Annotated in this window: 53 protein-coding genes (2 of these 53 running past the window's edge); 30 read left to right on the top strand and 23 right to left on the bottom strand. The window is 64.9% G+C overall.

Annotation, left to right across the window (positions count from 1 at the left end; genetic code table 11):
- From ACXU4B_RS03475 to ACXU4B_RS03465, 3 genes are all read left to right on the top strand, one after another.
- Positions 1-532 carry the 3' portion of an alpha/beta fold hydrolase gene (locus tag ACXU4B_RS03475; RefSeq protein ID WP_458910834.1) on the top strand. Its footprint begins 650 nt before the window's first position, so only the last 532 of its 1,182 coding nucleotides appear in the window; its start codon lies beyond the left edge, outside the window; it ends in the stop codon at positions 530-532.
- A gap of 46 nt (positions 533-578) precedes the next feature.
- On the top strand, positions 579-983 hold the full coding sequence (locus ACXU4B_RS03470; protein WP_131407796.1) for a cupin domain-containing protein: 405 nt from the start codon (positions 579-581) through the stop codon (positions 981-983).
- Between the two features lie 263 nt (positions 984-1,246).
- Complete coding sequence (locus ACXU4B_RS03465; RefSeq protein WP_131407794.1) at positions 1,247-1,684, top strand: hypothetical protein; 438 nt, start codon at positions 1,247-1,249, stop codon at positions 1,682-1,684.
- 71 nt (positions 1,685-1,755) lie between these two features.
- Here ACXU4B_RS03465 and ACXU4B_RS03460 read toward each other — a convergent pair whose 3' ends face one another.
- A complete protein-coding gene (locus tag ACXU4B_RS03460) occupies positions 1,756-3,072 on the bottom strand; it encodes an aminotransferase-like domain-containing protein (protein WP_240734000.1) in 1,317 nt (438 codons plus the stop codon).
- Positions 3,073-3,305: 233 nt separating this feature from the next.
- Here ACXU4B_RS03460 and cyoA point away from each other — a divergent pair, with 233 nt between their 5' ends.
- The 4 genes from cyoA to cyoD are packed head-to-tail and all read left to right on the top strand — an operon-like array spanning position 3,306 to position 7,237.
- Positions 3,306-4,232: a ubiquinol oxidase subunit II gene (cyoA, locus tag ACXU4B_RS03455; protein ID WP_205746501.1), complete on the top strand. Its 927-nt coding sequence runs from the start codon at positions 3,306-3,308 to the stop codon at positions 4,230-4,232.
- A 14-nt stretch (positions 4,233-4,246) separates the two neighbouring features.
- Positions 4,247-6,265 (top strand): cytochrome o ubiquinol oxidase subunit I, encoded by a 2,019-nt coding sequence (gene cyoB / locus ACXU4B_RS03450; protein WP_131410299.1) that lies wholly within the window; start codon positions 4,247-4,249, stop codon positions 6,263-6,265.
- 1 nt (position 6,266) lies between these two features.
- The gene (gene cyoC / locus ACXU4B_RS03445) at positions 6,267-6,869 is read left to right on the top strand and encodes a cytochrome o ubiquinol oxidase subunit III (protein WP_276322559.1); all 603 of its coding nucleotides are present in this window, start codon (positions 6,267-6,269) and stop codon (positions 6,867-6,869) included.
- Positions 6,866-7,237 carry a cytochrome o ubiquinol oxidase subunit IV gene (gene cyoD, locus ACXU4B_RS03440; protein WP_131407788.1) on the top strand — a complete coding sequence of 124 codons (372 nt, stop codon included), beginning with the start codon at positions 6,866-6,868 and terminating at the stop codon, positions 7,235-7,237. The genes cyoC and cyoD overlap by 4 nt, the downstream gene beginning before the upstream one ends.
- 317 nt (positions 7,238-7,554) lie before the next feature.
- Here cyoD and ACXU4B_RS03435 read toward each other — a convergent pair whose 3' ends face one another.
- From ACXU4B_RS03435 to nirK, 3 genes are read right to left on the bottom strand one after another with little or no spacing between them, the layout of a single operon-like run.
- Entirely contained in the window at positions 7,555-8,121 is a 567-nt protein-coding gene (locus ACXU4B_RS03435; protein WP_131407786.1) for an SCO family protein, read from the bottom strand.
- Between the two features lie 7 nt (positions 8,122-8,128).
- Entirely contained in the window at positions 8,129-8,902 is a 774-nt protein-coding gene (locus ACXU4B_RS03430; protein ID WP_240733999.1) for a formylglycine-generating enzyme family protein, read from the bottom strand.
- Entirely contained in the window at positions 8,902-10,428 is a 1,527-nt protein-coding gene (gene nirK, locus ACXU4B_RS03425) for a copper-containing nitrite reductase (protein WP_240733998.1), read from the bottom strand. The genes ACXU4B_RS03430 and nirK overlap by 1 nt, the downstream gene beginning before the upstream one ends.
- Before the next feature lie 761 nt (positions 10,429-11,189).
- Between nirK and ACXU4B_RS03420 the strand changes: the two genes are divergently transcribed.
- Both ACXU4B_RS03420 and ACXU4B_RS03415 read left to right on the top strand, forming a co-directional pair.
- The gene (locus ACXU4B_RS03420; protein WP_131407782.1) at positions 11,190-11,870 is read left to right on the top strand and encodes a hydrolase; all 681 of its coding nucleotides are present in this window, start codon (positions 11,190-11,192) and stop codon (positions 11,868-11,870) included.
- Positions 11,871-12,007: 137 nt separating this feature from the next.
- Positions 12,008-12,142 (top strand): hypothetical protein, encoded by a 135-nt coding sequence (locus ACXU4B_RS03415; protein WP_276322558.1) that lies wholly within the window; start codon positions 12,008-12,010, stop codon positions 12,140-12,142.
- Positions 12,143-12,159: 17 nt separating this feature from the next.
- Here the strand turns inward: ACXU4B_RS03415 and ACXU4B_RS03410 are convergent, their stop codons facing one another.
- From ACXU4B_RS03410 to ACXU4B_RS03395, 4 genes are all read right to left on the bottom strand, one after another.
- On the bottom strand, positions 12,160-12,780 hold the full coding sequence (locus ACXU4B_RS03410; RefSeq protein ID WP_131407780.1) for a hydrolase: 621 nt from the start codon (positions 12,778-12,780) through the stop codon (positions 12,160-12,162).
- A gap of 325 nt (positions 12,781-13,105) precedes the next feature.
- Complete coding sequence (locus tag ACXU4B_RS03405; protein ID WP_131407778.1) at positions 13,106-13,699, bottom strand: NADPH-dependent F420 reductase; 594 nt, start codon at positions 13,697-13,699, stop codon at positions 13,106-13,108.
- Positions 13,700-13,742: 43 nt separating this feature from the next.
- Positions 13,743-14,189 (bottom strand): DoxX family protein, encoded by a 447-nt coding sequence (locus tag ACXU4B_RS03400; protein WP_425481366.1) that lies wholly within the window; start codon positions 14,187-14,189, stop codon positions 13,743-13,745.
- Positions 14,190-14,240: 51 nt separating this feature from the next.
- Complete coding sequence (locus ACXU4B_RS03395; protein WP_131407776.1) at positions 14,241-15,113, bottom strand: pirin family protein; 873 nt, start codon at positions 15,111-15,113, stop codon at positions 14,241-14,243.
- Between the two features lie 96 nt (positions 15,114-15,209).
- Here ACXU4B_RS03395 and ACXU4B_RS03390 point away from each other — a divergent pair, with 96 nt between their 5' ends.
- The 12 genes from ACXU4B_RS03390 (at position 15,210) to poxB (ending at position 31,447) form a co-directional block, all read left to right on the top strand.
- Entirely contained in the window at positions 15,210-16,094 is an 885-nt protein-coding gene (locus ACXU4B_RS03390; protein WP_131407774.1) for a LysR family transcriptional regulator, read from the top strand.
- A 446-nt stretch (positions 16,095-16,540) separates the two neighbouring features.
- The gene (locus ACXU4B_RS03385; RefSeq protein WP_131407773.1) at positions 16,541-17,443 is read left to right on the top strand and encodes a 3-hydroxyacyl-CoA dehydrogenase; all 903 of its coding nucleotides are present in this window, start codon (positions 16,541-16,543) and stop codon (positions 17,441-17,443) included.
- A gap of 82 nt (positions 17,444-17,525) precedes the next feature.
- A complete protein-coding gene (locus tag ACXU4B_RS03380; protein ID WP_131407772.1) occupies positions 17,526-18,467 on the top strand; it encodes a 3-hydroxyacyl-CoA dehydrogenase NAD-binding domain-containing protein in 942 nt (313 codons plus the stop codon).
- A 109-nt stretch (positions 18,468-18,576) separates the two neighbouring features.
- Complete coding sequence (locus ACXU4B_RS03375; protein ID WP_205746500.1) at positions 18,577-20,106, top strand: CoA transferase; 1,530 nt, start codon at positions 18,577-18,579, stop codon at positions 20,104-20,106.
- Between the two features lie 364 nt (positions 20,107-20,470).
- Entirely contained in the window at positions 20,471-21,124 is a 654-nt protein-coding gene (locus ACXU4B_RS03370; protein WP_131407771.1) for a hydrolase, read from the top strand.
- Positions 21,125-21,166: 42 nt separating this feature from the next.
- On the top strand, positions 21,167-21,445 hold the full coding sequence (locus tag ACXU4B_RS03365) for a XapX domain-containing protein (protein WP_131407770.1): 279 nt from the start codon (positions 21,167-21,169) through the stop codon (positions 21,443-21,445).
- Complete coding sequence (locus tag ACXU4B_RS03360; RefSeq protein ID WP_131407769.1) at positions 21,442-23,313, top strand: amidohydrolase; 1,872 nt, start codon at positions 21,442-21,444, stop codon at positions 23,311-23,313. Before ACXU4B_RS03365 ends, ACXU4B_RS03360 begins: the two co-directional genes overlap by 4 nt.
- Before the next feature lie 2 nt (positions 23,314-23,315).
- Complete coding sequence (locus ACXU4B_RS03355; protein ID WP_131407767.1) at positions 23,316-23,732, top strand: DoxX family protein; 417 nt, start codon at positions 23,316-23,318, stop codon at positions 23,730-23,732.
- Between the two features lie 13 nt (positions 23,733-23,745).
- The gene (locus tag ACXU4B_RS03350; RefSeq protein WP_131407765.1) at positions 23,746-24,657 is read left to right on the top strand and encodes a glyoxalase; all 912 of its coding nucleotides are present in this window, start codon (positions 23,746-23,748) and stop codon (positions 24,655-24,657) included.
- A 115-nt stretch (positions 24,658-24,772) separates the two neighbouring features.
- A complete protein-coding gene (locus tag ACXU4B_RS03345) occupies positions 24,773-26,071 on the top strand; it encodes an alginate export family protein (protein WP_205746499.1) in 1,299 nt (432 codons plus the stop codon).
- Positions 26,072-26,308: 237 nt separating this feature from the next.
- On the top strand, positions 26,309-29,344 hold the full coding sequence (locus ACXU4B_RS03340; RefSeq protein ID WP_131407761.1) for a sensor histidine kinase: 3,036 nt from the start codon (positions 26,309-26,311) through the stop codon (positions 29,342-29,344).
- 381 nt (positions 29,345-29,725) lie between these two features.
- Positions 29,726-31,447 carry a ubiquinone-dependent pyruvate dehydrogenase gene (gene poxB / locus ACXU4B_RS03335; RefSeq protein ID WP_131407759.1) on the top strand — a complete coding sequence of 574 codons (1,722 nt, stop codon included), beginning with the start codon at positions 29,726-29,728 and terminating at the stop codon, positions 31,445-31,447.
- 180 nt (positions 31,448-31,627) lie between these two features.
- Here poxB and ACXU4B_RS03330 read toward each other — a convergent pair whose 3' ends face one another.
- From ACXU4B_RS03330 to ACXU4B_RS03305, 6 genes are all read right to left on the bottom strand, one after another.
- Positions 31,628-33,340, bottom strand: coding sequence for a thiamine pyrophosphate-dependent enzyme (locus ACXU4B_RS03330; RefSeq protein WP_131407757.1), 1,713 nt, complete (start codon positions 33,338-33,340; stop codon positions 31,628-31,630).
- A gap of 113 nt (positions 33,341-33,453) precedes the next feature.
- Positions 33,454-34,851 (bottom strand): TolC family protein, encoded by a 1,398-nt coding sequence (locus tag ACXU4B_RS03325; RefSeq protein WP_165583129.1) that lies wholly within the window; start codon positions 34,849-34,851, stop codon positions 33,454-33,456.
- Positions 34,832-36,808 carry an FUSC family protein gene (locus ACXU4B_RS03320; RefSeq protein WP_131407752.1) on the bottom strand — a complete coding sequence of 659 codons (1,977 nt, stop codon included), beginning with the start codon at positions 36,806-36,808 and terminating at the stop codon, positions 34,832-34,834. Before ACXU4B_RS03320 ends, ACXU4B_RS03325 begins: the two co-directional genes overlap by 20 nt.
- A complete protein-coding gene (locus ACXU4B_RS03315; RefSeq protein ID WP_131407750.1) occupies positions 36,792-37,826 on the bottom strand; it encodes an HlyD family efflux transporter periplasmic adaptor subunit in 1,035 nt (344 codons plus the stop codon). Before ACXU4B_RS03315 ends, ACXU4B_RS03320 begins: the two co-directional genes overlap by 17 nt.
- A gap of 12 nt (positions 37,827-37,838) precedes the next feature.
- Positions 37,839-38,177, bottom strand: coding sequence for a YtcA family lipoprotein (locus ACXU4B_RS03310; protein WP_131407748.1), 339 nt, complete (start codon positions 38,175-38,177; stop codon positions 37,839-37,841).
- A gap of 242 nt (positions 38,178-38,419) precedes the next feature.
- Positions 38,420-39,364 carry a LysR family transcriptional regulator gene (locus tag ACXU4B_RS03305; RefSeq protein WP_458910833.1) on the bottom strand — a complete coding sequence of 315 codons (945 nt, stop codon included), beginning with the start codon at positions 39,362-39,364 and terminating at the stop codon, positions 38,420-38,422.
- Positions 39,365-39,941: 577 nt separating this feature from the next.
- On the opposite strand from ACXU4B_RS03305, the gene ACXU4B_RS03300 reads away from it, so the two are divergent.
- A complete protein-coding gene (locus ACXU4B_RS03300) occupies positions 39,942-40,553 on the top strand; it encodes a response regulator (protein ID WP_205746555.1) in 612 nt (203 codons plus the stop codon).
- A gap of 28 nt (positions 40,554-40,581) precedes the next feature.
- Here the strand turns inward: ACXU4B_RS03300 and ACXU4B_RS03295 are convergent, their stop codons facing one another.
- On the bottom strand, positions 40,582-41,508 hold the full coding sequence (locus ACXU4B_RS03295; RefSeq protein WP_458910832.1) for a helix-turn-helix domain-containing protein: 927 nt from the start codon (positions 41,506-41,508) through the stop codon (positions 40,582-40,584).
- A 322-nt stretch (positions 41,509-41,830) separates the two neighbouring features.
- On the bottom strand, positions 41,831-42,280 hold the full coding sequence (locus ACXU4B_RS03290; protein ID WP_131407740.1) for a hypothetical protein: 450 nt from the start codon (positions 42,278-42,280) through the stop codon (positions 41,831-41,833).
- A gap of 344 nt (positions 42,281-42,624) precedes the next feature.
- On the opposite strand from ACXU4B_RS03290, the gene ACXU4B_RS03285 reads away from it, so the two are divergent.
- Positions 42,625-43,128, top strand: coding sequence for a type II 3-dehydroquinate dehydratase (locus ACXU4B_RS03285; protein ID WP_131407738.1), 504 nt, complete (start codon positions 42,625-42,627; stop codon positions 43,126-43,128).
- 78 nt (positions 43,129-43,206) lie between these two features.
- On the opposite strand, the gene ACXU4B_RS03280 is transcribed toward ACXU4B_RS03285, so the two are convergent.
- Both ACXU4B_RS03280 and ACXU4B_RS03275 read right to left on the bottom strand, forming a co-directional pair.
- Positions 43,207-44,589: an FAD-containing oxidoreductase gene (locus tag ACXU4B_RS03280; protein ID WP_205746498.1), complete on the bottom strand. Its 1,383-nt coding sequence runs from the start codon at positions 44,587-44,589 to the stop codon at positions 43,207-43,209.
- 90 nt (positions 44,590-44,679) lie between these two features.
- Positions 44,680-45,474: an SDR family NAD(P)-dependent oxidoreductase gene (locus ACXU4B_RS03275; RefSeq protein WP_131407736.1), complete on the bottom strand. Its 795-nt coding sequence runs from the start codon at positions 45,472-45,474 to the stop codon at positions 44,680-44,682.
- 359 nt (positions 45,475-45,833) lie between these two features.
- On the opposite strand from ACXU4B_RS03275, the gene ACXU4B_RS03270 reads away from it, so the two are divergent.
- Both ACXU4B_RS03270 and ACXU4B_RS03265 read left to right on the top strand, forming a co-directional pair.
- On the top strand, positions 45,834-46,676 hold the full coding sequence (locus ACXU4B_RS03270) for a hypothetical protein (RefSeq protein WP_131407734.1): 843 nt from the start codon (positions 45,834-45,836) through the stop codon (positions 46,674-46,676).
- Positions 46,677-46,753: 77 nt separating this feature from the next.
- Positions 46,754-47,179, top strand: a complete 426-nt coding sequence (locus ACXU4B_RS03265) for a cupin domain-containing protein (protein WP_165583126.1) — start codon at positions 46,754-46,756, stop codon at positions 47,177-47,179.
- Positions 47,180-47,248: 69 nt separating this feature from the next.
- On the opposite strand, the gene ACXU4B_RS03260 is transcribed toward ACXU4B_RS03265, so the two are convergent.
- The gene (locus tag ACXU4B_RS03260; RefSeq protein ID WP_131407730.1) at positions 47,249-47,506 is read right to left on the bottom strand and encodes a hypothetical protein; all 258 of its coding nucleotides are present in this window, start codon (positions 47,504-47,506) and stop codon (positions 47,249-47,251) included.
- Between the two features lie 250 nt (positions 47,507-47,756).
- On the opposite strand from ACXU4B_RS03260, the gene ACXU4B_RS03255 reads away from it, so the two are divergent.
- The gene (locus ACXU4B_RS03255) at positions 47,757-48,440 is read left to right on the top strand and encodes an aspartyl/asparaginyl beta-hydroxylase domain-containing protein (RefSeq protein ID WP_131407728.1); all 684 of its coding nucleotides are present in this window, start codon (positions 47,757-47,759) and stop codon (positions 48,438-48,440) included.
- A 90-nt stretch (positions 48,441-48,530) separates the two neighbouring features.
- Here the strand turns inward: ACXU4B_RS03255 and ACXU4B_RS03250 are convergent, their stop codons facing one another.
- Together ACXU4B_RS03250 and ACXU4B_RS03245 are read right to left on the bottom strand one after the other, a co-directional pair.
- The gene (locus ACXU4B_RS03250; protein ID WP_131407726.1) at positions 48,531-49,049 is read right to left on the bottom strand and encodes a Dps family protein; all 519 of its coding nucleotides are present in this window, start codon (positions 49,047-49,049) and stop codon (positions 48,531-48,533) included.
- Positions 49,050-49,096: 47 nt separating this feature from the next.
- Complete coding sequence (locus ACXU4B_RS03245) at positions 49,097-49,888, bottom strand: YoaK family protein (RefSeq protein ID WP_458910831.1); 792 nt, start codon at positions 49,886-49,888, stop codon at positions 49,097-49,099.
- Positions 49,889-50,349: 461 nt separating this feature from the next.
- On the opposite strand from ACXU4B_RS03245, the gene ACXU4B_RS03240 reads away from it, so the two are divergent.
- Entirely contained in the window at positions 50,350-51,972 is a 1,623-nt protein-coding gene (locus tag ACXU4B_RS03240) for an MASE1 domain-containing sensor histidine kinase (protein ID WP_131407724.1), read from the top strand.
- A 13-nt stretch (positions 51,973-51,985) separates the two neighbouring features.
- Here ACXU4B_RS03240 and ACXU4B_RS03235 read toward each other — a convergent pair whose 3' ends face one another.
- Both ACXU4B_RS03235 and fusA read right to left on the bottom strand, forming a co-directional pair.
- Positions 51,986-52,471, bottom strand: a complete 486-nt coding sequence (locus tag ACXU4B_RS03235) for a hypothetical protein (protein ID WP_458910830.1) — start codon at positions 52,469-52,471, stop codon at positions 51,986-51,988.
- Between the two features lie 241 nt (positions 52,472-52,712).
- Positions 52,713-54,842: an elongation factor G gene (fusA, locus tag ACXU4B_RS03230; RefSeq protein ID WP_131407722.1), complete on the bottom strand. Its 2,130-nt coding sequence runs from the start codon at positions 54,840-54,842 to the stop codon at positions 52,713-52,715.
- A gap of 228 nt (positions 54,843-55,070) precedes the next feature.
- On the opposite strand from fusA, the gene ACXU4B_RS03225 reads away from it, so the two are divergent.
- The 3 genes from ACXU4B_RS03225 to ACXU4B_RS03215 all read left to right on the top strand — a co-directional run.
- Positions 55,071-55,451, top strand: coding sequence for a TraR/DksA family transcriptional regulator (locus ACXU4B_RS03225; RefSeq protein WP_131407720.1), 381 nt, complete (start codon positions 55,071-55,073; stop codon positions 55,449-55,451).
- A 161-nt stretch (positions 55,452-55,612) separates the two neighbouring features.
- Complete coding sequence (gene msrB, locus ACXU4B_RS03220; protein ID WP_240733996.1) at positions 55,613-56,101, top strand: peptide-methionine (R)-S-oxide reductase MsrB; 489 nt, start codon at positions 55,613-55,615, stop codon at positions 56,099-56,101.
- Between the two features lie 43 nt (positions 56,102-56,144).
- Positions 56,145-56,296, top strand: the 5' portion of a protein-coding gene (locus ACXU4B_RS03215) for a thiolase family protein (RefSeq protein ID WP_131407716.1). The gene runs 1,141 nt beyond the window's last position; the window shows 152 of its 1,293 coding nt (coding positions 1-152); the start codon lies at positions 56,145-56,147; the stop codon falls past the right edge of the window.

Below are 56,296 nucleotides of genomic sequence, written 5' to 3'. Positions count from 1 at the left end.
GGTGATGATGGAATTTCCGCATCCCGACGAAAGCCTGATGACCTTCCCCCTGCTGCCCGCGCAGGGGCCGGTGGGCGACAAGGTGGGATCTTCGCGGCCCTTCCTGTGGTGGTTCGCGTTCAACCAAATCAATGGACTTCCGGAACAACTGCTCGCCGGGCGCATCCGTGTGGAGCAGGACTGGCTGTTCAAATATTTCCTGGTCAACGAGCACGCCGTCGACGCGCGCGACCGCGCCGTCTACGAGCACGCATACAACACGAGCGAGGCGATCCGCGCCAGTAACGGCTGGTACCAGGCATTCACCCAGGACGTCGCCGACAACAAGGGCTACGGCGCCCTGGACATGCCGGTGCTGGTGCTGGCCGGTCCGGCCTACCAGTGGATGAAGGTGGTTGTCGGGAAGAAGGCTACCAACCTGACTGCGCTCGCCGTGCCCAACAGCGGTCACTTCGTACAGGAGGAACAACCGGAGTTTGTCAGCAAGAACGTGATCGACTTCCTGCAGAACCAGCAAGTGCCAAAGCCATAGACGTCGTCCCGCGTGGCTATCGCCGACCCGCAACGAGGATCAATCCATGAAAGCACTCATCTATGGGGTTTCAGCCCTGATCGCCATCGCAAGCAGCCTGGCGCCCTTGGCCGCACAGGCTCAGCAACTGACCGGCACGTCCCGCAAGGAACTGTCGCACCATGACCTCAGCATGCCCGGCTGGGAGGAGTATCAGTTGCGCGTCGATATCCAGCCTGGCAAGACGGCGCCGAACCACAAGCACCCCGGTGAAGAAATCATTTATGTCAGCGAAGGCACGCTGGAATACCACCTTGAAGGCCAGGCCCCGGTGACCCTGAAAGCCGGTGATGTGCTGTTCGTTCCCGCGGGCGTCGTTCACAGCGCCACCAACGTCGGCACGACGAATGGCGCCGAGATTGGCACCTATGTGGTTCAAAAGGGCAAGCCGCTGACCGAATGGATCAAGTGACCGATCCCGGCCTGGCGATGCGCCGTGCTGCCCCTTGATTCCTCCAGGCAGCTCCGACGCGCCCACATGATGAGGGATCGACCACATCCCGCTTGACTGGTTGACCCACATGGGGGCGTCGTTGAACGCCTCCATGGGGAAGCCAACGCCGACTTCCGGATAGCCATGGCGTTCGGCCCGCCGGAGGTGTGTGCCGGCCCCAGGTCGCTACGTACCAGATACACCGCACCATTCATTCCATGACTTTCCGCCGGATCTGAACCATGAAATTCACTGAAACTGCACCCACGCTGCCCCGCCCCGACGGCCCGCCGCCGTGGCTCGGCAAACTTGCACAGGACGCCACGCTTGAAGGCGCCGTCCTGAAGCGCCCCGTGCAGGGCAAGGACAACATCCTCGCGCTCATCTCGCATGCCCGCACGCTGTACGAATTCCAGGATTACACGTACTTCGGCAAGGTCGGCGATCAATTCTTCCTTGAGTCGTATCGCTCGCGCGTCAACGGCGTCCTCCTGGAATGCTCGATCATCGTCCACATGAATGATTCGGGCGAGGCGGACTCGCTGCTGATACATCACTACCCGCTCGCCGGCGTGCATGAATTCTCGCGCCTCATGTGGGAGAAGTTTGGTGATCGCTTCGGCGATTTGTACCTGACGGCCGCACAGTCCGAAGGACTGAGCAAGGCGTCTGGCACGTAGCGCGGCAGCACCAGTCCCGGTGCGACGCCGGGAGCCCGGCATCCACGCCATGCCCGAACGTCACCAGTGCGCTAGACATGCACGGACGTCGCCGATCCCGGTGATTGTTCGAGAAGCCCTGCCAGCTTCTGGATCGCCAGGCGCAATCGAGGCCGGTCCCTGACGCCACCCAACGAAATGCGAATGGCCTGCCCGCTTCCCGGCGTCACCGCGAAGGCCTCGGACGGCGTGACAGCCAACCCTTCCATGCGTGCCGCGACCGCCAGGGCTGACGGCGTCCATGATCCGGGAAGCTCGTACCACAGGTGGATGGAGCCACTGGGCCACGGCTGCCCCCGGTGTGGCAGGACCTGCATCGCCAGTTCCTGGCGTGCGCGCACTTCTGACTTGATGCCGTCGAGCAGCTGCGTCGCGCTGCCGTCATGAATCCACTGCGTGGCAACCGCGGTGGCCAGCGGTGCGTGCATGAGGGTCGTTGCCCTGAGCGCCGTGAGGAGCCGGCCTTGCCATCGATCGCTCGGTGACACCACGTAGGCGGTTCGCAGCCCGGGTGCCAGGCATTTGGACAGCGTCGCGATGTAGTGCACGCGGTCGGGCGCCAGGCACGCGACGGGAGCTGGCGGGGCCTCCGCCAGGAGCCAATAGGGATCATCCTCGATCACTTGCAAATCGTACTGGGCCGCCACCCGGGCGATCGCCTGGCGGCGCTGTCCGGGCATGGTGATGGTGGTGGGATTGTGCAAGGTCGGATTGAGGTAGAGCAGCTTCCCGCCCTGCGTTCGGCACATCGATGCCAGGGCCTCGGGATCCATGCCGTACTCATCGCCTTCCACCGCCGTGACCAGACGACCCAATTCGCTGGCCGCAGCGAGCAGTCCCGGGTAGGTCATCGCATCGGCCAGGATGTGATCGCCTGGCGCACTGAGCGTGAGGATCAAGGCCGACAAGGCGGCCTGCGCCCCGGCTGTCACGGCGATCCGCGTACTGTCCACTTTGCCAAGCATGGGGGCCAGCCAGCGCGAGCCCGCGGTGCGCTCCGACCGTCCGCCACCGTTGAGCTGATAGTTCATTAGGTTGTCGACATCGGCGTAAGTCAGCACCTGGGCCATGCCTCGCCGGAGCAGATCGCCGAAATCCACCTGGACCGGCAATGGGGGGATGTTCATGCTCAGGTCGATGATCGGCGACAACTCCACCTCCGGCATGGAGACAAACGTGCCGAGGGTGCCGCGCGCATGGATGAGCTTGCGCGCCGTCGCTTCCGCGAACGCGCGCGTAATGGTCGTCAAATCAAGCCCGAGCTGTTTGGCGAGCTGACGTTGCGGTGGCAGACGATCGCCCGGGCGCAGGCGGTCCTCCGCGATAGCGCGCTCCAGGAAGCGGAGCACGCGCAGGTAATGCGGGCCAACGTCGCCAAGCGCCTCTCGCCATTCAAGGGCACCAGGCGGCTCTTGTATGGATGTTGTCCGAGGCATTTTGCCACCGCTGTATGGAGCTTGTCGGTCGCTAGTATGCGCCGGCCCTCCCAAGCATTCCATGCACGGCGATTTCCATGGCATCTCTACACGGCCCGCGTCACGCAGTCCCCGCGTCGCGCCCTTCGCTCGCAGGCACGCGTCCCGTGCGCCGCCACGCGCTGGCGATCGCGCGCGCCCTGTGCCTTGGCTCGACGATCCTGCTCTCCGGCTGCCACCTCGCCTTGTTCGATCCCAGGGGCGACATCGGCCTGCAGGAACGACACCTCATCGTACTGTCCCTGGGCATCATGCTCGCCGTGGTCATTCCGGTCATCGCGCTGACGCTGTTCTTCTTCTGGCGCTACCGGGCCACCAACACGCGCGCGACGTACGCGCCGGAATGGGCACATTCGACGCCTATCGAAGTGGTGGTCTGGACGATTCCCTGCATCATCGTCGCCTTTCTTGGCGTGCTGATCTGGCGCACCACGCACAGCCTGGATCCTTATCGCTCCCTGCCATCGAGCGTCCCGTCCGTGCGCGTGCAGGTCGTCGCGCTGAACTGGAAGTGGTTGTTCATCTATCCCGACGAAGGCATCGCCACCGTCAACGAGCTGGTGATTCCCGCCAACACGCCGATTGATTTCGAGTTGACCGCCGACTCGATCATGAACTCGTTCTTTATCCCGCGACTGGGCAGCCAGGTGTACGCGATGGCAGGCATGCAGACGCAGCTGCATCTGATCGCGAATGAAACCGGCAGCTTTGCGGGGCAATCTGCCGCGTTCAGTGGCTCGGGCTTCTCCGACATGCACTTCGAGACCAGGGCCGTTACCGATACCCAGTTCCGCCAGTGGATAAGGGATGTGAAGGCCTCGCCGCTGAAGCTGACGCGCAACGGTTACCGCTCACTGGCCGAACCCAGCCACGGGTACGAGCCCACGGTGTACGCCGACGTCGACCCCAGCCTCTACCAGGGCGTGCTTCACCAGTTCATGTCCACCACGAAACTTGGCGCCGACTGCGGGCCCACCATGGCCCCGCTGCATCCGCTGATTCCGGCTCCCCATCCCCCCGTGCAGTCCCCATGAACGAGTCCGACGCCATGTTTGGAAAGCTCACGCTCGACGCCATTCCACTCCATGAGCCCATCATCATGGGCACCCTGGTGGTCGTGGCCTTGCTGGGCGCCGCGTTGGTCGGCGCCATCACCTACTACGGCAAGTGGAAATACCTGTGGACCGAGTGGTTGACGTCGGTCGACCACAAGCGCATCGGCGTCATGTACATCATCCTCGCGCTGGTGATGCTGCTGCGCGGCTTCGCCGACGCCATCATGATGCGCGCGCAACAAGCCGTTGCTGCCAATGACGCGGCAGGGTACTTGCCGCCGCACCACTACGACCAGATCTTCACGGCGCACGGCGTGATCATGATCTTCTTCGTGGCCACGCCGCTGATTCTCGGGCTGATGAACGTCGTCGTGCCGCTGCAGATCGGCGCCCGCGACGTGGCGTTTCCCTTCGTCAACCAGTTGAGTTTCTGGCTGTCGGCCATGGGCGCGGTGCTCGTGATGATGTCGATGTTCGTCGGCGATTTTGCCGCGACCGGTTGGGTGGCGTATCCACCACTGTCGGAACTTGGTTACAGCCCGACCGCCGGCGTCGACTATTACATCTGGTCCTTGCAGATCTCAGGGCTAGGCACGCTGTTGACCGGCATCAACCTCGTCGTGACCATCCTGAAGATGCGCGCGCCCGGCATGGACCTGATGAAGATGCCGGTGTTCACCTGGACCGCGCTGATCACCAACATCCTGATCATCGCCGTGTTTCCCGTGCTCACCGCCACCCTGGCCCTGCTCACTGCAGACCGCTACCTCGGCATGCATTTCTTCACCAATGAGCTGGGCGGCAACGCGATGATGTACATCAACCTGATCTGGGTGTGGGGCCACCCGGAGGTGTACATCCTGATCCTTCCCTGCTTCGGCGCCTTCTCGGAAATCATCGCCACGTTCTCTGGCAAGCCGTTGTTCGGTTACAAGTCGATGGTGTACGCCACCTCGTCCATCGGCATCCTGTCGTTCTTCGTGTGGCTGCACCACTTCTTTACCATGGGGTCGGGGGCCAACGTCAACGCCTTCTTCGGCATCATGACGTCGATCATTTCAATCCCCACCGGCGTCAAGCTGTTCAACTGGCTGTTCACCATGTTCCGCGGGCGCATCCGCTACCACTCCGCGACGCTGTGGACGGTGGGCTTCATGGTGACGTTTGCGATCGGTGGCATGACCGGCGTGCTGCTCGCCGTTCCGGGCGCGGACTTCGTGCTGCACAACAGCCTGTTCCTCGTGGCGCACTTCCACAACGTGATCATTGGTGGCGTCGTGTTTGGCTGCCTTGCCGCCATCAGCTTCTGGTTCCCCAAGGTGTTCGGGTTCACGCTCAATGAGTTCTGGGGCAAGGTGTCGTTCTGGTGCTGGCAGGTTGGTTTCTACCTGGCCTTCATGCCGCTGTATGTGCTCGGCTTCGATGGCATGACCCGTCGCATGAATCACTACAGCAACCCGGACTGGCATCCGTGGCTGGTGACGGCCCTGTGTGGCGCGGTGATCATCGGCGCCGGCATCCTCGCCTTGCTCGTGCAGTTCGCGGTCAGCATTCGCGATCGCGCGGCAAACCGCGACGTCACCGGCGATCCTTGGAATGGCCGCAGCCTCGAGTGGGCCACGGCCTCGCCGGCGCCCTTCTACAACTTCGCCCACATTCCGCACATCACCTCGCTGGAGCAGCATTGGGACGACAAGGTCACCGGGCGCGCTTATATCGAGCCGCGTGGCTATGAAGATATCCACATGCCGCGGAATACGGGGGCTGGTTTCATCATCTCGGTGCTGTCGCTGGTGCTGTGCTTTGCCCTGGTCTGGCATATCTGGCCGCTCGCCATCGGCTCGTTGGTGGGCGTCATCATGGCGTTCCTCGCGCGTACCTACGATCGCGACGTGGACTACTACGTGCCGGCCAGCGAAGTCGCCCGGATCGAAAGCGAGCGCTACACCAGGCTCTGGACCTCCGCGTCAACCCTGGAGCTCCGTCCCCGGCGCATCGACAAGGCGGCATGACGTGACCACGACTCTCCATACAGAAGCGCACGCCGCCGACGCTCACGACGGCGCATCCATGACCACGCTGGGGTTCTGGATCTACCTGATGAGCGACTGCCTGATCTTCGCGGTGCTGTTCGCGACCTTCGGCGTCCTGGTGGGCAATGTGGCGGACGGCCCCGCTGGCAAGGAACTGTTTGAACTGCCCTACGTACTGACCGAGACCGTGCTGCTGCTTTTGAGCAGCTTCACCTTCGGCGCGGCCATGCTGAGCGCCCGCACCGGGGGCACACGGGCACTCCAGGCCTGGCTCGCCGTCACCTTCGTCCTCGGCCTCGCCTTCATCGGCATGGAAGTGCACGAGTTCGCTGCCCTGGTGCAGCGCGGCGCCGGCCCGGATACCAGCGCCTTCCTGTCGGCGTATTTCACCCTGGTGGGCACCCACGGCCTCCATGTCACCTGCGGCCTGCTCTGGCTGGTCGTGATGATGCACCAGATCTCACGCTTTGGCCTGGACGCCGTCGCCGAGCGCCGCCTCGCCTGCCTCAGCCTGTTCTGGCACTTCCTCGATCTGATCTGGATTTGCGTCTTCACCTTCGTCTATCTGCGTGAATTCCTATGAGCCACTCCCCCAGTCATGAAGCGTCCTCGCACGAGACCCATGGGAGCTTTCGGTCCTATGTGATGGGGCTGCTGGCCTCCCTCGCGCTGACGGCTATCGCCTTTGCGGCGGTGATGACCGACGCCGTGCCGCATGCCGCACGCCTGCCCGCCATCGTCGTGCTGTGCGTGGTGCAACTCTATGTGCAGCTCGTGTTCTTTCTGCACCTGGGTTCCGCAAAGAGCCAGCGGCAGAACACCGCCATCTTTGCGTGCACGACGTTGCTCATCGTCATCGTGATAGCCGGATCGCTCTGGGTGATGCATAACGCGAACATCAACATGATGCCGATGAACATGTCGACCCAGGACGCACTCAATCGCCAGTAAAACGCAGGCAACTCCAGGGCAGGCACACTACGCCAGTGCGCCTGGCTTGATGACGAGAAACTGCAGCCCCGGGGCCTGCAATAACGCGCCCCAATCCCCCTGCCCGCTCTCAGCGTTGGCACCAGGCCCGTACACCGACCCGCCGCAAGGCTTCGGGCGATGGTGGCCAATCCCTCGTCAAGACGACCTGGCTGCGCTCGCACAAGACAAGCCAAGGCAACGCGTGGCGATGGAGCGGCGCAAGATCGAAACCAACAGCGCTCCTCCGGCAGTCCAAGCGATGGATCTTGTGTAGAACGACGCACACCGAACGCATGTCAGCTCGATGCGAGCGCCTTGCGCACGGCATCCACGAAGGCCGGATCGACTCGCCCGATGACCGTGGTGCGCGCAATGATGCGCCCGTCGGAATCGAGCAGGATCAGCTCGCTGGAGTGGTTGAAGTCGCCATCGGGCAATTGACGGTACTGCACGCCAAGCAAGGCCGACAGGGCGCGCACGTCCGCCGGATCGGCGCGCGCCAGTGTCCAGTGGGGCGCATCGAGCTGGCGTTTCTGCGCGTACTGGTGCAAGGCCGCCACGTTGTCGCGCGCCGGATCGAAACTCACCGCGAGCAGATCCAGCTTGTCGCGCGCCGGCTCACCGACCGCCTTGCGGGTCGCCTTCATGGTGTCCACGATCATCGGGCAGACCATGGTGCACGACGTATAGAACATGGTCATCAATTGCACGCGGCCGCGACGCGCGGACAGCGACCAGCTGTGTCCATCCTGGTCGGTAAGCCTGGCGCCGAGCTGGTAGACCGAGTCGCCTGGCAACGGCGTCGCTGCAAGCACCGGGCCGACGAGCAGCAGGCACAACCACGACATCAGCAAGCGTTTCATGGGTTCCTCACTCGGGCCGGGCGCAACGGAAGCCCATGTTGTTGGTGGTGTCGGACGCCTTGAGGGCCGAGAGCATCGCCACGCGCATGACCGTGGCGTAGTTCTCCTTCTGTTGCATGCTGACGGCGCCGGCGCCGCAGAAACGTGCCTTGTCGGCGCCATCCTGCTCGCGGCCATCGCCACTTACGAGTAGTGCGTTGAAGTCGTCCACCCATTCCCACACCAGGCCGTTGAGGTCGCGCACGCCGTGCACGTCCGCCTCACCGCCCACCGCTGGCAGTGCCGTGTTCGACGGCCGGCTGTACCAGTCCAGCACACGGTCGCGCCACGCGGGATCGCCACGGGCATCGGCGCGATGCGCATCGGCGGCTGCAGCGTATTCCCACTCGTACCACGTCGGCAGTCGTGCCTGCTCGCTTTGGCAGAACGCCTGCGCTGCGAACCAGCTCACCCCGGTCACGGGTTGCTGCGGCAAGGCGCCGGGCCCCAGCGTATCGGCGCCGGCCCAGCGCGAAAGATACTGGCCATCGGCAAAGACCGATGCCACGCGGTCACGCCGCCATTGTGGATGCGCCACGACGAATGCCAGGAATTCGGCGTTCGTCACCGGCTCGGTGCGCAGGCTGAACGGCTTGACCTGCGCGGGAGCCCCCTTGTCGTCGGCCGCGATCACGCTGGCGAAGCTGCCGCCGGACAAGGGTACATAGTCTGCGGCCATCGACGCCGACGCCGCACCGATGCCCATGACCAGCCACCACCAACGCATGACCTTCGAACCCATCAGTGCCCTGCCGCCGGACCCGGCGCGGGCTTGGCGCGTACCTTGGCCACCTCTTCCTTGGTGATCTGTCCGCCGGGGTTGTCCCAGCTGTTGAGCACGAAGGTGAGGATATTGGACACCTCGTCATCGGTGAGCTGAGCCATCGGCGGCATCACCGAATCGTACTCCTTGCCGTTCACGGTGAGCTTGCCGGTGTGGCCATGCAGGGGAATGCCGATCAGGTCGTCCTTGCTCAACTTGGCCAGGAAGTCGGACTTGGCCAGCGGCGGGAACACGCCTTCCAGGCCTTCGCCATTGGCCTGGTGGCAGACCGAGCAGGTGCCGGTGAACAACTGCTTGCCCGCGGCGACCTGCTCGTCCTTGCTCAGCGTGCCACTGGCATGGGCCTGGGCGGCGACCGCCACGGCCTGCAGGTTCGGCTCGGCGCGATCGCCCAGGTAGGCCGAATCCACTTCCTTGCCCGAGTAGATCGCCTTGTTCTCCGGGCCATCCACCTTGAGGATGCCCATCGCGCCCTTGTTGAAGGCGCGCAGGATCGAATGGTCGACCAGCACGTAGCTGCCCGGCACGTCGAGGTGGAACTCGGCCATGATCGCGCCGCCGGCGGGAATCAACGTGGTCTGTACGTTCTCCTGCGCGTGCTTGCCACCTTCGTAGTAGACCTTGTCGAAGATTTCGCCGATCACGTGGAAGCTCGACAGCAGGTTCGGGCCGCCGTTGCCGACAAACAGGCGCATCGTCTCGCCCACCTTGGCGTTGAGCGCGTGGTCGCCGGTGAGCGAGCCTTCATGACCGTTGAACAGCACGTAGGTCGGACGCTCGTCGATGGCCTTGTCCATGTCGAAGGGCTGGTGGCCCTTCTCGCGGTATTTGCCGGTTGTGTAAAAGTCACCCTGCATCACGTAATACTCGTGATCCACCTTGGGCATGCCTTCGGGCGGCTCGACCAGGATCAGGCCGTACATGCCGTTGGCGATATGCATGCCCACCGGCGCCGTCGCGCAGTGATAGACGAAGATGCCCGCATTGAGCGCCTTGAAGGTGAACTGGCTCTCATGGCCTGGCGCCGTGAAACTCGATGCCGCGCCGCCGCCCGGACCGGTGACGCCGTGCAGGTCGATGTTGTGCGGCATCTTGCTGTCCGGCGAATTCTTCAGATGGAACTCGACCGTGTCGCCCTGGCGCACGCGAATGAAGCTGCCGGGCACGGTGCCGCCGAACGTCCAGTAGGTATAGGTGACGCCCTCGGAAATCGGCATCTCCTTTTCGATCACTTCCAGCTCCACGATCACCTTGGCCGGGTGATCGCGATGGATCGGCGGCGGCACATTGGGTGGTATACCCAGCTCGGCATGGATGGGATCGCCTTGTGGCGGACCGAAATCCCCGGGCACCGATGTCGCGGGGTGATCCGTCGGCGCGCTGCTGCTCGCCGTGCCTTCATTCGCCGGCTTGCCCGAGCAGGCGGCCATGGCCAGGGTGCAGCCGACCACCAGCATGGTCATCCACTGCCGCATCATCGTCATGCTCCCCTTCCGGATTTCCGTCACGCGGCCCGGCGCCCTCACCGCCCAGCGACGCCAGCCGCGGTAACGAGGTGAATGGAAATTCCCGAAACCTTGCGCCCGGCGGCGTGAGCGACCCGTCAATGCGGGTCGCCGCATCCTGGCTCGCGATCAATCAGCCCGATGTCGACGAACTCGCGGCGCCCTGGACGCAAGCCAAGGCGATCCGGCCAGTCGGGTGCGAAGCCTCCGCGATGCAGACGACGGCGCGATCCATTGGCCTGCCGGGTGTTACGCACGTTTCACACCGACCGATGCACACTTTCGCGACGTCAGCGGTAAAGATCGCTGATGGGTCTTCGACCTGCCACCAACCAAAGTCGTCGGGCACGTCGGTTGGAAGGTCGAATACCGGAAGCGGAACGGCGCGCCTGGTCTTCGGCGCGTCAAAACCCCGGGACTTCAGCTCACTGGCCGGCTCCACCTCCGCGGCTACAGCATGGACGCCACGCCTTGGAGTGCGGGTGGATGTCGCGCCAGGGGATCGCAATCTTCATGACCTCTCCATGGAAACCTTCAATCCGCTGCCGCCGCATGGTGACTGACAGCCCTGGCCGTCACGTCGCGCCGCCATGACGGCAGACCTTGGGCCACGCTGTCCATGCACGCGCAAACGACGCGGGCACCCCATGCGCGCCCGGCGGATTGTCCACCCCCTGCAGCAGCCTCCATCAAAGACCTAGACGCGCTTGCCAGCCATCCAACACAGCAGGAACACGACCATGTCAAACCGTGAAGTCTTGACGCCGCAAAACAGCCAACTCCTCTTCATTGACCAGCAGCCCCAGATGGCATTCGGGGTCCAGTCCATCGATCGACAAACCTTGAAGAACAACGTGGTCGCACTGGCCAAGGCAGCCAAGGTCTTCAATATCCCGACCACCATAACGACGGTGGAGACGGAAAGCTTCTCGGGAAACACCTACCCCGAACTCCTTGCCGTATTTCCGGACAAGGACATCCTGGAGCGCACGTCGATGAACTCGTGGGACGATCAGAATGTCCGCGACGCATTGGCTGCCAACAAACGCAAGAAGGTTGTGGTTTCGGGCCTGTGGACCGAAGTCTGCAACGTGACCTTCGCCCTGTGCGCCATGCGAGAGGCGGACTATGAAATCTACATGGTGGCCGACGCCTCGGGCGGAACCTCGGTGGATGCCCACAAGTACGCGATGGACCGGATGATTCAGGCCGGTGTCATACCCATCACCTGGCAGCCCGTGATGCTGGAGTGGCAGCGTGACTGGGCTCGGAAGGAAACCTACGACCAGGTCATGGCCATCGTGAAGGAGCACTCCGGCGCCTATGGCATGGGCGTGGACTACGCCGTGACCCACGTCCACAAGGGGCCGGAACGCGTCAAGCACGGCAAGCGCATGGGTCCGAATCCCGTGAAGAGCTGAGGGCATCGGCCCGGCGGCAGTGGAGTTGCCCCGTCGGTTGCAGCATAGGAACTGCCGCACGACTCATCACGGCTTTCACCGTGGAAGGCTGCGCCATACTTCAAGCAAGTGAGCACGCCATCCGGTGCCTCACTCGCATGGCGCAGCCATCCGGCGATGACCTCGACCTACTCCTGGGCGAACAGGCGCGCTGCGGCCGCATCCACCTGTGCCGTCACGTCATCGCATGCGCCGCACTCGATGGTGACGCCTTGCCGGACGCCATGGACTGACGTCTTCGGCAAGCCAGTCAGACCTTGATCATGTCCCTGGAGTAGGCGAGCCCGATGCCGTAGCCACCACCAAATTCCTCCACGATGGCACGGGCACCGTCGTACGTGTCACGGCGCGTCCAGTCTCGCTGCAGTTCGAGCAGAACCTGCAGCCAGCTGGTCACCTGGATGCCAGCCGATTGCATGCGGCGGAGCGCATACTCGTGACCTTGCGGCGTGAGGCCGCCGCAGGCATCGCCGACGACGAAGACCTCATAGCCATCACTTGCGGCGGACAGGGCGAGAAAGCTGACGCACGCCTCGGTCAGCATGCCCGACACCAGCAGGCGCTTCCGGCCCGTGCCGACGATCGCCGATCGCGCGGCGTCATCTTCCCAGGCATTCATGCTACGCCTGTCGATGGCCACCACGTTCGGAATCGCCCGCTGGATCGCGGGCATCATCGGCCCGCTGTATACCTTGGTCGCCGACGTCGAGGCCACGATCGGCAGGGAGAAAACCCCCGCCGTCTTCGCCAGCGCAATGGAGTTGTTGAGGATCGTCTGGCGATCATCCGACCCCACCCCGAAGGCAAGGCCTGCCTGCTGATCGACGAGGACCAGGGCGCAATTGGTCGGATCCAAGAGCGGAGTGTTCATGCGACATTCTCCATGACCGAGTGGGAGACACCAGCCAGCCTTCGGCGCCACCAGTCTGGAGGCGCCCGGCTCGCGCCCCGGTGATGTTCGTCCGAATGCCATGCCCAAAACATGGCTCACAAAGATACCACCCGCTCTCCCGTCCTGGTGCCCGCCAGGGCTGCATGGGAAGCTCCCGCACAGCTGTCCGGCACGCGCATAGGTAAAACTACGCAAGGGTCTCGCTTCGCGTCAGGCGCCACTCGATGAGCAAGGCCTGACGCAAAGAAGCGGAGCGCCGCTGGTGCGCTCCGCTTCATCGTCCGCGACCACGAGTCCGCTCGCGTCAGCGCTGCTTGATCAGGCTGTGCACGGCCAGCGGGCCGCCGAACTGTTGCAGCAAGCCGCCCTCGTCGAGGCGGCCCAGGGTGATGGGGCTGAAGCCGAGCGAGGTGACGAGCGAAGCGACCTGCTCGTTGGCATCGGCGTGGTCACCTGAAACGAAAAGCGTGCGGTGACCCTCGCTCCGGCGCGGCTCGTCCGCGAGCACGGCCGCCGGCAGCGTGTTGAACGCCTTGACCACTTTGGCGCCCTGGAACTGCGCCGCCACCACCTGGCTGGACGGCCGCCCGCCCAGATCCTGCGGCCTGAAGGCAGGAAACTCGATCGCATTGGTGGCATCCACCACGATCTTGCCGGACCAGTCGCTGCGCAGGCGGGCAACTTCGCCCACGGCCCCGAACGGAATGGCGAGGATGATTACGTCAGCCTCCAGTGCGGCAGGGGTGCTCGTGGCGCTCACGGCCGGAGCGAAGGCTTGCACTGCATCTTCCAGCGAGGCGGGTCCACGATTGGTCATGACGGCCTTGATCTTGCTGCGGGCGAACTGTTTGGCGAGGGCGCCGCCGATGGCGCCCGAACCGATGATGGCGTAGCTCATGGGATGTCTCCTGGTGAACGGTCGATGCGATGGATGGGAACGATCAGCGCGACTTGCCGTCGAGGCTGAGCGGGCCTGCGCCATTGACCGTCAGCAGCAGGAAGGCGCCGGCAATCGACACGTTCTTCATGAACATGATCATCTGCATCTGGTCGGCAAAGTTGCTGTGGAACAGGACGCCGGTCATCAGAGTGAAGCCGGCCATCAGGAACGACACGATGCGGGTGTTCCAGCCGAGCATGATGGCGAGGGAGCCCAGTACTTCGATGGCGATCACCAGCGGAAGCATGCCGCCGGGCACGCCCATGGACGCCATGTAGCCAGCGGTGGCGGTGTAGGCAGTGATCTTGCCCACACCCGAAAGCAGGAACAGACCGGCGATCAGGATGCGGCCCGCCAGTTCGGCGACGCTCTTGAGCATCGGGCTCGACGGGGCTCGTGCGTTGTCGATGGACGAGTCATAGGTAGCAGTTTCGATCTTGGTGCTCATGATGAATTCTCCGGTTGGGATGAATGAGTCAGGGGGATGGACAGCTGGGACTTACTTCAGCCGGCCGGCGGCACGCAGCCGCTGGCCGATGCGTGCGATCTCCGCCTCGCCTTCGGCGAGCGCGCGAGGGTTGGTGTGGACGGAGTACTTGCCCATCACCAGGGGATGCGGATGTTTCACGGCAGCGCCCAGGACGAACGACACGTCGTCATGCGCCACTACGTCGATGCCGTCGCCGGACTCTTCGAAGATGACCAGGTCGCCGGCGCTGAGGCGCTCGGGCACGGTGGTCGTACCCCGATGCAATGCCATCCAGGCCACGGTTTCGTTCGGGTTGGGCTGAAAGCGCCACTGCTCGCCCGCCTTCAGGCGCACATGCAGGTAGGTGATGCCGGCGGGAGCACGGATCGGGCTGTTCACGCCCTGGTAGTGCCCGAGCAGCACGCGCGCCGGCCCCACCGCCGGGACCTCTTCCGGCGCGATGTTCTGGCTTTCCGGCACACCGTTTTCCTGATCCGCCGGCAGCGTCACCCAAAGCTGGAAGAACTCCACCGGCGTGTCGCCGACGACATGACCGTCGTGCCATACGCCGCCTGCCGCCCTCATCCATTCCAGCCCGCCGGTCGGCACTTCGCCCTGCTTGCCGGTGGTGTCTTCGTAGGCCACGCGGCCCGAGAGCACCGTGGTCAGGGTGGCGATGCCCGAGTGCGGGTGGATGCCGAACAAGGGAGTCGCCGACGCGGGCAGCACGCCGGTATCCAGGAAGACAAACGGCTTGATCCACTGGCCGAGATCGGCGGGACTGACCAGGCGCGTGATGGGGCCGTGGTGATAGCCGGTGGTGACGGTGCGGATCTTGCGCGGATGGACGATGGCTTCGTCACTGGGTTCGGGCTTGGATAGGAAGGAAGCAACAGCGTTCATGGGGGCGTCCTCGTCTGCGATGGAGAAAGGCTAGGCCTTGTCCAAGCATCCGAATAGCCTATATATTTCGATGCAATTCATCGTTATGGACGATATATGCTCGACGCCGTCACGCTGGACCAGCTCCGCACTTTCATTGCCGCGGCCGAAGAAGGCAGCTTTTCCGCGGCAGGAAGAAAACTGCGTCGCGCGCAATCGGTAGTGAGCCAGACGCTGCTCAATCTCGAAGCCCAACTGGGCGTCACGCTGTTCGATCGCAGCGAGCGCTATCCCAGGCTGACCGAAGCGGGCGTGGCGCTGCTGACCGAAGCGCGTGGCGTGGCTGATCAGATGGACGGCTTCAAGGCCCGTGCCCGCTCGATGAAGGAAGGCCTGGAGCCCGAGCTTTCCGTGGCTGTCGACGTGATGTATCCCATGGACGGGCTCACGCGCGCCGCCGGCTACTGCCGGGAGTTTTTCCCCAACACGCCCTTGCGCGTCTACGTGGAAGCACTGGGCGGCGTGATCCGTCCGGTCATGGATGGCTTGTGCCGCGTCGGCATCGTCGGCTCACTGCCCGTGATTCCCGATGAACTCGCGTCGGAACCACTGCTCGACCTCCCCTTCGTCACCGTGGTGGCACCCTCCCATCCGCTGGCCAGGCACAAGGGCGCGGTCAGCCGGAAGCTCGTCGAGAAGCAGGTGCAGCTGGTGCTCACCGACCGCACTCCGCTGTCCGAAGGCCGGACCTTCGGCGTGATCTCGCCCCTGACCTGGCGACTGGCCGACCTCGGTGCAAAGCACGCCTTCTTGAACGCCGGACTGGGCTGGGGGCATATGCCCCTGCACATGGTCAAGAAGGATCTCGACGCAGGCACCCTGGTGAGGATCCGCGTCGAGGGCGTCTCGCCCGATGCGACTCTTCCCATGCACGTGGTCTATCGAAAGGACTCGCTTCCCGGGCCGACCGGTCGCGCCTTCATCTCCCAATTGCGCTACTGACGCCGTATCGATCGGTTGGCCAGTACGCACTGAGCCAGGCTGCACGGCGGGCGCACAGGACATCGCATGCATGCGTGACGCCAGCTGGCGAAGCACACGCCGGTGACTCCAAAGTGTAGGTGAGACTTACCGGAAGTGGGCTTGGCTGAAGGGTGTCATTGGGACACAGTGGCAACTTCCACCTGATCTTCCGAGGTCGATTCCGTTCCTGCAACAACACGCGCGGCATCGCCGGTCGTTGAGCGACTCCCGGGCACCTGGCATCTCCCCTTGCCAACGGCATGCCTGGATCACGCCACGGTCGATGTCACCAACCAGTGCCCGCAGCGCACCACTCGCGCCTGCCCCCGCCTGGCGCCACCGACACGGAATTAGTCGCTTCTCCGGTGTGTGAGATGCGCCGGGGCGTCATATCCCATCACCTTACAAGACACTGAGGATCCACCATGAGTGCTGCGACGAGTGATCGCCTGCTCGTGCTTGAAGCCACACCGCCGCGACTGCTCTCCGTCTCGCTGGACGGCGACAGCATGGATGTGCTGGTCGATGGCCTGGGTGGCACGCCGGATGGCATCGCCATCGACTACATCGGCCGCCACATCTACTGGACCAATATGGGCGAGGACTGGTCCCGGCCCGACGGCTTCATTGAACGGGTGGACTTCAACGGCGCCAACCGGATGGCGGTCATTCCCAAGGGTGCGACGTTTACCGCCAAGCAGATGCAGGTCGATGCGGACGCAGGCCTGATCTACTGGTGCGATCGCGAAGGCATGCGCGTGATGCGCGCCCGCCTGGACGGCAGCGACATCACGGTCCTGGTCCAGACGGGCTCCACCGACGAAGAGCGCGCCGACGAGCGCCGGCATTGTGTCGGCATTGCGATCGATCGCACCGGCCGGCGCATGTTCTGGACCCAGAAGGGCCCGCCGAACGGCGGCCAGGGGCGCATCCTCAGCGCACCGCTGGAGCTGCCCGAGGGCATGTCGCCGGCTGCCCGCACGGATATCACCGTCGTGTTCGACAACTTGCCCGAGCCCATCGACCTCGAATGGGAAGAGGACAGCAGCACGCTGTACTGGACGGACCGCGGCGACCCGCCGCAAGGCAACACCCTCAATCGCTGCCGCTTCGCGGGAAGCTCGCCCGGAACGCCGGAGATCCTGCTTTCCGGCCTGGCGGAAGGCATTGGCCTTGCACTGGACAGCGCACGTGAGCGTGCCTTCGTCAGCGACCTGGGCGGCAATATCCGCCTCGCCGCCCTGGATGGCCCGAATCAGCCGCGCGTCATTCGTTCCGGACTGGGACCGCTGACCGGGATCGTGCTCTGGCGCCCGGCGACGGCCTGAAGCACGCGATCCGGGCAAGTAATGGCTCCACCGATAGCGAATGCAAATACATCGCCATCCGACCGACAGAAGGCCGCAACTCATGAGCAGAGAAATCAAGAAAATCGTGGTGATTGGCACCGGCGTGATCGGCGCCAGCTGGTGTGCGTTCTATCTGGCCAAAGGGCTGGACGTGATCGCCACCGACATTGCGCCCACCGCCAAGGCCAACCTGGACGCCTATATCAAGGCGGCATGGCCGTCGCTCCAGCAGCTCGGCCTGTCGCCCGGCGCGTCAGTGGATCGCCTGAGTTTCACCAGCACGATGGATACCGCGCTCGCGGCCGCCGACCTGGTGCAGGAATGCGGTCCGGAACGCCTGGACTTCAAGCAGGAACTCTATCGGCACATGGACCAGGTGCTGCCGCCCGATGTCATCATCGCCTCCAGCTCTTCGGGCCTGACCATGACCGACATCCAGGCGAAGTGCGAGAGCCATCCGGAGCGCTGCGTCATCGGCCACCCGTTCAATCCGCCGCACATCATTCCGCTGGTCGAGGTGGTGGGTGGCGCCAAGACGTCCGAGGAAACCATTGCACGGGCGATGGCGTTCTATGCGGCACTGGGCAAGAAGCCGATCCGCCTGTTCAAGGCGCTGGCGGGCCATGTCGCCAATCGCCTGCAGGCAGCGCTCTACAAGGAGATGCTCTACCTCATCGGACAGGGCGTGCTGAGCGTCGAGGATGCCGACGTGGCGGTCAGCTACGGGCCGGGCCTGCGCTGGGGCGTGATGGGCCAGAGCCTGCAATGGCACCTCGGTGGCGGCGCCGGTGGCATCGACCATTTCATGGAACACCTGATGAATCCGCTGCAGGGAATCATGAAGACCCTGGGCGAGCCCAATATCACTGACGACCTGAAGAAGGACGTCATCGCAGGCGTGCAGGCACAGCTCAAGGGCCGTTCCGTGGACGAACTGGCGGAGGCAGAAAACCGGGTCATCCTCGGCGCACTTGCCCTGCGGCAGCAGGAAGGCCTGGTGTAAACAGGCGCCATGCAACAGGCACCCTGCCCCTGCGTCAACCGCCCGACAACGAACCTCGCGGCCAGCCACGCGCCTTTGAACAAGTCATGACCATGACGGGAGTTTCCAGATGAGCATCTCTAGCGAATCGGCGATGGCCGCCACGACGCCGGACCGACTGACGGACACGCTGAAGGACAGGCTTGCCCACCCGGCAACGCAAGCCGGCTTCGACCTGCACGCGGGCGTCAATGACGTACTCGCCGACATCGGCATGAACTGGAAGGATGGCGGCGGCAAGCTGACCTTCTACGGCCAGGACCCCATCCTTCCTAGCGCCATCCGCTTCGGCACGATGGCCGCCATCGGCCTCGCGGCCAAGGCGGTCACGGCAGCGGCCGTCTGGCAACACCGCACCGGCGAAGGCCAGGACATAGCCGTTGACGTGCGCAAGGCGCTGCGGCGCTTTTGCTGCTTCTTCGAGGGCAAGTGGGAACTGCTCAATGGTCGTCCGCCTGCCGCCGGGGCGGACGAGGACAATCCGTTCCTGAAGCTGCCGTTCTTCTACGAGACGAAGGATGGACGCCATGTGCTGCCCCTGAACGTGTATCCCAGGATCAGGACGCGCGCGCTCAACTTCCTGCGCTGCAGTGACAGCCCCGAGGCCGTGCGCAATGCCATCCTCAAGTGGAATGGCACCGAGCTTGAAGATGCCGCCGCCGAGGCCGGCCTCGTCATGGGCATGGTCCGTACGAACGATGAATTACGTCGCGAAGCGCAGTACACCAACGTCCTTGCGCGCATGCCGCTCATCAAAGTGGAAAAGATCGGCGATTCCGAGCCGATGCCTTTCAAGCCCGACGGACGCGCGCCGCTCGACGGCATCCGCGCACTCGGCATGGGCCATGTCATTGCGGGAGCGGCGATCGGCAGGGACCTGGCCCAGTATGGCGCCGATGTCCTCAACATCTGGCGGCCCAACGATACCGAGAAGGACGCGTTCTTCCTCGACGTGCAGGTCGGCATGCGCTCGACCGTCCTTGGCGACGACCCGGAGGATCGCAAGGCATTCGACAAGCTGCTGCAGACCACGGACGTCTTCTTTGCGAACAAGCGTCCTGGTTTCCTCGCGGCGCACGGCCTGGATGCGGAGGAGCTGTGCGCGAAGCGTCCTGGCCTGGTCCACGTCAGCGTCGTGTTGCACGGCGAACATGGACCGTGGTCGAACCGGCCGGGCTTCGATGAAATCGGCGCAGCGGTATCGGGCCTCTTTGCGTTGGAAGGCTCGCTCGCCCAACCCCGGCAACCGCCCATCGTGCCGATCTGCGACAACGTGGTCGCCTGGCTGGGCACGGCGGGAGTGCTCGCCGCGCTGCGTCGCCGTGCGGTCGAGGGCGGGAGCTACAAGGTCGTGATCTCGCTGACCCGAACCGTCCTGTGGCAGCTGTCCCTTGGCATCTTCGACAAGGAATACGCCGTGGCGACCGCAGGCTCCACGGAAGAGCACCGCTACGTTGCACCAGACACGTTTGTGGCGGAGACGCCACTGGGCACCTATCAGGGCATCACCGACCAGGTCGTGCTGTCCAGGACGCCGGAGCATTTCCGCACGGTCCTCGCTCCGCGTGGGTCATCCCGGCCCGAGTGGCTCAACCTCTAGCCCGTCCCGATGGCAATCGGGGCCGGGCGCAAGGCCATGCCCCCGGAACAGGAAAGCCCGCCCCTTGCGCGGGCTTTCTCCCTTGCGGAGCACTGACCTCCACGCGAAGCGCGCTCGGTCAGGCCGGGCGTCCATGCAGCGCACGCGCCCGGGCAGCAAGCGAGCGCCGCGCCGGCCCGCGGCGGGCAAGGCATCACGAGACGACGACCCGAAAGAGTAGAAAGTATTTACCGGAAGTGAGCTTGGCTCCCAGGCGCCTTTCGGGGAAAGTCGGACATTCAGTGCGATTCCCCCTGGAGTCGATCCGCGCTCTGCAATGCCGCGGTGTCGTCTCCGCCAGTCCACGCAATAAGGAAACCCCGTCATGCCCATCACCGCGACTCCGACTCCCGGCAAGAGCCTGCTGACGCCCCGCGATCATGCGCTGATCATGATCGACTTCCAGTCGCAGATGTCGTTTGCGACGCATTCGATCGATGCCATCACCCTGCGCAACAATGCCGCCCTGGTAGCCAATGCGGCGGCCAGCTTCAAGGTGCCGACCATTCTCACCACCGTGGCAGAGAAAAGCTTCTCCGGCCCCATGTTCAGCGAGGTGACGGATCCGTTCCCGGGCCAGGCCCTGCTCGATCGCACCTCGATGAATACCTGGGAGGATGCGGCCGTCATCAAGCGGGTCAATGAAATCGGCAAGCAGCGCCTGGTGCTCGCTGGCCTGTGGACGTCGGTCTGCATCGTCGGACCCACGCTGTCGGCACTGGAGCAGGGCTTCGAGGTCTACGTGGTGTCCGACGCCTGCGGCGACGTGTCCACCGAGGCGCATGACCGCGCGATCGAACGCATGATCCAGGCCGGCGCTCGGCCGATGACGGCGTTGCAATACCTGCTTGAGTTGCAGCGCGACTGGGCCCGCACCGAAAGCTATGACAGCACCACCGGCATCGCCAGGCGTTTTGGCGGCTCGTATGGCCTGGGCATCATCTACGCCAAGAGCATGTTTGCCGCGCACGAAGGCTGAAGGTGCGGGGCGGCGACTGGCGCACACCTGCAGAGGTAACCCATGAAAATCTATCTGATCTCCCTTGCCGTGGGCGTGCTCGTCGGCGTGATCTACGGCGTGCTCAATGTTCGTTCGCCGGCGCCGCCCGTGATCGCGCTGGTCGGCCTGCTTGGCATTCTGGTGGGTGAGCAGTTGCCGCCGCTGGTAAAAAACATCCTGCATCGCCAATCCATTGCAACCAGCTGGGTCGGCGAGCAGGTCAAGCCGCATGTATTCGGCGAGCTGCCCAAGGCACGCTGCGCGCCACCCAAGCCCGCTGACAAGGAGGCACGCTCATGAGCAGCCAGACAGCCGATCTGATCCTGCGTGGCGGCCGCTTCACCACCCTGGATCGCTCCTGCCCCGAGGCGGAAGCCGTTGCCATTGCCGATGGCAAGTTCGTGGCCGTCGGAACGGCCGCGGACGTCATGGCGCTGGCCGGGCCGCGCACCCGCGTCGTCGACCTGCAGGGCCGGCGCGTGCTGCCGGGCCTGATCGACAACCACCTGCACATCATTCGCGGCGGCCTGAACTTCAACATGGAGTTGCGCTGGGATGGCGTCCGGTCGCTGGCTGATGCCATGGCCATGCTCAAGCGCCAGGTCGCCATCACGCCCTCGCCGCAATGGGTGCGCGTGGTGGGCGGCTTCACCGAGCACCAGTTCGCCGAGAAGCGCCTGCCGACCATCGACGAACTCAATGTGGTGGCACCGGACACGCCCGTGTTCTTGCTGCATCTGTACGACCGCGCCATCCTCAATGCAGCAGCGCTGCGCGTGGTGGGCTATACCAGGGACACGCCTGAACCGCCCGGTGGCGAGATCGTGCGCGACGCGTCGGGCAATCCCGTTGGCCTGCTGCTGGCCAAGCCCAACGCCGCGATCCTGTATGCCACCCTGGCCAAGGGCCCGAAGCTGCCGTTTGACTATCAGCTCAATTCCACCCGCCACTTCATGCGCGAGCTGAATCGCCTGGGTGTCACCGGTGCCATCGATGCCGGCGGTGGCTTCCAGAACTATCCCGATGATTACGCAGTCATCGAGAAGCTGGCCGCCGACGGCCAGCTCACCATCCGACTTGCCTACAACCTGTTCACGCAGAAGCCGAAGGAGGAGAAGGAAGACTTCCTCCGCTGGACGCAGACTTCGAAGTACAAGCAGGGCGACGATTATTTCCGTCACAACGGCGCGGGTGAAATGCTGGTGTTTTCGGCGGCGGATTTCGAGGACTTCCGCCAACCCCGGCCCGACATGCCGCCGCAGATGGAAGGCGAGCTGGAAGACGTGGTGCGCATCCTGGCCGAGAACCGCTGGCCCTGGCGCATGCACGCCACCTATGACGAGACCATCAGCCGCTCGCTGGACGTGTTCGAGCGGGTGAACAAGGACATTCCGCTGCAGGGCCTGAACTGGTTCTTCGATCACGCCGAGACCATCTCCGAGCGCTCGATCGACCGCATCGCCGCGCTCGGCGGCGGCATTGCCGTGCAGCACCGCATGGCCTACCAGGGCGAGTACTTCGTTGAACGCTATGGCGCGGCCGCCGCGCAGGCGACCCCGCCGGTGGCGCGCATGCTGGAAAAGGGCGTGAAGGTTTCCGCCGGCACCGATGCCACCCGCGTAGCTTCCTACAACCCGTGGGTGTCGCTGGCGTGGCTGGTCACCGGCAAGACGGTCGGCGGACTGGCGCTCTATCCGCGCCGCAACTGCCTCGATCGCGAGACGGCCCTGCGCATGTGGACCGAGTACGTCACCTGGTTCTCCAACGAAGAAGGCAAGAAGGGCCGCATCGCCGTGGGCCAGCTGGCGGACCTGGTGGTGCCCGATCGCGATTACTTCGGCTGCCCGGAAGACGACATCGCCGACACCACCTCGCTGCTGACCATCGTCGGCGGGCGCGTTGTCTACGGCAGCGGCGAATTCTCTTCACTGGATGAAGTGAACGTGCCCGCGGCGATGCCGGAATGGTCGCCGGTGCGTGTCTACGGTGGTTACGGCGCCTGGGCGCAGCCGCGCGTGGCGACGACGGCGACTCCGGTCGCCTGCGGATGCGCGCATGCCTGCGGCCTGCATGGTCATGATCATGCCGGCGCCTGGGCAAGCACGCTGCCCGTGGCGGACCTCAAGTCGTTCTGGGGCGCGCTTGGTTGCGCCTGCTGGGCGGTGTAGCCATGGGTACCTGGACTCCTGCGCTGCTGGTGCAGCGAGTGGCCCTGGTGCTGCTGTGCGCGGCCTATCTGCAGGGCGGCATCGACAAGCTCTGGGACTTCCACGGCGCGGTTGCCGAAACGACCCACTTCGGACTACCGATGCCGGTGCTGGTGACGGTGCTGACCATCGTGATCGAGCTCGGTGCCTCCGTGCTGATCATCAGCGGTTATCAACGCTGGATCGGGGCGCTGGTGCTGGCCGCATTCACGCTGATGGCGACATTCCTGGCCAACCGCTTCTGGGAGCTGCCACCGTCCGGACGCATCCCGGTCGCCAACGCTTTTTTCGAACACCTCGGCCTGGTCGGCGGCTTCCTGCTGGTTGCCTGGCACGACCTGCGCGAACGTCGCGCACAGCTTCCTTTCCACCCCTCCTGACACGGAGTACGACATGCGAGCCTTTTCCCTCCTGCTGACAGCGCTGCTGGGCACCAGCCTGGCGCTGTCAGCGACCGCCGCGCAACCGCAGGTAGCCGCCGCGCCGACGGCGTCGGACGTGGCGGTTGGTCCGCAGTACGACACCACCCATGTCTACGTCGCCCCGGCCGACGTCGACCGCTTCGTGCAAAGCTTCATCGCCACCTTCGGTGGACAGAGCACCAAGCAGGCCGTGGCCCAGGTCACCCCGACACCCAGCAGCACGACCACGCAATTGCTGCAGACACCCGTGGGCACCGTGTCCTTGTTCGGCTTCCGGACGCCCGTCCCGCGCCCCTTCGGCGCCGAGCGTACCGGCTACCTGGTCAAGGACATGGACGCAGCGATCCGCGCGGCCCGTGCTGCGGGCGCCGACGTCATCGTGTCGGTGTTTCCCGATCCGATCGGCCGCGACGCCGTCATCCAGTGGCCGGGCGGCGTGAACATGCAGCTGTACTGGCACACCGTGGCACCGAACTATGCCGCCTTCCAGACCGTGCCGGAGAATCGCGTCTACGTTTCGCCTGACCGTGCAGACGCGTTTGTACGCAGCTTTCTTGCCTTCTCGCGCGGCAAGGTCGTCTCCGACAATCCGCGTGCGCCGGGCATCGAGATCGGTCGCGCCGGCGAAACGTTTCGCCGCATCCGCATCGAGTCGACCTTTGGCAAAATGTCGGTACAGGTAACCGATGGACACCTGCCCTGGCCTTATGGCCACGAAATGACCGGCTACGAAGTTTCCCATCTGGCCGACACCCTCGCCAAAGCCAAGGCCAGTGGCGCCAATGTGCTGGTAGAGCCGTACAGCGCCGAAGGTCGACAGATCGCCATCGTCTCGTTCCCGGGCGGCTACGTCGCGGAGATCCATGCGGCGACCGAGCAGTAAAACCGGCCAGCCCACCCGCGGCACGCGTGCCGGCCCGGTAGCGTGCGGGCTGCTTGCCCTGCTCCAGGCGGTATCCGTTTGCGCGCAGGACGCGACCCCAGCCCGTCCCACCCCCATGTTCAGTCGCTGGCAGGAGGACTGGTCGGCGCTGGCCGACCCGTCCCTGCGCAACCGGCCCGGCGACAGCCTGAAATACATTCCGCTTGCGGCCGGCGACCCGTCGAGCTATCTCTCGCTCGGGCTCAATCTTCGCGAACGCGTGGAGTACAACGACGCCGTGGGGTTCGGCGTAGCCGGCAGCCGGTCGGACAGCTATCTCATCCAGCGTCTCCAGGTGCACGCCGATCTGCATCTGGGCACGCACTGGCAGCTGTTTACCCAGCTGGAGGATGCGCGTGACTACGGCAAGCGCGTCACCACGTCGGCCGACCGCAACCCGGTCGACCTGCGCCTTGCCTTTGTCGCCTACAACACCAACGTCGGCGACAACACCTTCAAGTTCCGACTGGGTCGCCAGGAGTTCGCCTTCGACCTGCAGCGTTTCGTATCCCTGCGTGACGGCCCCAATGTACGCCAGGCCTACGATGCGATCTGGGCTGGCTGGGAAACGCGCGACTGGCATGTCATCGGCTTCGTCAGCCAGCCCGTCCAGTACCGGTTCAACGATGATTTTGACGACTACTCCAACCGCCATCTCCGCTTCAACATGCTGCGCGCGGAACACCTGGTGTTCGGCACGCAGGAGCTGTCCACCTACTACGCGCTGTACGCGCGCGACAACGCGCGCTACTTCGACGCCAGCGGGCGGGAATTGCGCCACGTGTTCGACGCCCGCTATGCCGGCGCGGCACGCGGCTTCGACTGGGATCTGGAAACCATGATCCAGCGTGGCTCCGTCGGCGCCAGCGACATTCGCGCCTGGGCCGTGGGCACGCGTGCGGGCTATACGCTGGCCACGACATCCTGGCAGCCGCGCCTTGGCCTGCAGGTGGATGCGGCCTCCGGGGACCGCCATGCTGCCGACCACGTGCTGGGCACCTTCAATCCATTGTTCCCCAATGGCTACTACCTCACCCTCGCCGGCTATACCGGTTACGTCAACTTCATCCACCTGAAACCATCGATCACCGTGAAACCGATCAGGCCATTGACCCTGACGGCCGCGTTCGCCTTGCAGTGGCGTGAAACCACCGCGGACGCCGTTTATACACAACCCAACATTCCCGTCCCCGGCACGGTGGGCCGTCCCGGGCGGCGGACGGGAAGCTACGGGCAGCTTCGTGGCGACTACGCCTTCAACGCCAACCTCGCCGCAGCCGTGGAAATGGTGCATTTCGAAGTTGGCGATGCGCTGCGCCGGGCGGGGGCGCACGACTCCGACTACCTGGGCCTCGAGCTCAAGTATCAGTGGTAGTCGCCTCCTCGGGCCATGGTCCAGCCAGGCAGGGAGCCGGCCGAACAAGGCTGATGCCTACCAGCCGATTTCACGGACCCGATGATCGGAGTAAAACAGCAGGTCCAAGCCCGGGCGGCAACGACGGGGCGTGCCTTGACGATCTTCTGGCGAGCGACAAAGACGAAGGCTGCGTGTGTGGATACGCAGGCTGTGCCCGGGGGACACGGATAGCAATTGTTTTGAGGGTTGTGAGGCATGCATTTCTTCCCCCGCGCCATGGCACGCCTGCTCGTGTTGGTCGCCGGCATCGCACTGCTCGCGGCGGCCATGTCGTCGATCGCGTGGGCCATAGAACCGCCTCACGCGGTGGAGCCACTGGATCCACAGTCGCCTTACCGTTTCAGCCTGATGCAATTCCAGCACCGGTCCTATCTTTCGCGGGACGGGGCGCCGGCCAGCGCGCAAACCATGGTGCAGACACCTGACGGTTTTCTGTGGATAGGCACGCAGAACGGCCTGATTCGTTTCGATGGCGTGCATTTCGACAGCAGCCCCACGAGCCTGCTGCCCAAGACCAGCGTCTCGCTGCTCTTTTCCGAGCCTAATGGCGACCTGTGGATTGGCTACACCTTCGGTGGCGTCAGCCTGTTGCACCGGGGCAAGCTTTCAAGCGTCCCGGACGCAGCGCTTCCGGGTGGCAGCGTGCTCGGCATGGTGCGCGCACGGGACGGCGCGCTCTGGGTTGCCACGACCCGTGGCATCGCCCGCCAACGCGACGGGCGCTGGGAGAAAGTCGCCCGCCCCAACGACGGCAACCCGGAACATGAGCCGCAATGGCTGGGCCTTATCCATGGCCGCATTTATCTCTTCGAGGCGGCGGCCGCCTATGTCGTCGACGAGCCGTCGGGGCAATTCCAGGCCACCGATTATGCCAAGGCCAAGCACGATCAGATGGGCCTGCCTGCGTTGGTCCCGTGGCGCGAAGGCGACAACGTGTACTGGGCAAGCCTGCGCGACCCTTCCGGGGCGCTGTGGGTGACCCGGGAAGACCGCGAAGGCATCACGCGCGTTCGCTGGAAGACCAACGAAGACGCCATTGCCAGTGAAGAGCACTTCGGCAGGACGGAAGGCCTGAGCGGCGAGATCGGACGGCTCTATTTCATGGACCGCGAGTCCAATGTCTGGGTGTCGACGGAAAAAGGCCTCGATCGCTTCAGCATGGGCAAGTTCACCCCCGTCATCTTCCCCGGACGCATGACGGACCTGACCATCGCGCCCGATCATGCCGGCGGCCTGTGGGTCGGAAGCCTGCGGGAAAATGCGCTGTACTTCAGGAACGAGGAACCGCCGGTCCGCATCGCGGGGCTGGGGCCTGGCTCCGACTGCTCCATGGTGGATCGCCAGGGTGCCGTCTGGATGGCCGGACACGCCGACCTGGGGGTTTACGACGGCGCCCGCATTGCGCATGTGCCGCCCCCGCCAGGCACGTTGAAGAACGAGCACGGCCAGGTGGTGCTGCAAGCCTGCCAGAACGTGGCTGAAGATGCCTCGGGAAGCATCTGGTTGTCCGTGGCCAAGGTCGGCGTCTTTCGCCGCTCGGGTGACACCTGGCAGCTCAATGGCGGATTCAGGGATCTGCCATCCGGGCCGGCGATTCGCGCCATCGCCGACGACGGCGGACGCATCTGGCTTGGTTATCCGAGCGACCGCATCGCCATGATCGATCACGACCGGGTCACGCTGTTTGGGCCCGGCGAAGGCCTGGCCATCGGCAACGTGCTGAGCCTGTCCGTTCGCGGCAAACATGTCTGGGCAGCGGGCGACAAGGGCATCGCCTACCTCACTCCCGAGCGCCGGTTTGCTGCTTTCCAGGCCAAGGGCGGCATTCTGCTGCGCGGTGTCTCGGGGATCGTCGAAACGGCCAAGGGAGATCTATGGCTGAACAGCCCGGATGGTGTCTATCGGATCGCGGCCAGCGAAATCGAAGCCTTGCTGGGCGACCCCGGCTATCAGCCGTCCTTTGAGCTGTTTACCCAGGACGACGGCATCAACGGGCAACCCCAGGCCATCAGGCCCGGGCCATCCATGGTGGAAGCGGCCGATGGGCGCATCTGGGTGGCGACAAAACAGGATCTGTCGTGGATTGATCCGACCCACATCCGCTACAACAAGATCGCTCCGACCATCACCATCAGCGGCTTCATCGCCGACGGCAAGTCCTGGCCGCTGACATCGACGCCGCGGCTGCCGCCGTTGACCGGCAATTTCCGTATCGACTACACCGCACCGGCACTCTCCAAGCCTGAGCGCGCACGATTTCGATACCGCCTCCAGGGGGTGGACGAAGACTGGCAGGAAGCCGGTGCTCGCCGCGAAGCTTTTTACACCCGACTGCCGCCGGGCAACTATGACTTCCAGGTGCTGGCCATCAACGAAGATGGCGTCGCCAGCCCGGCGCCGGCCAGCTTCCGCTTCCGGGTGGAGACCGCGTTCTACCAGTCCGCGTGGTTCAAGTCCCTGCTGGCCGGCGTGGCCGCGCTGATGGCTGCCAGCCTGTATGCCCTGCGGGTGTCTTTCATTGCGCGCAGATACCGCCTGATCCTTCATGAAAGGCTGGCGGAGCGCGAGCGTATTGCCAGGGATCTGCACGACACCCTGCTGCAGGGCATGCAGGGCATACTCCTGCAGGTCGAGTTGTGGGCGCGAGGCCCCACGCTGTCCGACGCGCAGCGAAACGGCGCCCTCAAGATCGAGGAAAACATGCGCAGCATGCTGATCGACGGGCGCGACGCCATCAGCGCACTGCGCCAGTCGCATGACCACCGCGCCGATTTCATCGGCGAACTGCTCGCTGCCGGCAATGAAGCCGCAGCACAGTCCAGCACGAGATTTTCGCTGCGCCTGCTCAGCGATCCGCGCGCACTGCGCCATGACGCCTGCAATGAAGTGCTGGCGATAACCCGCGAGGCCGTGCTCAATGCCTTCAAGCATGCCAACGCCGAAGCGGTCTGGGTGACGGTGGACTACACCGCGCAGGCCCTCATCGTCTCCATCGGCGACAACGGCATTGGCACGTCCGAGAGGCGCATCGAGGAACGGCACCAGGCAGGCCACTGGGGCATCGCAGGCATGCGGGAACGCGCCGCCAAACTGGAAGGCCAGCTCACCGTGACCAGCGAGCCGGGCAAGGGAACGCTGGTCGACCTGCAGGTTCCCCGCCGCCGGGCCTACCCTGCCACGCGGTCTTTTTCGCTGGCACGCCTGTTCCGTCGAAGGTCGCCGCATACCTGATGCCCGGCCCGGGCGACGGCCACGGAGTCGCCCGCCCCGACAGGCCGATGAGGGCGCCCGGATGTGTCCCTGCAGGGCGCCATGACCGCACCCCGCCGCGTCATCTGCCCACCGGGAAAACCGGTGTCGTGGCACATGCCTGCTGCAGCCTCGTGCGACCGTGACTTCGCCGCATGGATTTCGTCCATGTGCGATCAGCCACGTACAAGCCGACGGCTGCGCATGGCAATAGTGTGAGCTTGGGCGAGCTGTCGCCCGCCTCAATCCGGCCGAGTCAGCCCCGACATCGGGGAACAGGCCGCCCAGGCAGGCCAGGCCATCGCCCTGCCCCGGACGCTTCGACCGCGCGGCAATCCGGCCCTCCTGCACGGGATACCCCACATGTCCATGACTTCAGCCGACTACATCGCCAAGGTTCTCGAGCTGGCTGGCATCAAGCACATTTATGGTGTCGTCGGCGATTCCCTCAACGGCCTGACCGATGCGCTTCGGCGCCTGCAGACGATTGACTGGATTCACATGCGCCACGAGGAAAGTGGCGCATTTGCAGCCGGCGCCGAAGCCCACCTGACCGGTCAGCTTGCGGTATGCGCAGGCAGTTGTGGCCCGGGCAACCTCCATCTCATCAACGGTCTCTACGACTGCCATCGCAACGGCGCACCGGTGCTGGCCATTGCGGCGCACATCCCCAGCAGCGAGATCGGCACGGACTACTTCCAGGCCACTCACCCCGAGACGCTGTTCAAGGAGTGCAGCCACTACGTGGAGCTGGTTTCCAATCCCGTCCACCTGCCCCGCGTACTTGGGCGCGCCATGCGCGCTGCCGTGGCACGCCGTGGCGTGGCGGTCGTGGTCATCCCGGGCGATATTGCGCTCGAGGATGCCGTCGAGGCACCGCCGCGCTGGGTGACCCCCACCCGGCCCATCGTCCATCCTCCGCTCAAGGATCTCAGGCAACTGGCCAACATCCTCAAGGAAGCAACACGCGTGACGATGCTATGTGGCGCCGGGTGTGCCGGCTCCCATGACCTGGTGCTGGAGCTTGCCAAGAAGCTCAAGGCCCCCATCGTCCACACGCTGCGGGGCAAGGAATTCATCGAGTACGACAATCCGTATGACGTGGGCATGACGGGGCTGGTCGGCTTCTCGTCGGGCTACGCCGCCATGAAGGATTGCGACCTGCTGCTCCTGCTCGGCACGGATTTCCCGTACCGCCAGTTCTACCCGGAACATGCCAAGGTCGTACAGATTGACCTGCGCCCGGAAGCCCTTGGCAATCGCTGTCCCATCGAATTCGGACTGATCGGCGATGTACACGAGACGCTGCAGAGCCTGTTGCCGTCCATTCCGGAAAAGATGGACACCAGCCATCTTGATGCGGCCCTCGCGCACTACAGGAAGGCGCGGGAAGGCCTGGACAAGCTGGCCGAGCCGAGGGAAGGCAGCGACATCATCCATCCGCAGCAGGTGACCCGCGTGGTCAGCGAACTGGCGGCGGACGACGCCATCTTTACCTGCGACGTGGGTACGCCCATCCTCTGGACCGCGCGCTATCTCAAAGTCAACGGCCAGCGCCGCATCGTCGGATCGTTCAACCACGGCTCCATGGCCAATGCGATGCTGCAGGCGATTGGGGCCCAGGTAGCCTACCCCGGTCGCCAGGTAGTCTCGATGTCCGGCGATGGCGGCTTCGCGATGATGATGGGCGAATTCCTGTCGCTCACCCAGCTCGGCCTTCCCGTCAAGATCGTGCTCCTGAACAATGGCACGCTGGGCTTCGTGGAAATGGAAATGAAGGCGAACGGATTTGTCGACACGGGATGCGATCTGATCAATCCCAATTTCGCGGCGATGGCCGATGCGATCGGCGTGAAGGGCATCCGGGTTGAACATCCTGGCGAGCTGCGCCCGGCATTGACGGAGGCCTTCGCCCACGACGGGCCGGTGCTGGTGGACGTCGTGAGCGCAAGACAGGAGTTGGCCATGCCTCCCCGGACCACGCTCGAGCAGGCGCACAAGTTCGGCCTGTTCATGCTCAAGGCGGTGCTCGATGGTCGCGGCAGCCAGCTGGTCGATCTGGCCAAAGTGAATCTGTTGCGCTGAGCGATCCTTGCAGGATTCGTCGGCTGGCCACTGTAGCCTGCTCTTGCGCGGGCAGCGGCGCCGCCGACGCAAGGCTTGTTTCCAGGTGCTGCCGCCATACGCCCAGCGGGGCGGCATCAGGCCAGTCGGGCGCAACCAGAAGTCGGGAGACCTGCAGCGCCCTTCGTCCCGCCACAGCGACTAGCGGAGATTCTCCACCACCATCTCCCACACATCGCCGCCACGCCCATGCAGGATGGCGCGGGTCGAATACAGGCCCATGCCGATGACCGGCTTCAGCTCGACAAACGGCGGCTTGACCAGCTCCATCGGATTGACGAGCACATGCAGCAATGCGGGGCCCGGCTGGGCCAGCCAGTCCTTCACCGAGGACTCGAGATCCGCTGCCTTCGCGACCGAACGCCCCCACAGGCCGATGGCCCTGGCGACGTCGCCAAAGTTCGGGTTCTTCAGGTGCGTGAACGTATCCAGCATGCCTTCGGCCTTTTGTTCGATCTCGACGAATCCCAGCTTGCCGTTGTCGAATACCACGATCTTGACCGGCAGGTTCTCCTGCACCGCCGTCAACAGTTCGCCGAACAGCATGGCAATGCCGCCATCGCCGGACATCGAGATCACCTGGCGCCCGGGATGGGACTTTTGCAGGCCAAGCGCTGCCGGGAGTGCAGTGGCCATCGTTCCATGCAACAGGCTGCCGCAGATGCGACGCTTGCCGGTGGCATGCAGGAAGCGCAGGGCCCATACCACGGGCGTGCCGTCGTCCGCGCTGAAAAGCGCGTCGTCGCTGGCAAGGCGATCAATCACCGACGCGAGATACGAGCCTGGAATGGAGTCCTTGGCGCCCGGCTTGGCGTGACTGCGCATGTCGGCCATGGCCACGGCATAGCGATTGACATAGTCGTCGCGGAAGCCGCTGTCTTCCCGCGCATCCAGCAGCGGTAGCAGGGCCGCCATGCTCGACTTGATATCGCCTACCACGCCCAGTTCGACCGGATGGCGGCGCCCCAGGTGCATCGGATCGATGTCGATCTGGACGATCCTGGCATGATCCGGATAGAACTGGCGCCAGGCGAAGTCGGCGCCCAGCAACAGCAGCGCGTCGCAATCGAGTACGGCATGGTAGCCCGCGTCATTGCCAAGGATGCCGGTCATGCCGATGTTGTACGGGTTGCCGTGCTCGAGGAAATCCTTGGCGCGCGACGTATGGGCGATGGGCGCCTTGAGCTTGTCGGCGACGGCCAGGATTTCCTGGAGCGCGCCTTCGCAGCCGGAGCCGCCATAGATGGCGACCTTGCTGCTGGCATTGAGGATCTCGGCGATCTGCGCCAGTTCATCGTCGTTGGGCCGCGTCACCGGACGGCTCACGTGAACGCCATAGGGAACGTCGTCGTGGACGTCCGAGTGCGAGATGTCCACGGGCACGACGAGCACGGCCACACCGCGTTTGGCGAGGGCGGCCTGGCAGGCAAGCACGGCTTTTTTCCTGGCCTGTTCGGGCGTCAGGATCATTTCGCAGTAGACCGAGCAGTCCTTGAAGACCGACATGAAATCGACCTCCTGGATGGAGCTGAAGCCCAGGTCGCTGCGCTGGATCTGGCTGGCAATGAGCACGACCGGCGCGCGATTGCGGTTGGCTTCGTACAGGCCGTTGATGAAGTGCAGGCTGCCGGGGCCGCAGCTGCCGCCACACGCCGCCAGCCTTCCCGTCACCAGCGCTTCGGCGCCGGCGGCAAAGGCACCGGCTTCTTCGTGACGCACCTGGACCCACTGGATGCCGCTCTTCTCGATATGCTCGGCCAGCAGGTTCATGGTGTCGCCGACAATGCCGTAGCAGTTCTTCACACCCGCTGCTACCAGCGTCTCGATGATCACTTCAGCTACTTTCTTGCTCATGGGAGGGGCCTCCGGGCATGGATGTCATTGAGTGGTTGAGCTTGAACCTGCTGATTCGCCGATGGCTGGCCTGCACCAGGCACTGACCCGGCATGGCGTTGCAGGGTTCACCGTCAAGGCGTCACGCGGATGTCGCCAGCCGCCAGGGCCAGTGCCATCCAGGCAATCTGGGCGTCGGCATTCGCGCTGGTCAGGGCGGACTCCGACTGCGCCATGACGGCTTCGTCGTTGGCCAGATCGGTATACGTGCCCACACCATGCTGATAGGCGTCGAGCGCCGCCTCGTAGGCGACCCGCGCGGCGTGTGAGAACGCCTGCGCCTCGGCGTAAGCCTCGAGGCTGGTGCGCAGGTCGTTATAGGCCTTGACCACTTCCTGTGCGACCTTGTCGCGCACCTGGTCCAGCTGGTCTTGCGCCGCCTGGACCCGGGAATGCGCCATGGACAGTTGCGCCGAGCGCGCACCGCCATCGAAGAGCGGCAGTTCCACATTCAGGAAGACGGCGCCGCCGGGCTTGTTGATCGAGTAGTACGGACTGCCGTCGGTGCTCAATGCGCCGATGTTCTGGTAATAGCGGCCGGAAAAACTGACCACGGGGCGATAGGCAGCGTGCGCGCTTTGCACTTCGCCCTCCGCCGCCTTCACCCTTGCTTCCGCGGCACGCACGTCGGGCCGACCGGCGAGCGCTTTTTGCACGTAATGGTCCACCGCCTCGTCGGGCAGCGAGGGCATGGCCTGGCCCTGGGTGCCGCCAATGCTCAGCTGCGTATCGGCTGACAGGCCAATCGCCGCAATCAGTGCGGCGTAGGCCGTGCGCACCGCGCCATTGGCCTTGACCTGGTTGAGCCTGGACAGCGCCGTCTGGCGTTCGGCCTGGGCCTCGGCCACGACCGTAGCCCGTCCGTGGCGGCGTTGCGCGTCCGTAGCGTCCTGGATGGTCTGCGCCGCCGTCACCGCCTCGTCGGCGGCGCGCAATTGATCGCGACTGGACTGATAGTCGTAGTAGGCGCGCGTGACGCTGAACACCAGTCGCTGCTGCACACCGTTGTAAGCAACCTCGGCGGCGGCATGGTTGGCACGCGCCGTTGCCTCCAGGCCCGCGCGGCGGCCGAAATCGAACAGCAGCCACTTCACTCCCACGGAGGGGATGAATTCGCGCGTATCGGCGGTGAAATAGCCGCGTGCCAGCAGCGTGGTCGGAATGGGCAGCGGCGTGCGCTGGAAACCGCCCAACGCCTCCAGCGAGACTTGCGGGGCGTAGCTGCTGCGCACGAGATCGACCGCCAGTTCCGCTTGCCGGGTCCGTTCCCACGCCTCGCGCGTTTCAGGGTTGAGGCACTGCGCCATGTCGAGCAGGCGGGGCAGATCGTAGCTCCCATGCGGCTGCGACGACGCGTCCAGGCATTGACGCTGCTGCGCGGGCGCCTCCTCGCCCCATGCTTCAAGGGCGACCAGGCAGAGCATGGCGGCCATCGCGATGCCGCGCGCTCGATCAACGATCAGGCGCGACATGGGCGATCTCCGTCTGCAGGCATTCCATCGCCTCCCGTTGACTCCGAGTACTGCCCATCCCGCCTTCGACCGACGCATGCTTCTCCGTCCATGCCGGCGGCGGGGATCCCTCCTTCGTGCGTGCTGCCGTCTCCGCCAGCCAGCGTGATGCCGTGGCGCGCTCTGTCGCCAACTCCGTCTCGTCGGCAGCGTCGTGACCCTGGCTGTGCACGACGAAGGCGGCCGCCGTGACCCGATCCAGCTGGCCATGCGTGAGCCGATGCATCGCGTCTTCCGAACGTTGCGAGGGAACCAGGCCCCACTCGAACAAGGCCAGCGAGGCAAGCCGGTGCGAGCGCACCAGTTCCTGGGACACCGCCAGTCGCAGCGGGCGATTCGCCCGGGTCGCTTCCGACACCAGCCTGGCGAGCAGGCCCAGTGTCCTGGACGCGGAAGACCGCACCACCTGCAACGCGCTCACCGGCCACAGCGTGCTGAAGATCATCGACATCAGGATGTTCCCCAGCACGATGCCCACGAGGCGGTCACGCAGCACGGTGAGGTCGGTGGCGGGCGCATAGTCCTGGAGCACGCCCAGGTAGAACGCGAAAATCATCTGCATGCCGGCATAAGCGAGCAGCTCGCTGCTGGTTGCCACCCAGGCGCAAAGCGCGGAAACCACGGCGATCAGCAGGCTCAGGTCGCCGATATCCGTCATGTGGGGCAACACGTAAACGATGCAGAAACCCGCGATCGCGCCGCCCGTGAGCGCGCCCGTCAGGCGAAGGCTCAGCTTGTGCACGATCTCCGCCATGCTGCCCAGCGCGACGAAGAAGCAGGTGGTGACCGCGGTGCGTATGCCCGGCCAGTCCAGCAACGTATAGATCAGGTAAGCCAGGGTCACGGCGAGCGTGGTCTTGAGCGCGAACTGCACGTGGCCACGATTGCTGAAGGCATCGGCGACAAACAGATGCCTGGCCTTGGGCGGCGGCGCCACGGCCCCGGGGCGTTCCGCCGCGCCCTGCAACAGCTCGCTGGCCGTGCGCGCCAGGGCCAGCACCACCGGCCGGGCTTCGCTGTCGAGCGCGGCGAGCGTGCGTTCGTCGACCACGCATTCGCGCAGCGTGGGCAGCGTGCCCTCCAGCAAGGCGTGGCGGCACGCGTCGATGGCATGCGCCACGGGAATGCGCGCGGCGGCTGGCGCGTCCTTCGGCAACAGGCAGAGCAACGAAAGGAGGGTGGCCAGCCCCTCGAACATCTCGACGTCCACCGCGGACCTCGCCTTCAGGCGCTTGTCCCACAGGCAGGCGTGTTCGTGCAGGGCCATGGTGTCGAGCGTCTCTTCACGCAGCTTCGCCGGGTCGGCCGCGCCATCACCTTCCAGCGCAGCAGCCGTTTGCCTGAGCAGGTCATCGATGCGCTTCCTCACCAGCAACAGCGGATCCTCGCCCCAGATGAAGTCGATCAGCACGGTGACGAAGGCCGGCAAGGCGACGACCACCCACAGCCACAACAGGAATCGCACCAGGTACTCGGTGTTGGGCAAGTCGTCGATCAGCGTCTGGGACAGCATCAGCACAAAGCCGGCGAGGAACGCGATCGGCCCCAAGGTGCTGGTCCGCGCGAAAAACATCGCAATGAACGTGCTTACTGCCAGCAGCGGAACGCGCAGTGCCGGCTCGTCCGCATCCAGCAGGTAGAACAGCAGGGACAACGCCACCGCCACGGTGGCCGCGACGGCGCCCGCAATGGCGGTCATCAGGGTCGCCACGGTCTCTTCGCGACTCGCCATGAACACGATGTAGGCCATGTAGGCCGGAATCGGAATCTGGAAAACCATGCCCAGCACGACGACCAGGGTGCTGCCGGCGACAATGCGCCAGATCGCGCGCATCCGACCCGTTCGTGGCGCCAGCTCGCGTCGCAGGAAGGCAAGCAGCGCAAGGTGTTGGGACGGGCTGCTAGTCGTGGTGGTCATGCTGCACCTTGACCGACGCGGTCGCGCCGATCCGCATGAGTTCCTCCGGTGGATCGTCCAGTCGCACCCAGACCGGAAAGCGCTGCGCAACCACGACCCAGTTGAGCGACCGCGTCACGGCTGGCAGTCCGGGGCCGGCCTTGTCCTCGGGTTGCACGCCGGCGCCCAGGCTCTCCACATGGCCATGCACCGGCTCGCCCTCGCGCCCCATCAGCCAGGCCGTGGCCTTGTCGCCAACGTGGATGTGCTCGAGATCGGTCTCGCGAAAATCGGCAACGGCGTACCACTCATGCCACTTGATGAGGGTGAACAGCGGACTGCCGGCCGCCGCGAACGCGCCCTCCGCCAGTTGCATGCCGACCACGCGACCATCGAAGGGAGCGCGTATCGTCGCCTCGCGCAGATCGCGGGCCGCCAGTGCCTCGGCGGCTTCGGCGCCGGCGAGCTGCTCGATGAGGCTCGCCGTGTCGCCGACCGCTTCATGCGCCTGCGCCGCCTGCAACATGCTGGCCGAAAGCGCGGTCGACGCCGTTCGCTCATTGGTGCGCGCCTCGTCGATCTGCTGCTGCGTGACATAACCCTTCCCCACCATCGGCTCCAGCCGTTCCCGCGTGGAGCGCGCCAGTGCGAGCTGTTCCCTGGCGCGCTCGATCTGGGTGGATGCCGCCTGGGCGCCCGAGGTCTGCGAATTCACCTGGCGCCCGGTGAGATCGATGTCCGCTTTCAGCGCAGCAACCTTGGCCCTTGCCTGCCGCAACCTCAGCTCGAAGGGCTCCGGGTCGATCTGCGCAAGCACGTCGCCTTTCCTGACCAGCTGGTTGTTGATGACGTGGATCACCGTGAGGCGGCCGCTCACCTCCGGCGCGATACCGGCCGTATAGGCAAACAAGTGCGCGTCATGGGTGCGCGGACGCCGGTCGACCACGAAAACCGTGGCAGCAAGCAAGACCAGCGCAGCCAACAGGGCCACCACGGTAAGGCTTCGACCAAGCCAGGCTGGATATTTCGCTGTCGTCATGGCGGCATCCACTCAGGCGAGCCAGATCAGCCAGGTGGCGAACGTGAAGGCAGCAAACAGCCCCAGGTACGCGATCAGCGGCACGGGAAGCGTCGCATCGATGCCCGAACGAACGAAAATGGCATGCACGATGATCGTCAGGATCAGCGCGAACAGGGCGCATACCATCCACGACGGAAAGTAGGAACCAAGAATGTTGCGGGATGGTGCGCCGCTGCAGGCCTGGAGCAGGCTACCGACCAGCAATACTGACGCGCCTCGTCCGGCGCTCGGGCGCTCTTTGGCCACTCGGCTGCACGGTGGCGCCGCGGCCGCGCTGCGTGGTGAATCGGTGTGTTGGTTGTCGGCCATGGCGTGTGCAAAGGTCACATGTTCCCGGTGCCTTCAGGCACCTACGGAGCCGGACGAGCGCGTTGCCCGACTGGCCTGCTTCATGCCTCGCGCCACGACACCAGGTGGAGCAGCGTGCGCGACGCACTCCGGCACTTCACCTGCAGTCTAGGAAGGAGTCGCGGCGGCACGCTTGGAGATTCCTGTCCGTGTTTGTCGATTAGTGCCGGACGGACCCTTCCTTGCCGCCTGAACGGTGGCGCTCAGGCGATTTCGCCCTGCGGGGAGCCATGATGCTCAGAGGGATCATGAGCGCCCGCGCTGCCGCCGATCCGACCCAACTCGTCCAGCAGCCAGTTCATGCATGGATCGCCTTCGCTGCGCACATGCCAGACCATGTCGATCGGCGACGACCTTGGCGGCAGTTCGCAATGGATCGGGCTGATGCAGCCTGCCCGAAGCGCGACCTCGGCGGCACTTCGTGGCATCGCAGCAACGAGGTCGGTGGCTGCCAGCAAGGCAGGCAGGAGCGTATAGGAGTCGACCAGCACCGGAGGAAACCTCGCCGCCGACAACTCCTGGCGACCCACGGGGCCGCCTTCGCAACCCCTGGCGATCGCCGCTCGAGGATAAGCGGCAAGTTGCAGTTCCGAAACCAGGCCTCCACCCAGGGGATGTCCCCGGCGCGCCACCAGGATCTCTTCTTCCACGCACAGCCGTGCGGAGCGGAGTACGCCGCCCCCGTCAGCGCACAAGTCGCGGCCAAGTACCACGTCCAACCTTCCGCTGTGCAGCGCCCTCAGTGGCGCGATGCCCGGCATATGGTGCACTTCAAAACAGGCCAGGGGACTGGCGCCGATGGCCTTCTGAACAACGGAGCCCAGAAGAAAGGCAATGTCGTCGCTGACGGCGAGGCGAAACGTCCGCTTCATCGCCCCCGTCGTGAAGTGCCTTGGCTTCAGGCCCCGTCGAATATGCTTCATGCCGGACAACAACTCCGGCGACAGCTCCATGGCCCTGGAGGTCGGGACCAGGCCCGACTCGCCTGCAATGAAGAGAGGATCGCCGAGCTCATGGCGCAGGCGCGTCAGCGCATCACAAACCGCCTCAGGCGTCATCCACAACGCGCGGCTGGCACCATGCACACTGCGGTGCTCAACCATGGCCTCGAATACCTTGAGCAGGTTCAGGTCGAAATTCCTAGTCATTGCCACCGCCCACGTCAGGCGCTCCAGTGTCACATCAGGGTTTCGACCAACACGTCCCGTTCGATGGACTGGTGGAAGCGCAGCGTTGATTCGGGGACAACGTCGGCTGGTCTTGTGACGATTCATTGCAGTGGACGCCTGCGTCGACGTGCGCATCGAAGCCATGGTCGTCAGCAGCTTCTGGGCAACGCTTCGCGCAGCCCGATGCACCGCCGGCGTTGCAACCCGCGTGATGCAGGCCCCCTTTCCCCGTAACGGAAGCCACATCCATGAAGCTGCCCAGGCACACGCTAAGCCAGGTTCGCCCGGCCGTATTGCAATTAATTGCACTGGAGCAACGGAATTGGCACGACCTGATACCCGATGTTCGTCGCAGGCGAGCCGATGGTCCGTGGACGGATCATGGATGCGCTCCATCAAGCGGCCTGATTTACACTTTAGAGCGTTGAAAGCCACATCTTCTCAGCGCATAGTGCGACCAATCAGCTCATACGCTGACCTCCCGTTGCCGCACTCGATCTGGCGAAGCTTGCATTGAAGGATCGGCTCGTTGAACGAAAAGATTGCGCGGTTTGGCATCCTGATCACCGATGACCATCCGGTCATGCGTGACGGGTTGCGAATGGTCATCGAGGAAGAGCCTGATCTTGAAGTGGTGGGTGAAGCCTCCGACGGCCAGGAAGCGATTCAACAGTTCCGTCGACTCCTCCCCGACCTGCTGCTGATTGACCTGCAGATGCCGGAGGTGGATGGCCTGCAGGCGATTACCACCATTCGGGGCGAATTCCCCGATGCGACGATCGTCGTGCTCACCACCTACCCCGGCGACGCGCGCGTTGTCCGAGCCTTTACCCTGGGCGCCACGTCCTACATCCTGAAAACCGCTCGTCGCGACGAGATCCTCAAGGCGATTCGCGGCGCCCTCGCCGGCCGGCACACGGTCGCGCCCGAAGTGGCCCAGGAAATCGCCAGCCACACGGGGAAAGAGCGGCTGACGGAACGCGAGATCGGCGTCCTGCACCTGGTCGCCAAGGGTCGCAGCAACAGGGACATCGCCGATGCCCTGTTCATTACCGAAGACACCGTCAAGGCAAGAATGAAAAGCATCATGGGCAAGCTGGGTGCCGACGACCGCACCCACGCGGTCATGATTGCCATCCGGCGAGGTTTCATGGACGCCCCAAAATAATGGCGGCAGGTTTTGCCGGTGCGCATGCTCAGGCCATGGCCCGCCCGTCGTTGGCCAGCGACTTGCGCCACACCCGCGGTGTCACCCCCATCTTCTGGGTGAACACGCGACTCAGGTGGCTCTGGTCGGAAAACCCCACGTTGCACGCGATGTCCGCCAGGGACGCATCCGGATCAGCCATGAGGTCCAGTGCCAGTTCCAGGCGCCGTGACAGCAGCCACTGATGCGGCGAAAGCCCGGTACCCTTCTTGAAACCTCGGATGAGCGCTCCCACTGAAATGCGGCACGCTTCCGCCAGTTCGCTGACCGACACGCCCTCGAATATCCGTTCACGCATCATTTGCATCGCCATCCGCTGCTGCCATGGCGCCAACGCGCCGCGGGTGACCGGCGCCGACTTCCTGCTGCCACCATATTCGGCCGCCATGTAGGCACACAAGCCCTGCAGCAAGTGCTCAACCAGCTTCTGGTGCGCGCCGCCTTGACTGCCGAAGATGGGCAGCAGCGTGTGACCTATGCTGGTGATGATCGCGTCCTGGAAGCATTTGCCCGGCGCCGTGGCCAGGTCGGCCGCGCCTCCTGCTCCGGGACACGCACTGGCTTCACGCAGTGCCTCGCGTGGCAGGTAGAAGTAGAGGGAATGCAGGGGGTCGCCGATGTAAGTCACCGGATCGCAGCGCAGGTCGATGACGTAGACCGATCCAGCCGCATAGGCACCGGAACAGACCGAACGTCCGTCATACCAGAGCTCATGCGTCGTCTGCCCAAGCAGATTCAGGCAAATCAGGTAGGCGTCCTCGACGCCCATCGGGCCGGTGATGCCATACCCCGCCCGGCCTATCTGCAATTCGGTCACCGCCAGGCGCACGCCTTGCTGCGTCTCTGCCTGCAGGACCGGCGGATGGTTCAGTCCGAAGGACCGGCCAAGCCGCTCGCCATAAGCACCGTGATGCATAAATTTCTCCGAGCCGCCACTCTTTGCAGAGCCTCCCTGGCCCAGCCTGTTTTCTCGCACCCGCAAGTTACGCGAGACGGCCCGGGCGCGATGCCTTCCTCCGTGTACATGGGTTGACCAAAAGGGATGAATTAAATGACTCGAAAGTGTCAGCGTCCCGGCGAGTGCGGCACCGGCCTGCCGTGAGTCGTGCCTGGATCAGGTCGGGCGGGACGACCGGGCACACGCCTGATCAGGATCGTCCTCGGCCGTGGGCGAACGTGGTCAACAGCAGCAGCGAACCAGGGCCCGGCGCTGCGCTGCTTTGCCGAGGTTGACGCCACTACGACCGCAGCATCGACCCGCCCCACAATTCATCGCGGCATACCATGCTGAACTCCCGCAACGGGTTCATGGCTTCGTTATCCATGATTTCGGTGACATCACGGAACGTCTTGTTGGGCGCGAGATAGGTTTCGATGATCACCCGCACGACCCTGTCGGCACTCTCGACGACCGCGGGCGAGGAAAGTACGCGCATCCTGCTGACCGAGGCGTAGAGACTGACCAGGTTCGACACTTCGGCATGATCGTGCTCGTAGGCGTCGGCATACCATTTCGACGCCTCCTCGATGAAGATTCGGTAGAGCTCTTCGCGCCTGCTCATATGCGCCGCGCGCTCCTGGGCATTGAACTGAACCCGCTGGTTGAGCCAGGACGCGGTGAGCGAGGTCAGGCCACCGATGGCCGATCCGGCGAGTGCGGCGAGGGCTGAAATGTATCCGGCTTCCATGATTCTTGCGCTCCGCTGCGTTGGGACATGATGTGGGCTTTGAGGACCACCACCGTGGAATGAGGCGCCTCCGGCCGGTGATTTGAGCACAGGAAGCGATCTCATGAGCAGCCGCCGCCGACTTGCAGACCTCCTTGCGGAGCAGTTCCAGGACGCCATCGTCACGGCCACCCGACTACCCGCTTGTTCGCACGCAGTGCATCCATGTGGAGCGTTGGAACGGCGTGGTACCCGTCGGTCTTGCGGAAAATTTACGCTCTTGCGTGATTCCGTCATAGCCCGTTTACGCCGGCCCGAAGCACCATGGCGCATCCGCTCGATGGAGCGATGAAAGGCACTATGCCGTGAGCATATTGATCGTTCATGGGCCGCACGCCGCCGGCCACTCCCCCACCCAGGATTTGCTGCGGCAACTTCAACAGCAAGCCCACGCGGCGGGCCGGATGCTGGAGCTGCGTACGTGCGGTGACTTGCGGGATTTCGTTGTCCAGGTGTGTGCAGCGAACTCCGACCGGACGGACATGGTTCTGCTCGACCCGGGCGATCTTTCTCCGCAGATCCGTGCACACCCGGAAGCGGGCCTGGCGGATGCGCTGGACCAACTGGATGCCCCGTATATCGAAGTCCACGAGGCGTTCGGTGCCGAGCTTGAACGTGGCGCCAGCATTCACCACGCGCCGGTCGCCACCGTCATCATCAACGGCAATATCGCCAGCAGCTACCGGATAGGCCTCAGCATCGCCCTGCGGCAACTGGCTGCAGACCACCGTCGCAATGATGGCACTCCGGTACAGCCGAACGGTCCGCAGGACTCCGAGGTCGTGCCGCGATCATCGGTCAGCGGGTAACGCAGCGCGCCCGCACCCATGCCGGGCACGGGCCGGGCAAGCCGACCACGGTAGCGGGCACCCCGCCGAAGCACGCGATCAGGTGGGCGCCCGCAGATCCTGCAGCGTGGTTGGCAACAACTCGGCGATGGTGGGGTGGATGTGCACGGCATGGGTCACCGTGCGATAGGGCGCCCTGGCATACATCACGTCGAGCAGGCAGTGAATGGCTTCGTCGCCGCTGGCGCCGAGGATGGCCGCGCCAAGCAATTGCCCCGTGCCGGCATCCACCACGACCTTCATGAAGCCCAGGGTTTCACCGCGTTCGATGGCTCGGCCCACGCGTGACATCGGTCGCACGCCGACGCGCACATCATGGCCTTGCCGCACCGCATCCTGCTCGGTCAGTCCCACGCGCGCCAGCGGCGGGTCAATGAACAGGGCATAGGCCGGGATGCGGTCCGAGATGCGTCGCGGTTCGTCGTCCAGCAGGTTGGCGGCGACGATCTCATAGTCGTTGTACGCAGTGTGGGTGAATGCACCCTTGCCGTTGCAGTCCCCCATGGCCCAGATGCCGTCCACAGCGGTGCGGCACTGGTCGTCCACGATGATGTAGCCATGCTCGTCCAGCGCCACGCCGGCCTTGTCCAGGCCCAGCGCATCCGTGTTGGGGCGACGGCCGACCGCCAGCAGAAGATGACTGCCACGCACTTCCATGCGTGGATCAGCGCAGCGGGCCACGACGCCTACCTCACCTGCCCGCCCCATCAGCTCGATGCATTCCGCGCCCAGGTGCAGCGCAATGCCTTCCTGCTGCAGGATGTCGACCACGGCGGCGGACACGTCGGGATCTTCGCGCGGCAACAGGCGCTCGCTGCGCTCGACGATGCTCACCCGAGCCCCGAAGCGGCGGAACATCTGCCCGAATTCCAGTCCGATATAACTGCCGCCGACGATGACCAGATGCTGCGGCAGTTCCTGCAGATCCATGATGCCCACATTGGTGAGATAGGGCACGGTATCGACGCCGGGGAAGTCCGGCGCCACCGCGCGGCCACCCACGTTGAGGAAGAAGGCGTCGGCCTCGATCAGCGCATCGTCCACGCGCATGCTTCGCGGCGATTCAAACCTTGCATGCCCGCGCAGCAGGGTGACGTTGGCCATGCCGGCCAGCCAGTTTTCCACGTTGCTGCGCGAGCGCTCGGAAATCTGGCGCGTGCGCTTCCAGACTCGCGGCATGTCCACCGACACGCCATCGCCGCTGCCGACGCCGTAGTCCGCCGCGCGTCGCCCCATGTGAGCCACATAGGCGCTCGCCACCATCGCCTTGGTGGGAATGCAGCCGGTGTTGACGCAGGTGCCGCCCACCAGCTTGCGCTCGATCACCGCCACCTTGCGGCCCGACTGGCCAAGGCGCATGGCCAGCGCCGGGCCCGCCTGCCCCGCTCCCACCACCACTGCATCGAAACGCTGGCTCATCATCGCTGCCCGCATCCGGTCAAGGAGAAGGCGAGCGTGGCACGGAGGCGCGCAAGGAACCGTCAAGACCAGGACGCTGGCCGGGCGACCGGCTCAGGCGATCGACTGCACGACTCCGCCATCCACGCGCATGGCCGCACCGGTCGTGGCCGACGCCTGCTCCGAGGCGAGATAGACGGCCAGGTTGGCCACCTCCTCGACGGTGGCGAGCCGCTTGATCAGCGACGTGGGACGATGGGTCTGGATGAAGTCCCGCTCCACCTGCGCCTGCGAGGTGTTCTGCTCGGCGGCGATCTTGCCGAAGAAGTCGGCCACGCCTTCCGATCGCGTCGGCCCGGGAAGAATCGCATTCACCGTGACGCCCGTGCCCGCCAGTGTCTCGGCCAGCCCGCGCGATACCGCCAGCTGCGCCGTCTTGGTCATGCCGTAATGGACCATCTCCGCGGGAATCTGCAGCCCGGATTCGCTCGATACGAACTGGATGCGGCCCCAGCCACGTCGTGCCATGCCGGGAGCGTAGTGGCGTGACAACCTGACGCCGCTGAGCACATTCACTTCAAAGAAGCGCAGCCAGTCCGCATCGGAAATCTCGAAGAAGGGCTTGGGCTCGAAGATGCCCAGGTTGTTGATCAGGATGTCTGCCTCGGGCACCTGCTCCATGAGCCGCTGCGCGCCGTCGCTGGTACCGAGGTCACCCGCGACGCCGCTCAGCCGGGCACCCGGCACGTCCTGCGACAGCGCCGCCAATGCCGCGTCGACGCGTGCAGCGGTGCGACCCGTGATGACCACCTGTGCACCGGCGGCGGCAAGCCCGCGCGCAATGGCCATGCCGATGCCTGCCGTGGAACCCGTGACAATGGCGCGCCGTTCGCTCAGATCAATACGCATGGTTCCTCTCCGGGGGAATGCAGGCTGACGTGGATGCGATGTCTGACGTGGCGACGGCTGGCGTCGGCCACAAGGGGCATGCCAGGTTTTGCCACGACCTTGTCCACCCGCGCGAGCAGCGCCGCAGCGACCGCCAACCGGCATGACGCACCGCTTCTTCCGATCGTGCTACCGGCCAAATGGACGAGGCCCAGGCATGACCACGGCGTGACAATTTCACGCGGCCGCCACTCGACCCAGCCATAGAATTTCACGCGTCATCCGGGCGGATGCCGTCACGCAAATCCAAATCGCTTTTGCGGACCCGCAGTGGAAGCGCCGGCTTCCGCTGGGCCGAGTCAACGTGAAAGGGGATATCCATGTACGCCAAGCGTATTGCCCTGTCCCTCTCGTTGTGGGCCCTGCTCGCCACCATGGCACCCGCCATGGCCGACGATCACCCCATGCTCGATTACGCCTCCGTCAGCGCTGGCATCTTCACCAACGACCTGTCGGCGAGCCTGCGCTTCGATGGCAGGGTCAGGAACTCGGGCACGCCGCTCGACTTCTCCCGCGACCTGGGACAGGGCGGTACGCAAAGCCTCCCCTTCATCGAAGGCACCTGGCGCCCATGGGAACGGCACGAGTTCGAGCTGACCTATTTCCACGACTCCAACGATGCCTCGCACACGATCAATCGCACGGTCGTGTTCAACAACCAGACCCTCAATGCAGGCGCCACGCTGAACTCCAAGTTCTCGCTGGACGCGGGTGGCGTGACCTATCGCTACTGGGCGTGGATCGGCGACCGGGCGGCCTTCGGCCTCACGGCCGGCCTTCAGGCCTATAGCTTTGAGCTGAAACTGAAGGCGACCGCCAGCGTGCAAGGCGCCAACGGCGGCGGCTCGGTCACCCGCTCGATCAACTCCAAGGCGTCCACCGACCTGCCCGACCCGTCGATAGGACTGGCCTACCGCTACCAGATGGCCGACTGGGCGCGCCTGGTGGCGGACGGCGGCGCCTTCAAGGCCAACATCGGCAACATCGATGCCACGCTCTACAACGCACGCGTCGGCGTGGAGTTCTACCCCTGGCAGCAGATCGGCGTGGTTACGCAGTACTCGTACAACAAGATCGACGCCGACGTGACCAAGAACCGCTTTTCAGGCAACGCGACGTTCCGCTTCAGCGGCCTGCAACTGCTGTTCAAGTGGCGTTTCTAGAGTTCGATAGATCGACTGTTGCGGCAGGCCAGCCGCCGAATCGCACGCTACGAAGCCGGCCGATGGAGGATAGCGTCATGTCGCATGTCGCCCGCGTTTCCCTGCTCGCTGCCATCGTGGCGGCGCTGCTCATCAGCGTCAGCGCCAGCGGACAGGACTCATCCGCGCCGCCCGCGGCACAGGCGAAACGGACGCTGCTGGACCACCACGACCAGAGCGGCGTGCCCGGCAAGGAAATCGTCATCGGCACCGCCGAACTGCCGGCCGGTGCCGTGATTGGCTGGCACGTGCACAACGGCGATGAATCGGGTTACGTGCTCAAGGGCAACCTGGTGCTGAAGACGCGTGGCCAGCCTGACCAGGCACTCAAGGCCGGCGATCATTTCTTCAACGCGCGCGGCGCCGTGCACAGCCTGGCGGCAGCGCCCGGTAGCGATGGCGGCGAGGCAGTGTCGACCTGGATCGTCGACAAGGGCAAGCCGCTTGCCGAGCCCGTGAAGTAGCCCGCGCCCAACGCCCACACACCAAATCACCCTGTCGCGGTGACCGACGGCTGGCCCGCCGGTCGTCGCCTAATGTCCGAGTACGCGCTGAAGCTGCTCCAGCGCGGCGCGCAACTCGGCAACTTGCGTCCGGGCCAGGTCACGCTCGCGCACCGCCTGCTCATAGGCCACCGCGGGCACCGTGCCCAGGCCCTGCAATTTGCGGCGCGCGCGGTAACGCCGCGCACGCTCGGCCGCGCTCAACGCATCCGCCTTGCGTGGACGCCCCCGGCCGCGCTTGAAGCCCAGCGGCAACGCCATCGTTCCTGGATCGAGTGGATCAACCATGGCTCTCCTCCCGTGAATGGCCCATATTTTATGTGACGTCACATTAAACAGTCAAGCGATTCCCTTTGATTTACATGGCGTAACAAAATCTTCTTCAGACACTCCCACGGCGCTGTCTACCGGCAGCCCCGCCGGCTCGTTCGACAGCAAGGCGTTCACCTGACCCGGAGACTTCCCCGGCTAGGGTGGCCGCGAGAGCACCACTCCGGGTGGCACGACCGTCTGCCACCGCTCCACGAGGAACGACTGCATGGGTTCGCTGTACGAGTTGTCATCGCGGGCAATCCGGCGCATCTATGACGCGCGCATCACCACGCCATCGGTGCTGGACATCGACGCGTACTTTCCCGCCGCACGCCACTATGTCGCGGCATGGACCGCGCTTCGCCAGGAAGCGCTGGCCGTCCTCCAGGGCGCGTCGCCCATTCCCCGCTTCCATGATGTGATGCCATCGCAGGCAGACATCTCGGCCAACGACGGCAGGGACTGGCGGATGTACCTGCTCAAGGTCTACGGCCAGGAGGTCAAGGCCAATATGGATGCCTGCCCGGTGCTGGCCCGGCTGCTGGCGTCATCGCCGGAAGTGCTCTCGGCGACGCTCTCGTTCCTGGCACCGCACAAGCACATCCCGCGTCACTGCGGTCCGTTCCGGGGCATCCTGCGCTTCCAGCTCAATCTCGAAGCGCCGCCGGGCGCCGATGGAAGACCCGGCGCCACGCTCTGGCTGGACCAGCGCGAATACCGGCTGGGGAATGGCGAGTACCTGCTGTGGGACGATACCTACCCCCACGAAGTATGGAATCGCAGCGACCGCACCCGCATCGCCCTGCTGCTGGACGTGCATCGCCCGAACATGCCGCTGGACCTCAGGATCCTGTCGCGCGCGGTGACCACCAGCGTGGGCATGGTCGCGCGCTGGCGTGGCCTGGGCTGAGCGGCCCGCGCGGACCATCCCCTGGCCCAGCCCGCCGGCTCGACGCGAGCGGATGCAGCAGCGCGCGGTGCGATGCGCACCCGCGCCAGGTCACTGGCGACGACCCGTCTCGAACAGGAACCACACGCGCCGCTCGGCCTCGTCGATCCAGTTTTCCAGCAGGCTGGCCGTGGCCACGTCGCCGTAGCTGTCGCACAACTCATGCGTGGCACGCATGTAGGCGGCCAGCTGGATATTGTCCTCGCGCAGTTCGGCCAGCATGTCGTCGGGCGTCACGAAGTCGGCATCGTTGTCCAGCAGCCGCTGCAGGCGCGAGGCATGGCCCACCGAACGGAGCGTGGTGCCGCCGAGTTTGCGCACCCGCTCCGCGATCGGGTCCATGGTGGCGTAGATCTCGTCGCTCTGCTCGTCCAGCAGCAGGTGATAGTCGCGAAAGTAGGGGCCGGACATATGCCAATGGAAATTCTTGGTCTTCATGTAGAGCGCCAGCACGTCCGCCAGCAGGGTGTTGAGTTCGGCAGAGAGGTCGCGCATCGCCTCCTGGCCAAGGGCCGACGGTGTGTTGAGGGCGGCCTTGCGCCGCGCCCTGGCCTTGCTCGAGTCAGTCATGTGTCGTCTCCAGGTGGAAGGGTGAACGGAAGGAAGCTGGCGCCGGCTCATGTCGCCGGCGCCGCCGCAACGGCTGCATCCTCGTGCCGAAAATAGGCCGCAATCGCCAGCACCGGCGGCACCGTGAAGCACCACATGCCCGCGAACGCGTAGAGCAGCGCCGCGGCGGCGCAGCCTGCGGCAAAGACCAACACCGCCAGGCCCATGCGGCCGAGGCGCGCGTCGACGGCGGCCTTCTGCTCGGGCGCAAGGCCATGCATGCGATCGGCAATGTCCAGCATCATCTGCGTCGTGGTGCCGGTCATCAGGGTGGATGGCGGTGCGCTGCCCAGATACACGCGATGCAGGGCGTTCTGGATCGCCATGGCAGCGACCAGCGTCATGCCGGTGAGGATCGCCGGCCAACTGTCGCCATTCACGAAGGGCCCGTAGCGGCATGCGAGGAACGCCGCCACGACGAACAGGGCCAGCTTCACCTGAAGCAGGGTGCTCACCACCGGCCGTCCGCCCGCGATCAGCCGGTAGCGCAGCAAGCGGACGAGGATCACCACCAGGCAGAACACCGGCAGCGCAAGCAGCTTGGCCACGAGCCCGGACGTGCCGGTCACCAGCGATGCGCCGATCGTCACGAAATTCCCCGTCACGTGCGCGGTAAACAGCCCATGCAATGCCATGAAGCCTGCCGTGTCGACGTATCCCGCGTTGATGGTCAGGATCGTCGGCAAAATCGGTTTGTCGGCCATGCAGGAAGTGCCTCTGGGTGGATCGGGATGACGATACAGCGACGCGCGCCGGGTACCACATGAACTCGATCCGGGCGCCCGGATGATCGCTGTCATGTCCGCCCGCCATGCGGATGGCTCGGCCTGCTGCCTGGCGCACAGCTTCCACATGCGCCGGTGAAGTTGGCGTTGAATAGCGGGAGCGCACCAGGCCGGCCAGCGGCGCCATGAGCCAGCCCCGACCCGGGTCCCCGCCCCTCGCCCGGCCCGGTGGAGCCAGCTCGCCACGCCCCTTCACGACGAGGCAGCACCGGCACTGTGACGCCCGTCACATCTTGACGGTGACGGCGGTCCGCCAGCGCGATTGCGCTGCCGTGACGTTTGCTACCGTACGAGACGCCGGCCATGGGCCGCTCCCGCAAGCCGCAGGGGCAATTCCTTGCGGAGGTAAGGGCTGTGCGATTCGGTTACGATGTGCGGCGGTCGGGGGACCGTGCTGCGCGTCGCGAGCCACCGGCATACCGTTCGATCGACAGGGGTGGACGGCCGTGAAGGGAAGCTCCAGCAAGGGGTTGGGAATGCGAAAGGGAACCATGGCGGGCTTCTGGCTTCGCCAGATCGCAGTGGCTGCTCTCTACGGCGCAAGCGTCACGCTGCTGCGCCACTTATCGATCTCGCACTGGCTGGTGCTGTGCGGGCTGCATGTGGCTGCCCTGTTGCTGGTCCCCTATCGTTACTGGCCCGCCCTGCTGGTGGGCGAGTCGGCCTCGCTGGCTTACCTGAGCGTCACCTGTGCCGAGCAGTTCGGCCTGGCCTGGGCCATCTGCAACCTCGTGCCCTCGGTCGTGTTCGTCATGCCCGTGGCCTATTTCAGCCGCGAGCGCTGGCAGATCTTTCCGACCAAGACCAGCGTCAACATCAACGCCCTGCTCGTGTGCGCATTGCTGGTCGCCGCACTGATGACCGGCAACAGCCTTGCCCTGCTGGCGATCACCCGGCTTCCCGAAGGCTATGGCCCCATCAATTACGCTGCCGTGGCGGGGCGCTGGATGCTGGGCAACTACATGGGCATCCTGACCATCGTGCCGTTCGTGCTGGTGGTTCGGCAGGTCCTGCTGGATGCGCCTTTGCGCGAGCTCGGCACCCGGTTCTGGGAGAGCCGCCTGGCTAGGGAGTGCACCTTCCTGCTTCTGCCCACCCTCGCGTTCCTGGTCTGGATGGGCCTGAGCTCGTCACCGGCCACGAACACCCGCCAGTTCGCCCAGGTGGCGATGTTCCTGCCCGTGGTCTGGCTTGCGCTCCGCTACGGCTGGCAAGGAGCTGCCGTGGGCGGCACGCTGGCAAGTCTCGCCGTCATCACGCTGATGCCAGCCAGGTACGACCCGCATACGCTGGACGCGCAGGTTTTCATTGCGTTCGCGATTTCCACCATGCTGCTGATGGGTGCGCGCATCGGCGCCCTGGACGACCGCGCGCAACGCGAGCGCACGGACCTGCGCATGGCGCTCGCCCTTGCCCAGCGCAACGTGCACCTTGGCGAAGTCCAGATGCGCATGACCTCGCAGGCGCTGGAACAGGTCCGCGAGTCGGTCCACTCCGTCTACAACATGATGCTGGGGCGGCTCAAGCACATGGCCCCGGTCTTCGACGACCGCAGCTATCGCCGGCAAGCCCTGGTGGCGCAGGACCAGCTTTATCGACTGGCCGACAGCCTGTGCCCGGTGACGTGGCGCGAACGCGGCCTGCAGGCGGTGCTGCGCGAAGGCCCCATCGCCCGCGTGCTGGAAGAGACCGGCGTGACCTACTGGTGCGATATCACCGGGTCGGTGGACCTGCTCTCACCCATGGTGCACCTGGCCATCTACCGCCTCATCTGCGAGGCCATTGCCGATGGCTGCACGCGCAGGGACGTCAGCGACATCCGCGTGCAGATCCGCTGCGGCGAGCGCCGCGGGCGCAAGTGGGGCGTGGTCCGCATCAGCCTGCGTGCCGACAGCGTCCGCCTGGCTGACGTGCGCTGGGATGAGTTGCTGCCGCGCGTGCTGCGCACGGCGACCGGCCTGGGCTGGCCGGCCATCGAGGATCGCGCCGCCACTTTCGAGGGCAAGGCCCGCGAGCACCTGCTGTCCAATGGTCGCCGGATCAGCGTGATCCTGTTCGATCCGGAAAGCCCTGACGGCGACGAGCACCGCCAGGACTGACTTCAATCCGGTCTTACTGAGCGCGGTTGTTACACTCGACGGGATCGCAGCTCATCGTCGACACGGCATTCATCCGCGTCGAAACGGCATTCAACTGCACGGTGCCGTCGGTCTGGGGCGTTGCAGTCACCTGCACGGAATCGTCCTGGTAGACCGTGGCCGGTGCCGCGGCAGCCTGCGCGGACGTCGTCACGGCAGCGGGCTGCTGCGGCGTGGTCACGAGCTGGGCGAACGCACCGATCGGCAGCGTAATGAACTGCCCGTTGGACGTTCCGATCGCACCCAGGACATTGCCGTTCTGGTCATTGACCTGGATGTACTTGACGCCGCTCAGCACGAACACGTAGGCGTGCCAGTGCGGATTCGCGCTCACGTCAGTGGTGTTCGGCCAGGCCTGCCCGAGACCCGTCGCCGCGGGGGGAGCAGCAAAGGCTGCCCCTGACAGACCAACAAACAGTAGCCCCGCTAGCGTGGCAAGACGCAGACGTCTCTTTGACATGGTCGTTTCCCTTGTTTGGAATGAAGTGGCGCCCGGGGGCGCCGCAGGAATGTAGCACTAGCCGGCGACCGAAACTGGTTCACACCGCTCGCTACCACGCTCGCCGGCAAGGTGGCGGCTGGCACCCCGCCGACGGCGCCTGGGTCCGTCGCCTGCCATCCCCCGGGACCAGCCCGCCGGCATCATGCGGCGGCGGCACCACCCATGGCACGCGGCGCATCACGGGCCGCGTGCCCCGGACTCACTTGGCTTCCTTTTCCATCAACTTGTCGACCAGGTTCGCGGGCACTTCCTCATAGTGGTCGAACTCCATGGTGAACGTGCCGCGCCCGCGCGTGGCCGAGCGGAGGAAGTTGATGTAGCCGAACATTTCGGCCAGCGGCACGAAGCCCTGCACGAAAGCCTGCGCACCTTTCTGACCCTGGTCGCTCACCGTGCCACGACGGCGATTGATATCGCCGATGACGTCGCCCAGGTAGTCGGCCTCGGTCACCACTTCGAGGCGCATCACCGGCTCGAGCAGCTTGGGCTTGCTCAGGCGCTGGGCTTCACGGAAACACTGGCGGGTGGCGATCTCGAACGCGAGCGCGGACGAATCCACGTCGTGGAACTTGCCGTCGACCAGGCGTGCCTTGAAGTCCACCACCTCGTAGCCGGCCACCTGGCCTTCGCGCGACTCGACCGTCACCGCATGTTCCACCGCGGGGATGTATTCGCGCGGCACGCGGCCACCGACCACCTCGTCGGCAAACACGATGCCACTGCCCGATGGCATCGGCTCGAACACCATCGTGACCTCGGCGAACTGTCCCGAACCGCCCGACTGCTTCTTGTGCGTGTAGGTGTGCTCGACGCTGCGGCCGAACGCCTCACGGAAGCTCACCTTGGGCTTGCCCATGTTGGCATCGACGCCCAGTTCGGTGCGCATGCGGTCGATGGTGACTTCCAGGTGCAGCTCGCCCATGCCCTTGAGCACGGTCTCACCGGTTTCCTTGTCCATCTCCAGCCGCAGCGAGGGATCGGCCTTGACCATCTTGTAGAGCGCGCCGGAAAGCTTGTCGATGTCGTTGCGATGCCTGGGCTCCACCGACACGCTGATGACCGGGTCGGGAAAGCGCATGCGCTCGAGCAAGGCAGGATGCGCCGGGTCGGACAGCGAATCACCGGTCTCGGTTTCCTTCATCGACACGAAGGCACAGATGTCGCCGGCGCGCACCTCGTCGATCTCCTTGGTGGCATTGGCCTGCACTTCCACGATGCGCCCCACGCGCTCCTTTTTCCCGCGCGTCACGTTGAGCAAGGTGTCGCCCTTCCTGATGACGCCGGAATAGACGCGGCAAAAGGTCAGCGTGCCGAACTGGTCGTTGATCACCTTGAACGCGAGCGCCCGTGCCGGTGCTTCGTCGACCACGCCCTGGTCGCCGATCACGTGGCCGTCCTCGTCCACCATGGCGATGCCGCCGTTCTCGCCCGGGTACGGCAGGTAATCCACCACGCCGTCGAGCAACTGCTGCACACCCTTGTTGCGATACGACGATCCGCAGAACACCGGCACCAGCTTGCCGGACACGCAACCCTTGCGGACGCAGCGCTTGAGTGTTTCCGGGTCGAACTCGCCGGTTTCGATCAGTTTCTCGAACGCGACATCGTCCATGGCCAGCGCGCGCTCCAGCGTCTCCTCGCGTAGCGCGGCCAGCCTGTCCACCCACTCCTGGTCGGCGGCGGAAGTGAACTTCACGCGGCCGGCGATCTCCTCCAGCGGCACGGTATCCCACGGGCTGTCCTTGTCGTCACCCTTCCACAGGTAACCCACGCCGGCGACCAGGTCGGCCATGCCGACGAATTCGTCGTGGCTGCCCAGCGGTATCTGGCACAGCAGGACGTTGGCGCCGAGGCGTTCGCGAATGCCCTTGACGCAGTGTGCGAAATTGGCGCCGATGCGATCCATCTTGTTGACGTAGCACAGGCGCGGAACGTTGTACTGGTCGGCGAGGCGCCAGTTGGTCTCGGTCTGCGGCTCCACGCCGGCGACGCCGTCGAACACCACCACGGCGCCGTCGAGCACGCGCAGGCTGCGGTTCACCTCGATGGTGAAGTCGACGTGGCCGGGCGTGTCGATCAGGTTGATCTGGTGCCCTTTCCACTCGGTGGACACGGCAGCCGACTGGATGGTGATGCCGCGCTTGCGCTCCTGCTCCAGGTAGTCCGTGGTGGTGGAACCTTTGCCTTCCTTGGTGTCGTGGACGTCGACGATCTGGTGCTTCTTGCCCGTGTAATAGAGCACGCGCTCGGTCGTCGTGGTCTTGCCCGCGTCGATGTGCGCGATGATGCCGATGTTGCGATACAGCTGCAGTGCTTTCTGTCGTGCCATAAGGTCCCGCTCCAGAGAAAACCGTTCGCGCTTGCCGGACGTGCGCCTTCGCCGGGCCAAAGCCAGGCCGAGGCCGGCTTCACGCCGCGGCCGATATAGGGTCGTCCAGCGCGTGATCAATGCATGTGAAAGGCCCGCCCCCGCGGCCGCTTTCTTCACCGCGCAAAAACGGGGCCTGTGCCATAGCTTCGGGCTCGTTGCCCTGTGGTGATTTCGTGGAGTCGAGCCATGCCTGAGCAGCAGTCCACCTTGAGCCGGGAGTTCATCGCACAGCAGCGTTCGCGGCTGGAAGCGCTGCGTCGCCAGGTGCTTGGCGGCGAACTTTCCGCCACCAGCCGGCGCCGCTCCTTCGAGGAGTTGCACGGCGACGAGGCCGCCGAATTCGAGGACCAGGCGCAGGACAGCGCGCAGGAGGAGGTCCGCCAGGCCCAGCACGACGTGGACGACCAGCGCGTGGCGGATATCGAGCGGGCCCTGCAGAAGATCGACGATGGCACCTATGGCTATTCCGACATCAGCGGCGACCCCATCCCGCAGGCCCGGCTCGAAGCCACCCCCGAGGCCATCGTCACCATCGAGGAAGCCCAGGCCCGCGAGCAGCGGCGCTAGCGCGAGCGGGCTTGAATCTGTCGCAACCGCCACGATCATCGGTGGCACCATGCCAGCCAGCGCAAGCGGCTGGCCCGGCGGGATACGAACGTCCAGGCAGGTGCAGGCGACGGATGCCAGGCTGCCGCGATCCGGCCCGCGACCACCGAGGAGGACCATCCGTGAGCAAGGCGACACCATTCGATCTCTCGCCACCATCACCCCTGCAGTTCGACCAGCTCACATCGGCGCTGACCGGCGATGAGCGGCAGGTGCTGCTCGAACACGGCACCGAGTCGCCGTTCTGCGGCGTGCTGCTCACGGAAAAACGCGCCGGCGTGTATTGCTGCCGGCTATGCGGGTTGCCGCTGTTCCTCGCCGGCTCGAAGTTCGACAGCCGCACCGGCTGGCCAAGCTTCACCTCGCCGTTCAACGAGAGCCACCTCAACTACGTGCGCGACACCAGCTACGGCATGGTGCGCACGGAGATTCGCTGCGCGCGCTGCGGCAGCCACCAGGGGCATGTGTTCGACGATGGTCCGCCGCCGACGCACCAGCGCTATTGCATCAATTCGGTGTCACTGGAATTCGCCGCCGGCGATGAGTCGCTGCCCGACAAGCTCGGGCGTGGCGCGCCCGAAGGCGTCGTGTGGACGCCTGCGGTGAAGTAAGGCCGGCCTCGCCTCCCCTCCCGCTCCGACCTGGATGCCCCTCATGACACTTCGATCGCGTTACCGACAGCCCGTATGGCTCGCTGCCGGCGTGCGCACGCCCTTCGCCAAGGTCGACAGCGCACTGGGCTCGTACGATGCCATCACGCTGTCGGTACCCGTGGTGCGGCACATGCTCGACAGCCTGCCCGGTGG

This window comes from Dyella soli (genome assembly GCF_054482295.1).
Note: the sequence above shows the minus strand (reverse complement) of the source record. Positions and strands in the feature narration are given on the sequence as shown.

Excerpts from the sequence above, each read along its gene's own strand:
- ACXU4B_RS03355 (WP_131407767.1), top strand. The coding sequence starts at position 23,316 with ATGGGTACCTGGACTCCTGCGCTGCTGGTGCAGCGAGTGGCCCTGGTG.
- ACXU4B_RS03325 (WP_165583129.1), bottom strand. The coding sequence starts at position 34,851 with ATGTCGCGCCTGATCGTTGATCGAGCGCGCGGCATCGCGATGGCCGCC.
- ACXU4B_RS03225 (WP_131407720.1), top strand. The coding sequence starts at position 55,071 with ATGCCTGAGCAGCAGTCCACCTTGAGCCGGGAGTTCATCGCACAGCAG.
- ACXU4B_RS03275 (WP_131407736.1), bottom strand. The coding sequence starts at position 45,474 with ATGCGTATTGATCTGAGCGAACGGCGCGCCATTGTCACGGGTTCCACG.
- ACXU4B_RS03330 (WP_131407757.1), bottom strand. The coding sequence starts at position 33,340 with ATGAGCAAGAAAGTAGCTGAAGTGATCATCGAGACGCTGGTAGCAGCG.
- ACXU4B_RS03465 (WP_131407794.1), top strand. The coding sequence starts at position 1,247 with ATGAAATTCACTGAAACTGCACCCACGCTGCCCCGCCCCGACGGCCCG.
- ACXU4B_RS03255 (WP_131407728.1), top strand. The coding sequence starts at position 47,757 with ATGGGTTCGCTGTACGAGTTGTCATCGCGGGCAATCCGGCGCATCTAT.
- ACXU4B_RS03305 (WP_458910833.1), bottom strand. The coding sequence starts at position 39,364 with ATGACTAGGAATTTCGACCTGAACCTGCTCAAGGTATTCGAGGCCATG.
- ACXU4B_RS03265 (WP_165583126.1), top strand. The coding sequence starts at position 46,754 with ATGTCGCATGTCGCCCGCGTTTCCCTGCTCGCTGCCATCGTGGCGGCG.
- poxB (WP_131407759.1), top strand. The coding sequence starts at position 29,726 with ATGTCCATGACTTCAGCCGACTACATCGCCAAGGTTCTCGAGCTGGCT.
- ACXU4B_RS03280 (WP_205746498.1), bottom strand. The coding sequence starts at position 44,589 with ATGATGAGCCAGCGTTTCGATGCAGTGGTGGTGGGAGCGGGGCAGGCG.
- ACXU4B_RS03235 (WP_458910830.1), bottom strand. The coding sequence starts at position 52,471 with ATGTCAAAGAGACGTCTGCGTCTTGCCACGCTAGCGGGGCTACTGTTT.
- ACXU4B_RS03295 (WP_458910832.1), bottom strand. The coding sequence starts at position 41,508 with ATGCATCACGGTGCTTATGGCGAGCGGCTTGGCCGGTCCTTCGGACTG.
- ACXU4B_RS03400 (WP_425481366.1), bottom strand. The coding sequence starts at position 14,189 with ATGAGCACCAAGATCGAAACTGCTACCTATGACTCGTCCATCGACAAC.
- ACXU4B_RS03350 (WP_131407765.1), top strand. The coding sequence starts at position 23,746 with ATGCGAGCCTTTTCCCTCCTGCTGACAGCGCTGCTGGGCACCAGCCTG.
- nirK (WP_240733998.1), bottom strand. The coding sequence starts at position 10,428 with ATGACGATGATGCGGCAGTGGATGACCATGCTGGTGGTCGGCTGCACC.
- ACXU4B_RS03250 (WP_131407726.1), bottom strand. The coding sequence starts at position 49,049 with ATGACTGACTCGAGCAAGGCCAGGGCGCGGCGCAAGGCCGCCCTCAAC.
- ACXU4B_RS03380 (WP_131407772.1), top strand. The coding sequence starts at position 17,526 with ATGAGCAGAGAAATCAAGAAAATCGTGGTGATTGGCACCGGCGTGATC.
- ACXU4B_RS03270 (WP_131407734.1), top strand. The coding sequence starts at position 45,834 with ATGTACGCCAAGCGTATTGCCCTGTCCCTCTCGTTGTGGGCCCTGCTC.
- ACXU4B_RS03420 (WP_131407782.1), top strand. The coding sequence starts at position 11,190 with ATGTCAAACCGTGAAGTCTTGACGCCGCAAAACAGCCAACTCCTCTTC.
- cyoB (WP_131410299.1), top strand. The coding sequence starts at position 4,247 with ATGTTTGGAAAGCTCACGCTCGACGCCATTCCACTCCATGAGCCCATC.
- ACXU4B_RS03310 (WP_131407748.1), bottom strand. The coding sequence starts at position 38,177 with ATGGCCGACAACCAACACACCGATTCACCACGCAGCGCGGCCGCGGCG.
- ACXU4B_RS03315 (WP_131407750.1), bottom strand. The coding sequence starts at position 37,826 with ATGACGACAGCGAAATATCCAGCCTGGCTTGGTCGAAGCCTTACCGTG.
- ACXU4B_RS03470 (WP_131407796.1), top strand. The coding sequence starts at position 579 with ATGAAAGCACTCATCTATGGGGTTTCAGCCCTGATCGCCATCGCAAGC.
- ACXU4B_RS03415 (WP_276322558.1), top strand. The coding sequence starts at position 12,008 with ATGGCGCAGCCATCCGGCGATGACCTCGACCTACTCCTGGGCGAACAG.
- ACXU4B_RS03320 (WP_131407752.1), bottom strand. The coding sequence starts at position 36,808 with ATGACCACCACGACTAGCAGCCCGTCCCAACACCTTGCGCTGCTTGCC.
- ACXU4B_RS03395 (WP_131407776.1), bottom strand. The coding sequence starts at position 15,113 with ATGAACGCTGTTGCTTCCTTCCTATCCAAGCCCGAACCCAGTGACGAA.
- ACXU4B_RS03410 (WP_131407780.1), bottom strand. The coding sequence starts at position 12,780 with ATGAACACTCCGCTCTTGGATCCGACCAATTGCGCCCTGGTCCTCGTC.
- ACXU4B_RS03240 (WP_131407724.1), top strand. The coding sequence starts at position 50,350 with ATGCGAAAGGGAACCATGGCGGGCTTCTGGCTTCGCCAGATCGCAGTG.
- ACXU4B_RS03430 (WP_240733999.1), bottom strand. The coding sequence starts at position 8,902 with ATGGGTTCGAAGGTCATGCGTTGGTGGTGGCTGGTCATGGGCATCGGT.
- ACXU4B_RS03385 (WP_131407773.1), top strand. The coding sequence starts at position 16,541 with ATGAGTGCTGCGACGAGTGATCGCCTGCTCGTGCTTGAAGCCACACCG.
- ACXU4B_RS03370 (WP_131407771.1), top strand. The coding sequence starts at position 20,471 with ATGCCCATCACCGCGACTCCGACTCCCGGCAAGAGCCTGCTGACGCCC.
- ACXU4B_RS03260 (WP_131407730.1), bottom strand. The coding sequence starts at position 47,506 with ATGGTTGATCCACTCGATCCAGGAACGATGGCGTTGCCGCTGGGCTTC.
- cyoD (WP_131407788.1), top strand. The coding sequence starts at position 6,866 with ATGAGCCACTCCCCCAGTCATGAAGCGTCCTCGCACGAGACCCATGGG.
- ACXU4B_RS03360 (WP_131407769.1), top strand. The coding sequence starts at position 21,442 with ATGAGCAGCCAGACAGCCGATCTGATCCTGCGTGGCGGCCGCTTCACC.
- ACXU4B_RS03290 (WP_131407740.1), bottom strand. The coding sequence starts at position 42,280 with ATGGAAGCCGGATACATTTCAGCCCTCGCCGCACTCGCCGGATCGGCC.
- ACXU4B_RS03245 (WP_458910831.1), bottom strand. The coding sequence starts at position 49,888 with ATGACAGCGATCATCCGGGCGCCCGGATCGAGTTCATGTGGTACCCGG.
- ACXU4B_RS03405 (WP_131407778.1), bottom strand. The coding sequence starts at position 13,699 with ATGAGCTACGCCATCATCGGTTCGGGCGCCATCGGCGGCGCCCTCGCC.
- ACXU4B_RS03345 (WP_205746499.1), top strand. The coding sequence starts at position 24,773 with ATGTTCAGTCGCTGGCAGGAGGACTGGTCGGCGCTGGCCGACCCGTCC.
- ACXU4B_RS03390 (WP_131407774.1), top strand. The coding sequence starts at position 15,210 with ATGCTCGACGCCGTCACGCTGGACCAGCTCCGCACTTTCATTGCCGCG.
- ACXU4B_RS03375 (WP_205746500.1), top strand. The coding sequence starts at position 18,577 with ATGAGCATCTCTAGCGAATCGGCGATGGCCGCCACGACGCCGGACCGA.
- fusA (WP_131407722.1), bottom strand. The coding sequence starts at position 54,842 with ATGGCACGACAGAAAGCACTGCAGCTGTATCGCAACATCGGCATCATC.
- ACXU4B_RS03340 (WP_131407761.1), top strand. The coding sequence starts at position 26,309 with ATGCATTTCTTCCCCCGCGCCATGGCACGCCTGCTCGTGTTGGTCGCC.
- ACXU4B_RS03435 (WP_131407786.1), bottom strand. The coding sequence starts at position 8,121 with ATGAAACGCTTGCTGATGTCGTGGTTGTGCCTGCTGCTCGTCGGCCCG.
- ACXU4B_RS03365 (WP_131407770.1), top strand. The coding sequence starts at position 21,167 with ATGAAAATCTATCTGATCTCCCTTGCCGTGGGCGTGCTCGTCGGCGTG.